Here is a 57,671-nt window from a genome sequence, read left to right as displayed (position 1 = left end):
ACTGAAGAACCGCCTTTTCAATGTCCGTAAAATCCCTGGTCAGCTCATACTCTGTCCCGGCGCCGCCCAAAAGGCGCTCAATCATAAAAAACGCCAGCCTGGTATCCACTTCCATGGTCAGAGGCGCCTCATTGTAATCCTTATTGGCCGGACTCAGGGTGATCATCCCAAACAGGGAATGATCCTGTACGGAGTTGGTAAATTCCTGGTAGCGCTTCTCCACGATCCTGTTGATACGGATCTCACAGTAAGACTGGAGAAGCCCTGTAAGATACGGCGCCAGGGCACGGGCAAAACTGTCGTACAGGTTTTCCACCGTGCTCATGCGCTCTTTTGTAAATTTCTTGGGTGATTTAAAATCGTAACTCTTAATCACTGGCTGTTCCTTCCTGCATCATAGCCTCATCCTGCGGCATCACAACCGGGAAAAGGGGATCCATGGTCTCCACTCCCTCCACTGATTCCGGCGGCCTGTATCCATTTCCAAGGATGATCATGTCCACCCGGCGGTTCTGCTCCCGCCCCTCTTTTGTGGTATTGTCCGCGATGGGATAGTATTTGCCGTAGCCACGGCATATTAACTTTTTGGGGTTAAGCCCCACCTGTTCCTCCAGATAGATGGCCACATTGTCCGCCCGCTCTGAGGATAAGATCCTGTCATTGATCAGAGAATTGGCTGCCTGGGCCGTATGCCCATTTATGTAAACCGCAAGAATGTTATCCTGCTTTTCCTGCAGCATGATCCCCACTGCGTCCAGCATGGACTTGCTGCCGTCCCGCAGATTGGCGCTGTCCGGATCAAAGAGAAGGTCATTCTTAAAACGGATATACACCGCATTCTCCGTGTTGGATACAATGGCGTCCAGGTTCTCAGAATCAAAATAGGTTTGGATATCACGTGACATCTGCCTCATCTCCCTGGCTGACGCCTGGGTGTTCTGGGAACCGGTCACTGCCTGGAAGGGTTCATCCGTGTTCTCGCCAATAGCGGGATACTTGAGATCATCGGGCACGTCCTCCAACTCGGTCTGGGACTCGATCCCCAGCTGCCGCTGCATAGCCGAAGCGATCTCCTCCAATTTACTTATATTTACATTGGAAATGCTGTACAATAATACAAAAAAGGTCAGGACAAGGGTTATCATATCCGCGTAGGTATTTAACCACTCCTGGCCTCCTTCTTCCTCTTTTTGCTTCTTCATTTATTTACCAATCTCCAGGGCTTTTAAAGCCATGCTTTTTGCAATGTTAAGTGCCGTGACATTGGCTTCGTATGCGCGGGTGGCGGCCATCAGATCCACCATCTCCTCCGCGCTGTTCACATTGGGCATCATCACATATCCGTCCTCATCAGCATCCGGATGGTCCGGATCATAGACCGGAACCAGAGGGTTCTGGCTTTCCACCACTTCCTCCACGTACACACCGCCGTTCTCAGCCTTTGTCATGGCCTTTCCCAGCTCGTTCTTAAAGTCCAGCGCGTTCTCCCGCAAGACCACCTGCTTTCTCACATAGGGACCGCCCTCCGCCGTCCTGGTGGTGTTCTGATTGGCAAGATTCTGCATAATGATATCCGTGCGGAAACGCTCCGCCGTCAGTGCAGAACCTGTTATATTAAGAAAATCCAAATACCCCATAACCTGCTCCTTTACTTGCCTGTATTATTGATCACATACCGCAGCGTGGATAATTTCCCCGACATGCGCATGGTCAGGGCCGAATACTGGGTATATGCCTTCCACAGTTCAAGCTCTTCTTTTTCCACCTGTACATTATTCCCGTCCGGCCTGGCCTGGGTGTCCCCGTCTTCCTCCACCACCGGCTTTGCTAAGCGCTCCGGCCCCTGGGCCGTATCCCTTAACACATCCTTGAATTCCACTTTCTTAGCCTTATAGCCCGGCGTCTCCACATTGGCTATGTTGTGGCTGGCAACCTGCTGCTTCAGCCACATGGCATCCATTCCCCGCTCCAGGGCTCCTACAGCCCTGTCATCAAATAACGGCATGATCCCGCCCCCTTATCTCATCCTGTATGGCCCATGCGCACCTGTTTATCCGCCTGGGCAAATGCTTCCTTCAGTTCCATGATCATAGGAAGAACCTCATTCACTGGCTCAGGGCTCTTCTTTACATTGGCCTGCAGGATCTGGTAATTGAAATACTCATAGAGAGAGGCCAGGCTCTGTGATACCGGATACTGGTGATCCAATGTGGATACCAGATGGCTGATAATTGCCTGCGCCTTCTTAAAATGGGTATTGCTGGCTTCGTAGTCCCGTACCTCCAGCCCCAGAAGCCCCTTGTTCAGACGGTTGATCATCTCATCAAACAACAGGTTGATCATATCGCCCTGGGTCATGGTCATTACGGACTGCTGTTTATATTTTGCATATGGATTCTGCATAGTCATTACTCCTTCATCATGATGAGAACTGCTGGGTGAGCCAGGAACTCTGGCTGTTCATATTGGAAATCGCCTGCTCCATGGCGGTAAACTGCTTCCAGTACCGCGTCTTCTCCAGCTCATACTTGGTGTTCAGGTTGGAAAGTGTCTCTGAAATATGCTTCATCTCCTCATAGAGGGTATTGCTTGTGAGAAGCACATCCTTTGTGCCCGCGTATCGCACCATACTTCCGGGACTGCCGCTGCTTACATTGGCCGCCGCCTTGATGGCGTTCTGCATCTTAATTCCCAATCCCTGGTCCCTGTCCGTGAACAGCTTACTGATGGCATCCGGGTTGGTGGCTACGGCAGACCTCAATGCGTCCTCGTCAATAACAAGCTTACCGTTGTCACGCCAGTTATCCGATGTCTCGATCCCGATATCATAGAGAGACAGTCCCGCGCCTTCCACACTGCTGTAAAGCGCCATTCTCATCTCGCTCAAAAAGCTGGAGATATTGGAGTCGTTGTGAAGGAGGCCCTGTTTGGATTTCTCCTCCCAAAGCTCGACCTCCTTATCGCTCATCTCCTTTTTCTGTGCATCCGTGAGAGGGGCGTATTTCTTATAGTTGGCTGTCTCCGTGAGCTGTTTATTCAGTTCTTCGATGAGGGCGTTGTAATCATCTACAAAGCTCTTCAAACTATCTATTATTTTATCAGTATCGCGGGACGTAGTCAAGCTGATTGGAGGGTTGGAAGCATCATAAGTGGAAGTTAATTCCATGGTAATTCCATCCAATTCAAACGTATTGGTATTGCGCTCAATATCGGTTCCGTCCACGGTGAGGACGGCGTTTTGGCCGGAGGTGACGGAAGCGGTCATGTGGGGGTTGAAGGTTACTGTGTCCTGGCTGAAGAGTTGGTTCAGCAACTCCTTTCCGTCATCATCCGTTCCCTTAATGGTAAATTCACCGGCAGTGCCGCTGATCTGTAAGCGGCCATCAGCTGTATAAATTACATTTCCTCCTGTTTCAGCCCGTATTGCTGCAGCCAGACCATCAAAGCCATTTGTCAATGAACCGGCATTAATCGTAATCGTATTTCCGCCGGATACGGCTAATTCCAATGTTCCCTTTAAAATGGTTGGATCGGATACGGAATTGGAGGCCAGCGTATTGGACACCGGCGTAAGCTCCACGTTTTCCCGTCCAAACAGATTCTCAACCAAATTCGTTCCGTTTATTACAGCATTACCGCTAACAGTAAAGCCGCCTGTCTGACCGGATATATTGATCCTTCCATCCACATAGGTTCCGCCCATTATCCCAGCCAGGTCACTGATCGTTTTGGCAGAAGGATCACCTAAATGATATGTGGTGTTACCGACCTTAATATCTCCCGTTATTCCCAGACTGCTTAATTCCGTGCTTCCGTCATACACATTATCTTTCTCACTGAATCCAAGATCGGATGCAATCCCCGTTGTCAGATTAGCATCTGTAAATCCCACTTTATGTTCCGAAGATTTTAACGTGACTTGTTTGTTGGTATCATCCCAGGAAAATGCAATCTTACCATAGCCAAATTCCTTATTCAGCTTTGAATTAATGGCGTTTATTAAGCCTTCTTCATCTTTGTAGCTCTCACTTCCTGTTTTTCCCTCCAACTTAACGGTAAAATCCTGTCCATCCACCTGCAATACCAATGACTGGTCTTTTCCGCTATTTAACTTATTGATAACAGAACTTAAATCCACATGATCCGTCCCCTCAATCGGCTTGGAAAAAATATTGGATTGTAAACCGGTCGCCTCCACCCCAAACATAGTGGTGAGCAGATTTCCATATCTCTGTCCCATCTTTATATTGGATATCTCGCCTGTAGAGGAAGATTCCATGATGAATTTATCAGATGCCGATGAATAGGATACCTTAACCCCTGCATCACTGCTGTTGATCGCGCTGATCACATCGCTTAACGTTGAATCCCCGTTCAATCCCTTGATGGTGACACCATTGATATCAAATTCAAACCGATTTCCCTGTAAGGGCGTAGAAAAATTCATATTTTTCAAAGATGTTCCATAATCCAGCTTATTAGAAAATCCACCTTTAAATCCTAAATTGGCAATTGTGTTTGAGGAGTCGCTGTCTCCTGTTGTCTCAATGATAACCCGTCTGGATGAATCAACCGCATTGCTCGTTACAGCACCATTTGCGTTTAGCTGAACCAGTTTCATTGTCCCTTTCTTACTATTGGGCGGATCCTCCTCGAATTTCATTCCTACCGAAGTCCCAAAGTTACGGTACAATACCTGGTTAATATTCTTAAGCGTTTTTTCTTCATCCACCTCTTCCGGAGAATTCGGATCAGCAGGATCTGATAGTTTTCCTTCAATTGTAAAATCAATCGTTCTGCTCACGCCATCCAATGTGACTGAAAATGACTTTGTCTCCCCGATTGCATCTGTAAAGTTTGTGAAATCAACATCATTCCCTCTCGGCTCCCCCGTCACCGTTCCCGCCGTTCTCACCGAGCAGGCCGTTGCCAGCTGCTTCACCGCGCTGACCCTCATGGAGCTGACCGCATTGGAGGATACGGAGCTTATCTTAATGGCGCTGGAACTGCTGATTCCCGCCATTGTCTTAAATAAACTGGTGCTCAGCAGATTCGTCTGGCCCGAACCGTAATAAGAAAAATATTGATCTCCGAATGTATTGATCTTAGTGATGAGATCCCTGTATGTCTCCTGCTTCCACTCCAGCTGCTGCTTAAGACCTGTCTGCTTATCGATCTTTGTCTGTGTCCCCAGCAGCAGACTTTCAACAATACTGTCCGTATCCATACCGGAAGCAAGGCCTGATATGTAATTCTTATTGCCGTTCGCGCTGACTGTATTAATTGATGAAGCCGATGCCATCGCTCTTCCCCCTATCTTCGTTTATCATAGAGCACGCCCTTGCTCCCCTGATTCATCTGTTTTAAATACCCGGTAAATTTACCGTTTACATTGTTCTGTTTTATCCTGCTCTGAAGCTGGGCCCGGATCTTTGCCATCTTCCCCGGCACCCCTGCCTCCAGATCGCGTATCCTGGTAATCATGGTAAATACATCCTGTCCATCCTTAAACAGGATCTGTTCCGCTTCGCTGAGGCCGCTGTAATCGCACCTGTTTTTTCCAATCATATAACAGCGGGAACCGTAGGAAGAACGGTCCCGGATGGCTTCAATCTCCCGGTCCAGGCCATTGATTTTTTCAATGATGGCCTGCCTGGCGTTTACCGCCTCCACGATTTCATCCACCGCTTCAAGGTCATCCCTGTCCAGCCGCAGCGTTTCCTTCTCATACTGCCCAAACAAAATGGTCTTTTCCCTGAGCAGCATTCTCATCTGCTCAAGCAGTTCCATCTTTTCCCTCCTTCTTCTGCCCTTCCTCTGTCCCAAGGGCTTTCAGGCTCCTGGACAACTGGAACACCTTGAGAAGATCCACTTTATCAGACGCTTCCTTATTATTCTCAACCGTGAGATACAGTTCTGTGCGGCATATTTTCATACTCTCAGGCGCCGATATGCCAAGACGCACCTTATCACCTTTGATCTCCGCCACAAATATCTCGATATCATCGCCAATCTTAATTGACTCGCCCTTTTTTCTGGATAATATCAGCATAGGCCATCCCTTTCTCCCCAGCTGAATATGGGCTGCCGTATGGGATAATCCTGGTCCAGTATCACCTGGACGCCCAGATTGGTCTCATGATTGATAATAACAGGGCTTTTCAGATTAACTGTGGAATCCCGGAAGGTTTCCCCTATGACCATGAGTACCCAGCAGTCCAGGTTATCCTCCGGTACAGCCTGCAAAAGGATCAGCACATCCTGCATTACCACCGGAGCATAGTCCCGCCTGACCTCCAGAGGATTTAACATGATAAAGCATACATTTTTCTGCTCAATGGACTGCAGCCAGCAGATACCGTTGCCCATATTGGAATCATTTACAAGGACGTACTGCGTATATTCCTCAAATCCAAACAGAGGCTGTTTAAATGTTATGATGTTGTTCTCTTCTATATCCAGGATTCCAAAATCCCGAGTTTCGATTTTCAAGCGTATCCCTCCATATCATCCTGACCCGCGTCAGCCGTATATCTGCATTCCACTGATCTGCCGTTGTCCTCTACTTTGCCGCCTCATAGGCCGGATTGGCACTGGGCGGCACATACATGGGATCACCCATATACTCAATCTCAACCTTGGGGTACTGCTCCACATTCACGCGCAGCTCGCCCGGTACATACATGGCCGCAGGTTCCTGCACCTGCGGATCAAACGCTACCTGCGCCGGGGTATAGTCAATGGTCAGATCCGCGGGCTGCCATGAGATATCAGGGGCAGCCGAAGGTATAAATGCAATTCCGGTGGTAATGTTGGTCTGGGCCGCCATCTGGTTTTTTATAATATCCGCCACTGTTACCCCATCCTGGATCTGCATCATCTGATTCCCCACACGGGAATATTGTGCCGTGGCATCCGCCACAGCCTTAAGACCGGCCTGGGCCGCATCTCTCATAAGTCCTCTGGCTGTCCTGAATCCCAGACTGTCCCTGGAACGGGACGTGTCGATCTCCACCTTTATATTTTCTGACTTCATATTCAGTTTGCCGGGATTCTGAATAATTCCCACCTCCGGATCAGGCATTCTGCTCTCAAGCCTGGCCCTCTGGGAGGTCATGGACAGCTGAATAGGAGTTGTTGTTATCTTTAACACATTCATCCTCTGGCACCTCTCTTCAACTTATTTCATAAAGTCAAATATGGACGGCGGTATAATACTGGAACCCAGCTGCAAGGTAACCATCCAGGCTGTCTCAGCAGATTTGTTGGTGACCGCTTCCGTCTCCACCTTCACTGCTTCCAGATCCTTCTGTGTCTTCTGCAGATTGACCAGGCCTGTCTCCAGCCTGTTCTGGGTGCGCTCCAGCATTTTCTCCCGTGTACCGATCTCCGAAGTGGCGATAGAAATATTGCTCTGCTTTTTCTTAAGCTGTGCCAGGGTATCCATGGCGCCGTTCTTATCACCGGCCTTCAGCTGGCCGCTCACCTGGCCGATCAGGCTGTACAGGTTATTGGGATATCCGTTTTCATCCTTTCCATATCCCAGCACATCCACGCCGGAGGTGGAAATCTTGATCCCGGATTTGGCCGTGTTCATGCCGCTTGCATACGTCCCAAAACCAATATCCAGATAAACCGGCTTATTCTCCGTAAAATACGTATCCGGATCATTTTTATCATAGGCATCCACCTGTTTCCCGTTAAACAGCAGGTTTCCGTCCGCATCCAGGGAAAACGGCGCTTCGCTGTTGGCCGAACCGGAGAACAGGAATTTATCTCCGTACCTGGCGTTCATGGTCTGAAGGATTTCTTCCATCTGGCCGTTTAATTCCTCCGCAATGGCATCCAGTGAATCCTGGCTGCTGGCGCCTCCTGCCTTGGTTGCCTTTTCATAAATATTCTCAAGGATCGAGTTCAGGGTCAGGATATTGGAATCCGCTGTCTCTAACTCGCCCGTTGCATTTTTCACCACATTAATGTGTTCCTCTGTCCTGGCGATCTGGTCGCGGATGGCAAATGCTTTGGACGCGGTTGCCGGATCCTCGGACACATGGTTATACTGGCGCTGGGATGCCAGCTTCAGATTAGAGGAAGCCAGATTTGATATATTCCTCTGAAGATTCTTGTTATATGAAGTTGTCATCATATTTTCCGTGATTCTCATATGTTCCTCCTTAACGTCCTACCATACCCATCTTGTTGATGATCATATCCAGCTGCTCATCCATGGTAGTCATAAGACGCCCCAGCGCCTGATATGCTTTATTATAAGTCATCATGTTGATCCCCTCTTCATTAAGGGATACACCGGACACGCTCATGCGCTCCTTCTCCACGCTCTCCGCAATGGACAGGGATGCATCCATCCGCGAATTATTGGTCTTGATATCGCTTCCCAGTATGCTTGTGGTCCTGGCTACAAACTCGCTGAATGTGCCTGTAAACTCGCCGCCGAAATCAAAATCCTGTTCCAGCGCCGCCTTCATTGCCATAATATCCGTGTTGTCCAGATCGCCGTCCGGATTCTTTTCCCGGATAATATAGGAGGAATCCTCCGCCCACTTATCACTGATGGAAATGTTTCCCGCCGTGATATTACCATTCCCGTCCCCGCTTAGAAGTTCCTTATACTTATCCGGCTGCGCGGGATCGTCCGCATAGACCTTGCTGTTAAACACATGAGCCAGGGTCTTGGCCAGATGATCCAGCTGGTTCTGGTAATAAGGGATACCCGCTGTAATTGAATCTCCGCCCGTGAGCATATCCGTAAATCCCCGGATAGCCCCGCTTCCAAGATTTGCCGCCTTTCCGCTGCTGTCCCACGTCAGGCTGGTTCCGTCCTTTCCAATGGTCAGATGGTCATTGGTATGGGAGGCCCCTGAAGCATCCACCACTACTTTTCCGTTAAACTTAACCTGTACCTTTCCGTCCTCCAGATCCGTCACCTGGACAACACCGTATCTGGACAGGTCATCCAGAATCGTATTTCTCTGGTCCAGCAGGTCATTGGGTCCATAATTCACCCCATCATAATCGCTGTTGACAAATACCTCATGGGCAATGGAGCGGTTCAGCTCCGACAGCTGATCCAGCTTGGTATTGATGTCCTTTACCGCAATGGAAAAATCATTCTTCGTCTGCTCCATCAAGGTCTTTAAATTGGCATCATATTCATTCAGGACCTGAGTCACACCCTGAAATGCATGCATAACAATATTGGCATTAGTCTGTTGGTACGGATACTGGCTGAAATCCGCCAACGCCTGGGACAGCGTGGTAAGAGCGCTCTTAATACCGGTCCCCTCCACCTCGGGATCACTGATGATCCCCTCGATCTGGTCCATGATCGCTGCCTTCTGGTCAAAATATCCCACATCGCTGTACTGCTCCCTGAACTTAGCGTCCAGATAGGGGTTGCGGATCTGGGCAACGCCCCTGGCATCCACGCCCTGTCCTGCCAGCGGTATAGAACTGTAATTATACTGGTCGCTTCCGTAGACATGCACGCTCACCGAGTCCAGGCGCTGCCTCGTATATCCCTTGGTGTTAATATTGCTGATATTATTTCCCACGATATCAATGGCCTTCTGGTTCACCATGATACCTCTCTTAGCTGTTTCCAGCCCCATAAATGTCGGTCTCAATCTACCACTCTCCCCATATCAGTCCTTATCAGGCCTTCTTCTCAAGCTTGCTTCCCTTCTGGATGGAAGGGCGTCCATAGATACCGGTGGGATTCCCCATCATCCTGGAATCAATGCCCATGCACTCCAGCTCCGACTTTGCAATCATCTCCGCCTTTTTGTTATAATACTGGATATTGCCAATGGCACCGTCTATCCTGCGATACAGCTCCAGCAGTTCCTTTTGCCGCGCCCCATCCATAGATTCAGCGATCTCCTTTAACGTCTTTCCATCCAGCCCATGGGCTGCAAACAGTTCCTGCCGCTTCTGTTCCAGGCTCTCCAGCTTCTTATCCATGGCCTGCTGTATCATAATGGTCTGTTCCACCTTATCCAGCTCTCTCGTCATAAGAAGCCCCAGCTTTTCCACCTGCTTTTGTTCCATGGCCTCCAGCGCTTCCGTATACTCTGTCAAAAAACAAATGATCTCTTCCAATCCTTTCCCCTCTCTACAGACCGCTCATCAGACGCCTGGCTATCTGTTCTGCCGAAACCTCATAGGTACCTTCCTGTACCTGCTGCTTCAAAGCCGCGATCCGGTCGGCCGGCGCGCCTTCCTCCATGGATTTGGAGAGCGCTACCGCAAATGTGGACGCCCCGCTTTTCTTCGCCCCTTCGCTGCTGATACAGACCGCATCCCCCCTGGCCTTCCCTGCCGCGGGCGCCGGAGTGGAAATGTTTTTTTCTGTATGTTTTGCGTTGCTCACAGCATTTTGGTAAGCCGCATAATTTCTCGTGATCTTCATATCCATATCTTCGCTTCCTTTCTTTCGGTGCTCTCTATATGGTGACTCTGATATTCCTATAGTACTTATCGGACGCGGGGAATGAAACTTTACAGTTTGGAGGAGATTTTTTATCATTTTTAAAATATTTATGTGAATACAACTATTGCTGCGAATAAAAACGCCGGGATACGGAATTGAATCATCCCATATCCTGGCGGCTTAATCATTGCATATGATCCGGTTTTACTAATACAGTGGAATTTTCTAATGGAGTGATCCATTACAAATACAGTGATACATTCTAATGCAGCGGGTTCTTCTTTACAACCAGAATCGCCTGTACCAATGCTCCGGTCACCTCCTGGCCATTTTCCTGCTCCGCCTTACCGCGCTTCTCCTGATCTCCTTCCCTCATTACCACGTAACGCGGTTTAAGCCGGTTCAGAGCAAGGGCGGCGATATCCTTCTTGCATTTATCACATTTACAGCAGTTAAAACGGTCCAGTGTGGAATCCAGCCTGGAGATAACCAGTTCCTCCATCAAATTGACCAACACCATGTTGTTCTCCTCCTTAAAGGGAAGATAAACAGGGTTCCTCTTTAACGCCTTTGCCATTGATGCTGCCGTGGGCAGTGAATACGGCTGGTTTCCCGCCGCCGTGTTGTCTGAGGACTCGGCATCGGCAGATGCACCCTGCCCATCTGCTCCCGGCTCACCCGGTCTTTCCATGCCCGGCACTCCATCTGCTGCGGTCCCCTTTTGATCTCCCCCATCCTTTTTTACGGCAGAAGGCATGATCTTGCGGTACATCATATCCTTGTCAATCTCTGTTCTGGTCTTAGCCATTTACCTTCAGCCCCCTTTGCATCAACTCCTGAAGCAGGTTCTCATAATCCTGCACCGCGTTGCATCCGGGCGCATAATCAAACACTGAGCATTGAAGGGACTGGGCCTCCCGAAGCGCCACACTCTCCCGTATAAAAGTATTCAGGGCAGGCATCTTTAAATCATCCGCAACCATACGCAGCGTTCCCTCCACCTCTTTACTGAACCTGGTCCTGGGATTATGCTTTGTCAAAAATACACCTAGGACCTGAATCCCAGGGTTACAGTAATTTCTCACACGGCGTATGGTCTCCTCCAGCTGTGTAATCCCCTGGAGACTGAATATATCCGAAAGCATAGGGACCAGCACGTAATCAGCAGCCGTGAAGGCATTGACTGTCAGGATTCCCAGAGCCGGAGGTGAATCGATCAATATGTAATCATACAGGTTCTTCAGGGAATCCAGTGCTTCCTTTAAAAGAAATTCCCTGTGCTGCCCTGTAAATTCCAATTCAATGCTGCTTAACAGAATATTAGCTGGAATTATGTCAACCAACGCGGACTTCTGTACCGCATACCTGGGCTTTAGCTCCCCCTTTAACACATCATAAATAGTGGCGCTCTCCACATCCGCCCCCATTGCAAAACTCAAATTCCCCTGCGGATCCATATCCACCGCAAGCACCTTATATCCCTTCTCCTTCAGCGATGTTGCAAGCACATAGGCCGATGTGGTCTTACCCACCCCGCCCTTCTGGTTTGACAACACAATGGTAACCGCCATAGCAACTCCCCCAGAAACAAACTGTTCCCTAATCGTCATAGTATGGTTACCATTATATCAGGTAATATGGGAAGAAACAATCCCTCAACAGTTTCGTACACCCTTATATCCTCCCAGTCAGGATGATTTTTTATAATATCATAAATCTTCCCGATAACAGCGATATCCTCCTCCAGCATATCCGCGCACCTCTCCTCAGGTATACTCTTCTCAATTTTCTTTTTAACCTGTTTAATCAGCTTTATAAATTCTCCCTCTTGCCGGCCTTCCCCTCTCTCCATAGCCATATGAACCTGTTCATCATATTCTTACAATATCATATCCTGTACCTCCGATCTGTGCTTTGATAAAAGTTTTGACAGGATTCCTTTGCTGATACACTCATCTACCGCATGATCCACCGCTGTTTCCAATGCTATACCCCGATTTAAATATTCCCTTATACAGAAAATAAAACCGACAGATTCAATTCTGATCTGTCTGGTTCCTCTTTTAATCCATTGTAAAATATGAGATACCGGGGTAACGGCAGCTTTACCAACTTGCTGTTATACAGATACTTCCGGACGAACATGTCGGAGAATACACCGCCAGTAGCGGCACACGAAACTTCCCGAATGGGATTGATGAAGAAATCATCTATAAACTTGAAAATAGCACATGTAAAGTATAATAGCAAGGATAGAAACAAATGAACTACGTAAAAAAGCATTGCCTCCTATTTGTTTTTCATATCCAAATCGGAGGCAATGCCTTATCTTTTATTTCTGGTTTAAATCATATACTTAAGAATATTACTGTAATAACTGTAAGATGGACTGTGGCTGCTGATTAGCCTGTGCCAGCATAGCCTGTGCAGACTGCATCAGAACGCTGTTCTTTGTGAATTCCATCATCTCTTTTGCCATGTCTACGTCACGGATACGGGACTCGGCTGCTGTTATGTTCTCTGTGGTAACCCCCAGATTGTTAATGGTGTGCTCAAGACGGTTCTGGATCGCGCCCAGTTTGCCACGGCTGGTGGATACTTGGTTGATGGCATCGGTGATTTTGCTGATGGCTGCGGATGCGCCGTCTCTGGAACTAATGTCTATATTTCCAATACCAAGGGACCCAACATGCATATCAGAGATTCCTAAATCTAATTGATTCCAAGAATCATTTGTGTCACCAATCTGCAACTTGAGCCCACCACCCGATGGAAGACCTGCACCATTTGCCAATGTGAATGCACCGGTTGTACCCTTTAACGCCAATTGTGCTCCAGTATATGCCCCCTCATAATCTACTCTCTTGTCAACTCCGGCTTTTGCCAACATACTATTAATTTCAGAGGCTGTATAAGACGTAGTTCCATCCAGATTAATTTCTGAATCTCCTCCTGCTTGTTGCGTTGCTACAATTGCATTACCAGCATTTGCTGTAAATGTTAACTTTGATGTATTCTTTCCACCTGTTGTCGCAGTTACAGTAATACCTGCAGCATTATCAACAGCTTTTGCTTTGACTGCTGCTGACGATGTCTGAGCCGACTTAATCGTACCTGCACCTGCATTCTTAATAACAATATCATCACTGATTTTCAGGCTAACTTTACCTGCCAAATTAGATGGTGTCCCGGTAGCTGTCGCAATCAAATTATTAATATCATCCTGAGTATAAGTCTTATTTGCTGTTCCATCTAATGTAATTGTCAGTTTTCCATTTGCCCAAGATGCACTGGCTGCTGTACCCGTTGCTTCTGTTTTTAGTTCAATCTCATAACCCTCTGGAGCAGAAAACTCAAAATCAACCGCATTTGTAAGTTCTCCAGCCGTTGCTCCAGCACCTGCTGCCACATCAAATGATACACCTGCACTGCCACTGTCCATTGAGCCATCAAGCAACTTAATGCCATTAAAATTGGTACTGTCAGCGATACGGTTAATCTCATCCTTCAGTGCATCGACCTCATCTTGAAGTGCCCTTCTATCCACATCATCTGTATAAGTCCCATTAGATGATTTCGTAGCCAGCTCCTGCATACGATTCAGCATAGAATGAACTTCCTGCAGTCCGCCTTCCGCTGTCTGCACCAAAGAAATCGCATCCTGTGAGTTGTCGCTTGCAGCAGTTAATCCCTTGATCTGTGCTCTCATCTTTTCGGAAATAGCCAGACCTGCCGCATCATCACCTGCACGGTTGATTCTGTAACCGGATGACAGTTTCTCAAGTGATTTTGCTACTGCACTGTTGTTCACGCCCAGCTGCCTGCTGGAATTTAATGCCATGATATTGTGTTGAATCCTCATACTAATTACCTCCATGTAATTATATTGTTCCGGGAATTCCTTTTCCCTGTTTTAAAAATGTTTCTCCCAATGCCGGACGGGCCCTGTCTGACACTGGACTAAGCTTCCGAAACATACCATCCCTTCCGCTCTGTAATATTTATCGTACACCCCTCCTCTTTTATTTACCAAAAAAGTGCACAAAAATCATTTACGATTTATGTGCACTTTATCCATAAAGACTCTGTTCAATATAAAATTCTTCCAATGAAAGATTGTGTTCCTTTATATACTCCGCCGCTTCCACACCCACGTACCGGTAATGCCACGGTTCATACTCGATTCCGGTTATATCCACCTTATCTTCCCCGTAACGCATGATAAATCCATACTCCTGGGCGTGTTCCATCAGCCACTTTCCTTCCGGCGTATTCTCAAATGCTTTCTCAAGCTTATGATATTTCTTCGTATAGAAATCCACAGCCAGACCCAGGCAATGCTCCCCTGAACCGGGAATTGAAATGGTCTGCCTTGCAAGTGCGTAGGATTCTTCCTTTGTGTGGCCTCTCCTCACATAGGACTGCACCTTCCTGTTAAACAGCTTTTCCTGCTTATCCAGCGTCCGGTATCCGGAGCATATGATTGGGGCAAGCCCCTGTTCCCTCATGGCATCCAGCATTTCCATAAGAGGCTCGTAGATCCTCACATCCACAGACTGTTCCGTCCCAGGAATCACCTGTAACTCCACCGTATAGTCCTCTGGTACGGGATATTCCGCATTGGTAAGAATCAGGCACCAAAGGTCGCTTTCACCGATTATCAGTTCATCTCCCTGCGCCCTGTTAGCATCCTGCTCACATTTCCGGCTGGCCTGTCCTGCTGTCAGCCCGGTTTCCCCGGACCATACCTCTGATTGCGCTTTCGCCAGCCTGGCTGATGTTCCAGCCTCCATCAGTGGGTCCGCTTCCCCGGCATCCGCCGCCCCATCCAATACTTTCGCCGTCCCATCTCCACCGGCCATCATCTCCACTTCCGCCCTGTCAGCACCCCTCTCCTTTTCCAGCGTCCTGTGAGCCGATATATAAAACAAGGCCAGGATAAGCAGGAACGTATAGATCATTACCCGCCGGTTCCTGACCACGCGCCGGTCTTTAGATTTCTTATAAGCCATCTCCCGCGCTTCCTCCTGACTTGACCTCATTTAATCTCATCCGTACTCCTCATATCCCTGCTCTCACCGTATCCTCCGAAGCTGGTCCCCCTGCCGTCTAAGAATATAACGGTACAGCAGGTCCTCCTGCCTGGTTGCCATCTCCATAAACTCGCATCCGTAGCCATAGCCGCCTTCCGGCCGGTTCATCTGCCTGCGCACCTCGCACGCAAACAGCATGGAATCGCCCATGGCGGGGATCACGATATTAAGACGGTCATTGATCTTGAATATCTCATCCGTTCTGAACATCAGGCCGCCCAGGCTGATATCCACCAGCTGAACCTTAAGCCCGTTGTAATCCGCAGAATCCCCTGTAGAATCATGCTCTGATTCCTCCCCTGGGTTCATCAGTTCATCTCCGCGCATGCAGTTATAGATCACCGCTTTGTCCCTTGTACTGATCCGGAAATACTCCCGCCTTTCGTCATTGGTGGCCTCATTGAGATCAATGATACGCGCCAGTTTGGGAGATGACAGGTACACTCTCCCGATCAGTACCTTGAATCCCAGCTGTGTATTATATACCTCAATCTTTACCAAAAGGTTATATGGTATGGTGGGCAATTCATTGCGTGAGCTTCCCACATCAATAAAATTCTTTCCGATCCTGTGCAGGACTCCCATGCTGATCAGGTCGTTATTCTTTGCTTTCATGACACACGATGATCCAACATATCCGTCCAGCAATTCAACCATGTTCCCCACCCCCCTGTTATCGTCCTGTTATCGTCCTGTTATCGTCCTGTTATCGTCCTGTTATCGTCTGTTGCCTGCCTGCTGTTCTCTTTATTCTCTGATTTCTCCACCATCCCTGTTCCGTCTGGATGCCAGATTCCGGCGCAAACGGCTGGAACTTCCGTTGCCCATACTGCCAACGCCGGTTCTGCCCGCAGTATTACCATCTCCTGTTTTGTCCGCAGCACTGCCGTCTCCCGCCGCATTCCCCTTCCTCACGCCCTCTGCATCCTCAATCCCCCGAATCTGAGCCGAGGTTTCAATCAGCTTACAATAAATTGCCGCCACCACCTCGTAAAGCTCCACCGGGATATTGCTCCCCACGTCCAGCATACACAGAAGGGAGGCCGCGCTGTCATCCTTGAATACGGGAATCCCCTTTTTCTCTGCAATATCAATGATATGCTCCGCAACCGTGCCGTAACCGGAAGCGATCACCACCGGTGACGCGTCCTCGGCTGCATTGTATTTTAAAGCAACTGCTTTATTCTTCTTATATTTTGACATCCACACCCGTCCTTTTGAATGGCAGGTTTTTGAATACCTCCATCAGGCTGCGCACATGGTCCATGCGCTCTACTTCTATGTCAGCCGCCCTATACCCGTGTTCTTCCATAATACCGCGGAATTCCGGGATCAGGCCCTCAAATATTTCCGTGTACGATTCCGGGCAATACAGATGAAATCCCAGCTCCCTGCCCGCCATCATGAATTCCGCCTCCATCTGCCCGATCCCCGGTATATCAAAGGTAATCAGCACATGGACATGGTTTCCCTCTCCCTCCGCCCGGTCGCCTCCCCGGCCTTCATCCTTGGGATCGATCCAAAGTTCGGAAAATGCTTTCATGCCCTCATAATCCACCGGAATCACAAAATGCAGAAGGGGCGTATAGTTGCAGGGTGAGGATAAAAGGCTTGTGATGATCTTTTCGATCCTCTCCCCGTTCAGGCTGTTCATGGGAGTCTCCCGGTCCTGCTTTGCAATGATCTTTGCCAGCGTATCCATGATCCGGGACCGGTTCACCAGGTGCTCCGGCTCCTGGAAACTGGTTATGTACTGCCGTACCAGCTCCCGCAAACGTCCCTTGTCCTCCCTGCTGTTCACATGGATGAGAAGATTCATAAGGGCCTCCTGGAGATATGCGTCATTGTCCTGGTAACGCGACATATTGTACATGATATTGGGGATCACCCGGGCTGTCTGGGGCGTGTAGAGCACGCTTCCCTCCAGTTCCTTTAAAGCCTGCTGCACATCTGCTTTCAGGGCCTCAAATTCCTGCCCGCCCTGTACCTGCCTGACCCGCTCTCCCAGCTGCGCAAATATTCCCGCCAGCGTCCTGCTCCCTGAAAGCTGTTCGGACAGGTATTCCAGACTGTTAGCCACGGAGTCCAGTACATCCTGCCTGGATATACTGCCGTTGACCGCCTTTAAGAGCTCCGCCGTCTCCATCCTCAGTTCCGGCTTGTCACTTAACATCCCTCTTAGGAAGTCAAACAGTTCTCCCTTAAACAGCGTGGAAGCATACTCCTGATCCACCAGTTCGTCTACAATGTGCTCCGGGTTGATCAATAAAGCGTCAAAAAGCTGGCGGATCTCCTGGGTCATAGTATTGTTATTCACCGGAAGGAGGTTGATGATCTCCTCCAGCATGTAAATATTTTTCAGATAGTTGACCGTCACTGCCGGGTCTTTTAACAGGTTCATCAGGGTGGCGGCGCCGGCTTCCCGTTCCAGCACATTGTGATGTCCCAGAAGGCCGCTGCCCTCAGGATTCTTTGTAATGTGCCGGATCTCCTGCATGTCAAACGGAACCGAGGGGTCCTTTAACGCCTTGTCCGTCTGTATGATATTCTTGTTGATGACCGGAGATGTCACCCGTAGGATGTCTGCCATTAACGAATTCCTTTCCTGATTTCCCCGTCAAGATAGTAGAAGGAACAGCTGTCCTCCTTCTTGGTGATGCTCATCTTGCAATCCCCGATATTGATTACGGTTCCGGGATACACTTCCCTGGCCGTAAGCCTGGATTTTCCCACCTCGCGGAGCTTTTTTGACAGCTCCGCCGCCTGCTGTTTTAATTTTTTCTCTTTTAACGTGTTGATGGGCGCTTCCAGCTTCAGCTTTGCAAGGCGGTCCCGTTGGGATGGTGTGATGGTACCTTCCTTAAGCTTTCCGTTGAGATATGAGATATCCTTGTTAATCTCGGTCAGTTTTCTGGAAAGCATAAGCAATTCCTTTCCAAGGGCCTCCATCTCCTCTAAAAGCTGTGGGGTAAGGCCCAGGGTTATGGCTGTTGTGATGTGGCTGGGCGCCCCCACCGCCTTTACGTTCATGCAGTTATAAACCGAACAATTCCCGCCGATCAGCGCGCCTCTTTTACCGATGAGTGTCAGGTTGTGCCCGCAGGACACCTCGGAATTGATGATATATTCTGCCTGGATATTATTTTTTACAAAAATGCTGCAGTCCTCCAAGAATTTGGCCGTGATATCTCCCTCCGCCTCAAGCACTCCCGATTTCATGCCCCGCATTCCTTTATGAAGCAGGATATCCCCGCCGGCCTTCAGATGGGCGCCTTCCACAATTCCCATTACCGTGATATCGCCCTTGGCCGTGACACTGTATCCCTCCAGCACATCCCCGTGCACCATAACGCTTCCGGTAAAATCAATATTTCCAATGGAGTTGTCAACATTTCCGGACACGGAAAATACATTTTCCACATGAAAACGCCCGGACCGGAATGTCAGATTGCCCTCGCAGGCCGTCAGAAGCTTATCCCGCTCCGGTGAGTATACAATGTTCTTTCCCTGGGGAATGGGCGGCATGGTGCCGTTTTTGCCGCGGACCGGCTGGCCGAATACATCCATTCCGTCCTCCGGCTCCGTGGGCATGGAAATCTCACAGACCACGTCCCCCTTTTTCACGTTATGGATCAGGTTCATGCTCTTAAAATCAATCCCGCCATTGCCCTTGGACGCATACTTTATCTGGGGTTTTCTGGGAAAATAATCCTTAATATGACCGTCATCCCCGTTCAGGGGCGGCTGGCCTTTTGCTATTATGGCCATCTGGAGATACTGCTGTTCCCTGACCATAGCTGCGACCTTCTCCTCGTCTATGCCAAAACAGATCCCTTTCTTTTCCAGCGCCTCACGCACCATCTCTATGGAGATGTGTTCACCGCTGCCCTGCGGCCCGTACAGCATCATGGAAACTTCCATCTTATCGTCCGACACCATAAGTTCTGCATGGGCGTCCATGTCCGGTTCTTCCGCATCTGAAGATACTTCCTCCCGGTCTTTTTCATTTAAAACCAACAGATCCTTACCTTCAGAATCATCCAATACCGCGGCTTCTCCTAAAAGTTCCCGTTCCAGCTGTATCCGGCGTTTCTGTTCCGCCTCGTTCCAGTCCTCCACCGTCTCTACCCGGTGATCATGACCGTCATCCGCCAAGCCGCGTCCCTCTTTCCGGTGCTGCGCATCCTCCGCTTTTCCATAAAACTGTGCATCCTCCGCTTTTCCATAGTGCTGCGCATCCCCCGTTCTTTCGCGGCTCTGCGCATCCCCCGTTCTTCCACGGCTCTGCGCACCCTCCGCTCTTCCACGGCTCTGTGCACCCCCCGCGCCATCCTTGGACGTTCCCCCGTCCTCTGTCTCACTCTCTTTTTTATCTGTCCCGCTTTCTTCCGGGGATATATCGTCCTTTTCATCCTCAAGAAACTTGGAAAACAAACTGAATATCAGGCTTTTTTCGTTCATGGACATCCCCCCTTTCAGCAATTCTTATGCTGCCTTACCGCAGGTTATTAATCATCTCTTCCATCTGATCCGCCGTACTGACGATCCTGCTGTTAAGCTGGAACGCACGCTGCGTCTGCATCAAATTTACCATCTCGGTTGACATATTGGAATTGGAAAGCTCCAGGGTCATGGTAAGGACCTTGCTTTTCTCCTCCTCGTCATCCAGATCCTCGATGGACACCCATTCGCCGGATGTCTCTCCGGTGCGGAACAGGTTCACGCCAGCGTGCATCAGCCCTTCGGGATTCTCGCACACAAACAGGCCGATCTGCTCTGCCAGATGATCCAGGTCCAGCTCTCCGGGCGTGCCGTCCCCGCCATCTTCCGACTGCTTATACTCCAGTTCAATGGGATCCCCGTCCTGGTCCAGCACATAGCTTCCATCGCTGGTGGTCAGGTAATTGCCGTCCTCCGTGGATGAGATCTGGAATGCGCCGTCCCTTGTGTAGGCCGGTTCCTCCTCATCCTCACTTGTCTGGATTGCAAAAAATGCATTGCCGGATATGGCAAAATCCAGCTTCCGGTCGGTTTTGCGGAAGATTCCCTGCTGGAACACGGTTCCCGGACCGTCATTTTTCACCCCATGGCCGACCTGGGCCTGGGGCCTCATATCCATCCGGGTGTACAGCAGATCGTCAAAGCTGCTGCGCATGGATTTATATCCGTTGGTGCTTACATTTGCCATGTTGTTGGCAGTCACATCCAGATCCTTCTGAAATGCGTTCATTGCCGATACTGCCGTAAAATATGATATATTCATCTATGGTCCCCCTACAGCTTGCCGATATCGTTAGCTGTTTTCTGGTTCATCTGGTCTATGATGGTCAGCGCCTTTCCACAGGATTGGAACGCTCTCTGGACCTCCATGGCCCTTGTCATCTCGTTATTCAGGTTCACCCCGGATGCCTCCAGCTTTCCCTGATACACAGTGGGATACACCTGCTCCAGCGCCACTGTATTCCCGGCTCCATAGGTGCCATTGTCATAAAAGGTGAGATTGTCGTAATTGTCCGGCACCACGATCTGGATCTGGTCCAGCGCACCGTCCTCATTGTCATAGATAATGCCGTCCGAACCCACGCGGAACCCGCCCTCATCCACATACACAGGGCCGCCGTCCCCCATGACCTGACCCACGCCCGGAAGCACCAGATTGCCTTCCCCGTCCCGGTCAAAATGGCCGTTGCGGGTCAGATACTGTCCGTCCGTTCCCTGGATCACAAAGAAACCGTCCCCGTTGATCGCCAGGTCATAGGTCTGTCCCGTGTCCGTGACCGTTCCCTGCCCGTGGGCAGTTATTTCCCTGGTGCCAACCGATATGGTGGAACCCCGGCCCAGTCCCTGGGTCTGTCCGTTCATCTGCCGCACCAGCTGCTGGTCAAAGGTGGTCTTGATCAGACGTTTGGGCTTATACCCGCTGGTCTTCACATTGGCAATATTGTTGGCCGCCATGTCAAGTGACCTCTGATTCATCAGCATACCGGATGCAGCTGTGTAAAATCCTGAAAACATATCCTTATCCTCTCATATAGCCTTCCAAACAGTTCTTTAGCTTCCCGATTGCTTTGGTATGGATCTGGCACACACGTGACTGCCCCACGCCCATAACCTCCGCGATCTCTGAATATTTTAACTCTTCGTAATAATACAGTGTGATAACAAGCCGTTCCTTTTCTCCCAGCCCGTTGATGGCGGCGGTAAGCATTTCCATAAGTTCCTTATAGTAAAGGCTCTCCTCCGGCTTCCCGTCCATGTCCCCGGCTTCCAGCTCTCCCTTTGCAAATACGGCCGTCATATCCTGGAGCACGGATTCAAAGGAGAGGACCGCTGCATGGTTCATATATTTGATATGATCCTCCACCTTTTCCACGGGCAGGTTCAGATACCCTGCCACTTCCTTTACATCCGGTTCCCCCATCTTTTCATGGGACAGTATGGAGAATGCCTGGTCTACCTTTTTCTGGAAATTTCTTGCCCGGTGAGGCACCCAGTCCTGGCTGCGTATGTAGTCGATCATGGACCCTCTCACCCGCATAAACGCGTAAGTTTCAAATCTGGCGCCCCGGTCAGGATCGTACCGGTCCAGGCATTCCATCAATGCCAGCACGCCCTGGTCCGCCAGGTCCTCCTGCTCCAGAAAGCTTCCTGCCATGGCGCGCAGCTGCACGGCCGCGGAACGTACAATGGGGAGGTAGTGTACAACCAGCTGGTTTCTAAGCTCCTGGCTGCCGGTCTTTTTATAGGATGCCAGCGCCCGGGCCATATCCTCACTGTCTGTCTGTTCCATCTGCATAAACTGTTACCCCTGTCCTGTCACCTCTGGCCAAGGGAAATGCTTCCCAAAGCCTGTATCTGTATATTGTTATCGATCTCGCTGAAGGATACCACCGCCACATTGGGATAAAACTGGTCAATGAGCTTTTTAAAATAGATCCGCACCACCGGCGAGGTGAGAACCACCGGTATGTTGACCAGATCCTTGATCTTGTTGATCTCTGACGTGGCTGAGCTTACGATGCTCTGGATCACCGTTGGTTCCAGCGCCAGATAGGAGCCGGTATCCATCTTCTTCACCGATGACATGATCATGTTCTCGATCTTGTCGTCCAGGCTGATTACCTTCATCTGCCCCGCCTCTGAGAAGCGGCGGGAAATGGTCCGTTTCAGCGCCTGGCGCACATACTCGGTGAGCATATCCGTATCCTTGATCTGGCTCCCGTAATCACCCAGCGTCTCCACAATCGTTTCCATATCACGGATCGGGATCCCCTCCCGCAACAGGTTTGCCAAAACCTTCTGGAGTCCTCCCACCGTGATAACGGAAGGAATGGTATCCTCCACAATACTGCTGTTTGTCTTTTTCAGTGTCTCCAACAGGTTGTTGACCTCCTGGCGGTTGAGAAGCTCATGCAAATGCTCCTTCACCACCTCGGACAGGTGGGTGATCACCACCGAGGTGGGATCGATGAGCGTGTATCCTGCCAGCTCGGCCTGGATCCTGCGGTCCTCGCCGATCCATTTGGCCGGTATATGGAACGCCGGGTCAATGGTGTCGATTCCCGGAACATCATCCGCATCCGTGCCGGGCGGCAGCGCCAGGTAGTGGTCCATCAGGATATCTCCCCTGGCTACCTCCTCCCCTTTTAAGAGGATGCTGTACTGGTTAGGATTGAGCTGCCCGCTGTCCTTAATGCGCACGGACGGAATCACAAATCCCATGTCCAGCGCCATCTGCTTGCGGAACATAACCACGCGGTCGATAAAATTGCCGCCGTTGCTCTCATCCGCCAGCGGAATCAGGCTGTAGCCGAATTCCATTTCAATCTGTTCTACATTCAAAAGACCGTAGACATTTTCAATATTCTTATAATAAGACGCTTCGCTGGTGACTTCCGTCTCCACAAATTCCTGTACGGTCTCAGCCGCAATGCTCTGCTGGCGCTTGTACAGGAGATATCCTCCGCCTGTTAAACCGGACGATATGATGAGGATCTGTAACACCGGAAATCCCGGGATCAGGCACAGGCACGCAGCCGCGGCGCCCGCTGTCATCAGTACTCTGGGCTGCGCCAGGAACTGACTGGTGAGATCCTCGCTCAGGCTGTTCTCAGATGCGGAACGGGTCACAATCATACCGGTTGCAACGGATATGAGCAGGGCCGGTATCTGGGATACCAGGCCGTCTCCGATGGTGGAGGTGGTATAGATCTGCATGATATCCTGTATGGTGCCCTGACTGTTCATGATGCCCACGATCAGGCCGCCCACAAAGTTGATAAATGTGATAATAATGGAGATAATAGCATCTCCCTTTACAAACTTGGTCGCTCCGTCCATGGAACCGAAGAAATCCGCTTCCCTCTGTATCTTGGAACGCCGTTCCTTTGCCTGCTGCTCATCAATCAGGCCGCTGTTAAGATCCGCGTCAATGGCCATCTGCTTTCCCGGCATGGCATCCAGGGTAAACCTTGCGGCAACCTCCGCCACACGCTCCGAACCCTTTGTGATTACTATGAACTGAACCAGCACAATGATCAGGAAAATGATAAAACCAATGACAGCATTTCCCCGGATCACAAACTGTCCGAAGGTCTTGACCACCTGTCCCGCGTAGCCGTTGTCAAACAGGATCTTTCTTGTGGATGAAATATTAAGCCCCAGCCTGAATAAAGTCGTGATTAAAAGCAGGGACGGAAACACGGAAAATTCCAGTGTCTCCCTGATGTACATGGTCATCACAAGGATCAGCAGGGACAGCGATATATTCAGTATAAATAAAAAGTCCAGTATGGGTGTGGGCAGGGGGATCAGGATCAGGAAAATGATCCCTATGATCCCCGCTGTTACAAGGATATTAAACCGTTTCAACTTTATTCACCATTTCCAATAATGCTTCGTGTATTTACTATTTCAGTGATGCGCACTCCGAAGTTATCATCGATCACCACAACCTCGCCCCTCGCGATAAGCTGTCCGTTGACAATGATGTCCACCGGCGCATCCGCCTGTTTGTCAAGCTCCACCACAGTTCCGTTGTTGAAATTCAGCACATCCTTCAGCCGCCGTTTTGTCTTGCCGATCTCTACTGACACGTTAAGGGGCACATCCATGATCAGTCCCAGGTTGCCGCTTATGGTCTGGTTTCTGTGCAGGATACCGGCTGCGCCGGGCTGTCCGGCTCCCGGCCCGCTCCTCCGGGGTCCGGCCCCAGTCCTTCTGCCTCCGGCGTTCGCAAGTTCTCCGGCCTCATCATCTTTGCCCTCGGCCTGGTCTGCATCTGGCAATGCTCCCTTGCCCACAATCGAGCTTTGCTCAAGCAGGGCGGCCTGCCTTGCGGCTTCCTCTTCCTCCTGCTTTGCCCTGGTCTCCGCTTCTTTCCTGGCCTGGATCTCCTGGTACAGGCTGTCCATGGCGTTGGCCGATATGCACTCAATGAACTCCGACTCCACCATGTCCTTTATCTTCATGCGGTAGGTCACTGCCAACACCCCGGAATCCTCCGCCTCTCCCATAACCGAAGCCAGGCTCTGGCGGCCGTCCGACAGCGTCAGCTGGCAGTCTGCAAAATCCATGGTATCGCCCAGGAACTGCGCCATGGCTGCCGCCGATGCGTGGCCCATCTGGTTCATCAGCTCCCCTGCCGCGCTCATGGCCACATCATCAAACACAAAGTCAGGGTCGGGAAGGTCGTCCACGCCCATCAGTTCATTCAGGAATACCTGCATATCCCTCTGCCGGAGGATCAGGACCAGACTGCCCGCCACCTGTGACGTAAGGCAGGTCTTTACAAAGACAGCCGGTTCCAGGATGCTGTACTCCACTTCCCTGACCGTTATTTCCTGTAGCTCTGGTTCCCCTATCTCAATATTGGCCCGCAGAATGGACGAGATGGATTCTCCCGCCGCCTGCGCATGTATTCTGATGAGTTCCTCCATCATCTGCCGGTCCGTCACTTCGCTGACATTCCGGCTTCCCTGTTCCTTTGCCATGGTTTAAGCTCCTTTTTATTCCTCAATCTCTTTGGTATTTCTTCTGCGTTTCTTTCTGACCGCTTTTTTCTTTTCCTCTTTGTTCTTTTCCTCTTTGTTTTCCCCGGACCGCTTGTAGCTGGCGGGAAGAAGTTTAAACAGCTTCTCTTCTATAAACTTGGGATTTTCCCCCTCCTGTATGGCCAGAACCCCCTCCATCACCAGCTGCTTGCACAGAAACTCTTCATCATGCCTGGCCTTCAGCTTGCTCGCCATGGGAAGGCACACAATGTTGGCCAGCAGCGATCCGTACAGCGTGGTGATCAGCGCCACGGCCATGCCCTTTGCAAGGGCGTCCACATCAGCCATGTTGCCCAGCATCAGGATCAGGCCTACCAAAGTTCCGATCATTCCAAAGGCAGGAGCATAGCTGGCTGCCTTTTCATAAAAGCGGCGGTCCAGGGCATGGCGCTCGTCCAGCTGTTCCAGCTCTGTCTCCATGGCCTTGCGCACCTTTTCCGAATCCACGGAGTCCACCACCAGCATCAGGCTGTTATGTAAAAACGGCTCGTCAATCTCATTCAGCTTGTCCTCCAGGGACAAAAGTCCCTTCATGCGGGCCTCGGTTGCAAGGCCCACGATCTGAGCCACGGACTGGGCCGGATCAAACTGATAGGGCCTCACAATAATCTTTAGGTGGCTCCCGATCTTTTTAAACGCACCTGCCGGAAAGGATATCATCATAACGCCGATGGTTCCCCCCACGGTAATGGCAATACTTGGTATGTCAACAAATGCTTTCAGGTTGGTAAACACCAGCTTCATGGCCTCCTGGTCAAAGGTCATACCGAATCCCACAAGCCCAACTGCTAAAATAAAACCCAGAATTGACAAGATATCCATAACAATACATCCTTTTCCTAAACTATTCTGCCGTACCATCAGCCCTTAATCTGATTCAAGATGCCTCTAAAGGCCTCTCTGCGGAATTCCACCACCTTGTCCACTACTTCTTCCTTGGATTCCCTCACAATCAGGTGCTTACCATTGGTCAGGAGGATGGTGGTATCAGGATTCTCCATAATGGTCTCGATCAGGTCGCAGTTTAATACAAACTCCTCACCGTTCAGTTTTTTTAACAGGATCATGATACCGCCCTCCTATCTGCTTATCGTTTCAGGTTAACCAGCTCTTCCAGAATGGAATCCGACACGGTAATGATCCTGGAGTTGGCCTGGAACCCTCTCTGTGTAACGATCATATCTGCAAATTCCGTGGATATATCCACATTGGACATTTCCAGGGATGAGGTCTTGAGCGCGCCGGTTCCGTCTTCCCCCGCCTTGCATGCCTTGGCCTCACCGGAGTTGCCTGTCTGCTTAAAGTAAGAATTGCCCACGCCCTCCAGTCCGTACGGGTTGTCAAAGGTCACCAGGTCGATACGGCCGATCTGGATCTTTCCAAGGTTGGGATGGTTGGCCTCAATGATACCGTTGGCCAGGATAGTCACACCGGCATCAGCCAGGGACACGGTTCCGCCCTCGCTGCCTGAGGTCAGGGAAAATGCCTTGCTGCCAAGACCCAGGTCTCGGGAGTTGGTGGCTTCGGTAATGGTAGCTGCGTTCTTAACCTCTTTATCATCGGCATCCGTATGCTTGTCAAAATAATCATTGATTGCCGTATACCCGGGATGAGTCACCTCAATATACTGTCCTGCCTCACCATCCGGCGGCGTACCTACCTCCTTCAGCCATATGCTGTTGGCCGAAGTGCTGTTTTCATTGATGGATCCCTGGAACTTTCTGGTGGTCGTGCCGTCTGACACGGTTGCGGTTATCTGCCATGCCGCCGGGTTACTTCCCTTTGCAGGCACAAACACCGCCTCATAACTCACATCGCCCGATGCCGTAAACATGGGTTCCGTACTGGTTGCAGACGGCTTGATCCCTCCAAAAATACCGGTATCCTTATAGACAGGGTCAAAGGTCTGGACACCCCGCTTGATTCCAAAATTCTCACCCAGCAGCTCTTCGCCGGTAAAAGCTCCATTACGCGCCGGAACCGCTGTTATGGTAAAGTTTCCCGCCGGGTGCGGCTTTCCGTTGTTTGTTCTGGTAATGGCATTGTTCATCTGTTCATTAAACTGAGATAAGCTGTCAAAGCTGGCCCTGTTGCTGACCCTGACCGTGATACTTGAAGTATTAAACTCGTCTGACTTTACGACCACATCAGCGCCGTCCGGAAGCGTGTCATCCAGCTTAAATGTGATGGACACATTGGCATCTCCGGTTGCATTCTGGGACGTAATTGTATATTTGATCCCATTGATCTCCTGTGTACTGCTGGACTGCGCGTTGTTTTTGGATGGGACGCTTAAATGGATCTTATCCGATCCAGCCGCCTTACCCAATGGATCACCGGTCACGCCCAGCACCGTATATCCGTTGGCATCCACCAGGTTGCCGCTTTTGTAATCCAGCTGCAGGTTTCCTGCCCTGGTATAAAAGACATTGCCGTCAGAGTCCATGACCTGGAAAAATCCCTCTCCTGTGATCGCCACATCCATGGGCCTGCCCGTGGACTGCAGAGCCGACCGGCCCATGTTCAGGTCTATGCCTGCCAGCTGCGCACCGTAGCCTACCTGGCTGGCATTGGTGCCGCCTCTGTTGTTGTCGCCGCTGGTAGCGCTCTGTAATGTCTGATAATACACATCCTGGAAGCGGGCGCGGCTTGATTTAAAGCCATAGGTATTGACATTGGCAATATTATTGCCGATAACATCCAGCTTGGTCTGATGGGCCTGCATGCCCGACACTGCTGAAAATAATGATCTTAACATATTCAGTTCTCCTTTTCCAACCGCCCTACCCGTCCGTCATTCGGGGTAAGGATAGCCTCCAAAAGGACCGGCTATATCATAACGGTTCCGTCAATATTGGTGAAGACCGTGCCTTTCAGGCTGTCTTCATTTACCACTGTAACTACTTTATTATTTTTTACATTTACAACAAATGCTGTGGATCCCAAAAGGATCAGCGGCTCTTTTAAACCCTTTTCCTCCGCCATGCGGATCCCTTCATTAAGGCGCTCAATCTTTTCAGAGGATACATCCACTCCCCGTTCCACCACACGCTCTATGGCATGCTTTGAAAAGGACACCTGGCTTTCCTCCCTGATCTTCTGCTCCAGCAGTTCCTTAAAGGCATTGTCGATGCCTGCCGATTCCCGGGGCCTGTTTGCCGGCGGCTCACCTGGAGTCCCCGTGTATATGGGGGTATGAAGCATTTTATTGTATATCATTGAATCCATTGTTCATCCTCCTGTGCCCTGATGCGGTTACTGTCAGTTCTGTACATACATTACGCCTTGCCGCTGCCCTCCTCCGGATTCTTGTCTTCACCGGGCTTCTTATTCCCGCTGTCATCCGGATTATTGGCCGGCTCGGTTTTGATCTCCATGATCTCGTCCATGTTGTATGACTCTCCATTAACGTAGATCACGAACTTCTCATCCAGAAGTGATATCTTATCCACGATCCCCTCTGTTTTCTTAAGCTCACCTGATACCGTAAACTTGGCGGCCGCTACATATTTGCCCACCAGGGAGGCCACATAGGTGCTCTTTGCATTGTAAGACATTTCCTCCATCTGCTGCATGGTACTGATCTGCGCCAGCTGTGTCACATACTGGGTATCATCCACCGGATTCATGAAGTCCTGATTCTTCAGCTGGGCTACCATCAAGGTGAGGAAATCCTCCATTGTAACCTTTTTGTCCGACCCGTCTCCGAATACGGCGTCTATCACGCTGCCGGAACCTGATGTGCCCTCTGTCTGTGAAGTGTCACTGGTATGATTGTCCGTACCTGCAGGCTCTGCCGCAGTATAGGGCGAGGTGGCATTTGGCATTTGTACTGGCATTCTTTTTTCCTTTCCCTCCCATGCCTTTATACATAGGCATAGAGTCTGCTTATGCGGCTTTCCGCCATCATGCGCTCTGCTTCCATGAGGAGATCCTCATCCGGCGCTCCATATTCCTCATTGCCGGATATCCGGTAACGGTTATGGCCTGCATGAGCCTGCTGTCCGGGATGCTCCTGCATCTGCTGGTTAAACCCGGAGAAATCCATGGTTCCCCGGCTGTCCCGGTACACCTCCTGGACCTGTGCGTTCAGCGGCCTTAACATATCCTTCAAACTCTCCATCTGGCTGGTGACCAGTTTCTCAGTCTCAGGATTTGTGACACCGATGCGGACCGTCAGCTTATCTCCGGCATTTGCCAGGTGAATCACCATATCCCCCAGTCCTTGGGGTTTTAAGTGAACGGTAAGCTCCCTCAGTCCTTCCCTGACGCCCCGCTCCAGACCGGTTTTAAACTGTTCCAGCACCGGTGCCGGTGTGTGTACATCCCCTGCGGGCTCCTCCGGCTTTAAATTTCCATTCAACCGGTCAAATGCCATCCTTCCGTTAAGATCCATTCCACTGGCATCCGCACTGCGCTTCAGTTCCTCCAGGACATGGTTGACATCCTCCGGAGTCCCGCCTGCTGTTTCATCCTGTTTGGGACTGGCGGCTTTCCACAAATCCTGCCTGTCCTGCATCCGGGAACCTGTATTCTCATTTTCCTTACCCGCGGTTTCCTGTTCATTTCCCTGAACTGACAGTATCTGACCAAAACTTTCCCTGCCTGGATCAGCCGTCCCCCCCAAAGTCCCTGCCGGATCAGGACCCGTCTGCCTGTCCATTCCGGTTGCCTTTTGGGCTGCTTCCTGTACCAATGCCTGCTCCGTGCAGGACAAACCGCCTCCTGCCAGTCCCTGAACCTGCCCTGCATCCTGCTTCAAAGCCTGTGTCCAATAACCGGTTCCAATATCCATAGTTCCCTGGTCCCCCGGCTGCAGCACCGTTTCTGCCCCTATGCCTGCGGACAGGATCCCGGTCAAATCTGTTATCTGCATCTGTTCCGGCGGAATCTGCGGAAACGCCATCATAGCCTGAAGGCTCATTGCCTCCTCCAGTGTCAGACTGCTGTGTTCACCTTTGGGGGTCCCGTCTTTTCCGGTACCTTCATCTGTTCCGGCATCTATGCCTTTTCCCCCATCTTGGTCTTTTCCTACTTCTCTGTCTTTTCCTACCTCTCTGCCGTTTCCCGCATCCCGGTCTTTTACGCCATGGCTGTCTCCTCCGGCAGTTCTTCCTTTTCCCGCATCTCCGCTTTTTTTGGCATCCTCACCTTCCCGGATCCCCCTGCCCTGTGTTCCTGTCTTGCCTGTGTTCTCCGGGCCGTTTCCTCCATGGCTCGCATCCACTTTGTTCCCGTAGGTTTGGGACAAGCTGCTATCTTTTAAATTCCTGGTAAATACTTCTGCAAAACCGCCATCTAACCCTGATTTCCCCTGTCTCCCGGCAGAAGGAGCGCCAAAAGCCAGAGCGGACGCCCTTTGGGGGTGTGCCTTTATCTGTGAAAATGCTCCTGCTTGTATCAATGTTTCCGTACTCATCTTTCTCACCTCCTTTCCCATACGCCTTTCTATTCAGAACGTTTTCCAGGTATGTTCCAAAGCGTGTTCATATACACTTTGGGCGGCCCCGGCAAACGCCCTAGGAAACGCCATTTCTGACAAATTCTCCTGCAACATGCTCTGTGATCAGATCCTGCTGCTCCTTTGCCTCGTCATGGCGATATTCCTCCAACTGTTTTTCCTTCAGCTTCTCCAGCTTTTTCACTTCCTTGGAAGCCTCTGTCACAATAGAACGCTGCTTTTCCACCTTTGCCTGTGCCCGGGTCAGCTCATCCGCTGTTTCCTCCAGCTGGATCCTGGCTCCCTCCAGCACACTGTGGCAGCCTTTCAGTATAAACACTGTGGTTCCCTGGGCCTGGCGCCTTCCAATATCCTCCTGGATATGGCGGATTATGGATTCACTGTTCCTTTTTCTCTCTTCCAGCTCATCCCTGACAGCGGTCAGCCTTCCAAGGACTCCCTTTTCCTTTTCCAGGTTCTGCTGCTGGTATACCAGCATACGCTCCAGCGTAAATACAAACCGTTTCATATAGCGCCCCTTAATCTGTTGCCTGGATCATCTGGATCACTGCCTCGTCCAGCGAAAAACTCTCATCTGTTTTCTGCTGAAGGAACCCGTATATCCGGTCTATATGCGCCAATGCATCATCTAATTCCGGATTGGTCCCTTTTTTATAAGCTCCGATGGAAACCAAATCACTGTTGCTTTCATATACGGCCAGAAGCCTTCTCAGCTTCCCTGCCGCTTCCCTATGTTCCGGCATTACAATGTCGTTCATCAGACGGCTGATACTGGAAAGGATGTCAATGGCCGGGTAACGGTTTTTGGCAGCCACCTTTCTGGACAGCATAATGTGCCCGTCTATGATACCCCTCACCGTATCGGATATGGGTTCATTAGCGTCATCCCCTTCCACCAGCACGGTATAGATCCCCGTTATAGATCCCTCCTCAAAGTTTCCTGAACGCTCCAAAAGCTTGGGCAGTTCCGAATAGATGGACGGGGTGTATCCCCTTGCCACCGGCGGTTCCCCTATACTCAATCCCACTTCCCTCTGGGCCATGGCAAAGCGTGTCAGGGAATCCATCATCAGCAGCACATCCATGCCCTGGTCCTTAAAATATTCGGCGATCGTGGTTGCGGTCATGGTGCACTTGGACCGCATCATGGCCGACTGATTGGAAGTAGCCACCACCAGGACCGAACGTTTTAATCCCTCCTCGCCCAGATCCCTGTTGATAAACTCCACCACCTCCCTGCTCCTCTCCCCCACCAGGGCGATAACATTGACATCTGCCTTTACATTCTTGGCGATCATGCCCATGAGGGTGCTTTTTCCAACGCCGCTTCCGGCAAATATTCCCATTCTCTGCCCTTTTCCCACGGTCAGCAGGCCATCTATGGCTTTGACTCCCATCTGAATAACGGTGTCGATCCTGGGACGTGTCATGGGGTTGGAAGGTTTTCCCGTAATGGTGTAGTAGGATACATTTTCCACCGGCCCAAGGCCGTCTATGGGCATTCCCATGGCGTCCACCGTTCTGCCTATCAGCTGATCAGAGACAGCGATGCGAAGCCGTTCCCCGGTGTTGCGCACCGCGCTTCCGTAACCGATCCCCTCCATCTCCTCATAGGGCATAAGCAGCACCCTGTTCTCCCTAAATCCCACCACCTCGGCCATGACAGGGCTTCCCCCCTCCACCACGTCAATGGTACACACATCCCCCAGCCTGCAGGCCGGGCCCATGGACTCCACCGTGGTCCCCACGATCTTGTCTATCTTTCCCAGATAGGTGTATAATTCAGCATTCTGTATTGCCTGCTCGATCTGCCCCATTTCCATATGGTTACCGCCTTATCACCGGCCCTCCAGGGCCGTTAACTGTTTTTTCAGATTAGCCAGCTGTACATCCAGGGATGCATCCACGATCCCCTCCTCGGTCTCCACCTGTACAAAACCGGCGGGCCGGTCCTCTGTTTTGATCCTCAGGCTGCTTCCGTTCTTGCCCATTAAGGGTTTTAGACGCTGCTCCAGCTCTTCCACCAACCCGGAGGCGCGGGCCGGGACATGGACCGTAATACTCCTTTTATCCCGCTCCGAGAGCACTGCCTGCTCGATCAGGTCCAGCATTTCAGTCTCATCTTCTTCCACCCGTTTTTTGAGTATTCTTTCCGCCATCATAAAAGACAATGACGCAATCCTGCCGCACAGCTGCTCTTTAAATCCCTCAAACTCCTGTTCCATGTCTGCCACCGAGCCCCGGATCCCCTCTATATCATGGGAAATGCCGCCGAGCGCATCCTTAAGCCCCTGTGCATACCCATCCTGTCTGGCCTGCTCCTGGATCCTGCCGGCCTCACCTCTGGCAATATTTACTATGTTATCCCGCTGGGCATAAGCTTCCTCCAGAATCCTTGCCGCGGACTGTTCCGCCTGATCCCTGGCATGTTCCAATATTTTGCGCTTTTCCTCCGATATAAGGGCATAGCGTTTTCCCGTCATTTCAGTTCCGCCGGACAAACCGTTCCCGGGCCATCCGTTCTCAGACCATCCGTTCCCGGACCATTCATTCCCGGACAGGTTCTGTTCCTGCTGTGCGTCCCCCTGCTGCGCGTTCCGGCTGGCTTCGGGCTGGTATACCCTCACCGCCGCGCTGCCCGGAACAGTCTGTGCGGACTTTAATATCCTAGACAATAATCTCATCCTTTCCATCCTTGGAAATCACAATCTCGCCTTCCTCTTCCAGCCGCCGGATCACAGCCACGATCCTCTGCTGTGCCTCTTCCACATCGCTCATACGTATATTATGGAGATATTCCATATCGCTCTGTATGGATTCCCTCATTCGGCCGGACATGTTGGAGAAGATGGTATTAGTAACATCTTTATTGGCAACCTTAAGGGCCACGGACAGGTCCTTTGTATCGATCTCCCTGAGGAAACGCTGTACGGACAGCGGATCCAGGTATGCGATATCCTCAAATACAAACATCAGCTTTCGCACATCCTCTGCCAGCTGCGGATTCTTCATGTTCAGTTCATCAAAGATATCCCTCTCCGTGCTGCGGTCCACATGGTTCATCACATCAGCCACATAGGTCAGTCCGCCCACCTCCATGGTTTCCTCCGATGAGGAGGAGCCGATCTTCTTTTCCAGTACCTCCTCAGCGATCTTGATGGCCATGGGCAGGGCCCGGTCCATATTGGCTATGCGCTCCACCACATCCACCCTGGTGTTCTGTGGCAGGTTGGCTATGATCTTGGATGCCTGTTCCGGAGTTGCGTATGACAGGATCAGGGCCAGGGTCTGGGGATGCTCATTCTGGACAGCAGCCATCAGGGTCTTGTAATCCACCTTCCTGATAAAACTAAAGGCCTTGGTCTTTAATGCCTTGCTGACCCGGTCCATCAGGTTCTTGGCCTGCTGCTGGCCAAAGGCCTTTTCCAGGACCTCCTTGGCATAATCCCTTCCGCCCTCTGTAATGACCTTTTCTGTTACACAGCAATTATAAAAATCCTGGGCAATATCCTCCAGTTCCCCCTCTGTCAGCCTGGGTAGCCGGGTGATCTCCATGGACAGCTGCTCCACTTCGTTTTCCGTCAGATACCGGAACACTTCGGACGCCCGTTCGCTCCCCAGGATGGATATGACGGCAGCAGCCTTTTCAGCTGGTCTTCTCTCTTCTGCAGGCATCTTATTTTTTATCCTCCTTCAGCCATGAACTGATCATGGATGCAATGATCTCAGGATTCATCTGTGCAAAGGACCGCACCTGGTCTACAGGACTGGTCAAGTCCTCCATATGTTTCCCCAGACTGGTCTGAACCGCATCCTCAGCGGCACGCTGCTCTGCACTGTCCGCACCCGCAGCCTCCCCGCCCTCATCCTCAAAATGGGCAAAAAGCTCCTGATCCTCCCTCATGTGTTTCTTCTTCCTGCGGCTCATCAAAAGCAACAGGATCAGCAGGAATAACAGGACACCCACACCGGCTGCAGCCGCAATGGTCCTGTAATCCAGGCCTGTCTGCGCCGGCGCCTGTACCGGCAGGGCCGGCTTTGGAGCGGGAACCGTTTCCTTTGGCATCTCCCGAAAGCTGGAAACCACAATGTCCTCAGGCGCAATATTAGCCGCCTTGGAAGCCGCGTCCACCAGCTGCTGTTTTTTTGCCTCTGTCAGATTGTCGTCATTGACCGTGATGGCAACCGTGGCTTTCTGAAGCTTTACATTATCCTTTTCAATCTGCTTTTTGATGTAGCTTACAAGATAATCCACATCCCTGTAATAGTCTCCCGAGGTCCCCCCGGCAGCGCCAGTCCCTGCTGTTCCGTAGGAGGGTATATCCGTGTTGTTTTCCTCGCCTGCAATGCCGCCCGCGCCGGAAGCTCCTCCCTCAAGGTTCCTTCCCTCCTTATACCGGTCCACAACCCCCTGTCCGTTTTCCTGGGGCTCATAATGCATGTCTTCCGTGATCATCCTGTCGTAATCTATGACCACGGTGGCGGACACGCGAAGCTTATCCGGAGCATATGCCAGGGTGAGGACATTTTTAATCTTGTTCTCCAGGCGTTCCTCCACCTTTGTCTCAAAGTCCAGGCGGTTCAGGCCATAGGCAGTGGTGCCGATAACATCGGAAACCATCTCCTGCATGGTCTGGGCGTTCACTACCGTCACATTTTCCGGAGCCAGCCTTGGAACACTGTCCGACACCAGGTTCTTGATGGCCGACACCTTTTCAGGTGAAAGCTCATAGGAGGGCATCAGGGTGAGTGAGACGGATCCCGTGCTGGAGGGCTGGTCCTCATTCCACACGTAGTGGCTCTCGTCCGGCACATTCAGGGTCACGATGGCGTTCTTAATCCCTGTCATGTCCTTTAATGTGCGCTCGATCCGGTCCTGAAGATTCATCAAGAGGTATTGACGCTTCTCAAATTCAGTGGTTGTGAACCCCATATTATCCGAAAAAATGTCAAAAGGAAGTGCCGTTTTCGGATAACCCAATTCTGACATATCAAGCATGATATCGCCCAACTGGTCTTCCGGAACCGTCACTTCTCCTTCGCTGTTCCTCCTGGCTTCAACGCCCCTTGCATTGAGAACCGTAAGGATCTCACTATTCTCTTCTTTTGATATTCCCGGGAATAATGCAACATAATTCCCGCCTTTGCCCATATTGAGCACAACAGTGGCCGCTAAAGCCACAATAACCGCTGCCGTGATTCCGGCAGCGGCTGCCTTTCGCCTTCCGGTACCCAGCATACGGCCTGCACCGCTGTTTTCCCCGGTTACCGACTTAAATTTATCTCTGATCCCCATAACCCACCACTGTAATCTTTCATTTTAATATCAAAATACGCAAATTTAACGCTTTGTCATCAAACCTGCATTCCCATGATCTGATTGTACGCGTTCACGGCCTTTGATGCTAACTGAGTGGTGAATTCTATGGTTGCCGCGGTCTTTTCCGCCTGTATCAGGGCTGTGTGGAGATGATCCACCTGTCCTGATGCCAGCTTCACATCCATGTCCTGATTATCCTTTAAAGCCTGGTCCGCTTCCTTAACTGCTTCCTTTAGCACATCCTTAAACTCGGTTTTCCTGCCGGCCTGTCCGGCGGACTGTGTGTTGTGCATTTTATCTAAAGACGTAATAACGTCCATTTTGGTTATCGGCACTATGAACATAACTCCCCCTGTAATCCCCCTTGTTTCAACAATATTCTACACTGCCTTCAGTATACGTCCAACAGGTCACTTCGTCAACAAATTTTAAGAAAATTATAACCAGTTTGTAATTTTTTCCGTAAGAATTTACCACATAATGAAAAATATGTAGTTTTTATACAAAAAAACAGGAAGCCAGAATTTTCCATTCCGGCTTCCCGTCATCAGTGCTGCATGTGTTCTCAACCCCTCCATCTTCCCTCAGAATCAAGGTATCTTCCCTCCACAGAGGTGTTTCTTAACATGGTCCCGTTGTCCGGGTTCATATAATACCACAGGCCGTTGTCCATCAGCCACCCTGTATGCATGGAACCGTCCTGGTCAAAGAAATACTGCTGGCCCTGGACATTCAGCCAGCCCGTGTGCATGGCTCCGTCCTCCTCCAGATAATACCATTTTCTGTTATCCTGGATCCACCCCGTGTTCATGACCCCGTTGATATCCAGGAAATAACTCTTTCCGTTCCTGGTCTGCCAGCCTGTAAGCATATATCCGCTGAAATCAAAAAGATACCATTCCCCGTCTATGTTCTGCCATGTACCTGAGGGATACGTGCCGTCCGTGTTCCTGTACCACCAGCCCTCGTTGTCCTTTACCCATCCGATCTGGGCCGGGGTCAGCTGTTCATTTTTTACAGGTCCGGTCACCGCGCCTGTAAGACTGCACACCTCATCCGCATCAATATCACATTCGTCCGAATACACCCAGTCGCTGCCGGTGATATAACCAAGTTCCTCCGAGTCCTTTGGTATTGCCCGTACCCGAAACTGGTAGGTGCCCGGAAGGGTCATACTGGGATAAAAATCATATGTGGTTGCAATGACCTTGGGCACTCCCTGGATCATCTGATCTCCCCTGTAAAGTTTTAATTCATATGCCCCCGCAAAGGGAACCGCAGACCAGGTGGCCTTTCCGGGAGGATATCCCATCCACTCCGCGCTCTCCGGTATCTCCAGTGTGCCGGACGCCGGCGTCAGTTTCACGGTCAGCAGAAGCGTCTCATCATTGTTGGTCCGCTTAACGGAAGCATAGGTGGCTCCGTCAATCTGAAATTTGCTGGGTCCCGTGGTGCGGTTAAAATAGTATCCGCTTCTGGCATGGATCTCGATCTGTACCTTTGGTTCATCCCCCGGCTCCCAGTATTCCTTATTTTTGTTGGCCCATTTATACGCGCCAATGGTATACAGGTTACTGTCCGTGGTAGTATACACAGTGGCCTCATTCAGTTCATAATCCGCCTGCACATCCGAGCGCACCCGGATGGAGACGCTGGTAATGGGGGTTCTTGTCTCCGTCTTTGCAGCTGCCATGGATGTGATGGACAATGCCGCTGCAATCGAGGCACTCATAATCAGTCCTGCCGCCCTTTTCCAAATATGTATCATTGCAATTCTCCTCCTGTTTACGGTGCCCATATCCCATTCTGACCAATATAGTATTCTCCCACCACCTGGTCCTTCACCATCCGGCCGTCCCGCGGGTCCAGATAATACCAGCTGCCCTGGGATAAGAGCCATCCTGTGGCCATGCTTCCGTCAGGGTTCAGGTAATACCAGTCATCCCCCTGCTGCAGCCATGTTCCGGTAAGCTTCCCCTGTTCCGGATCCAGATAATACCAGATCCTGTTATATTGAAACCAGCCTGTAACCATATCTCCGTTGGAGGTGAGATAATACTCCCTGTCGTTCTTCCACTGCCACCCTGTGAGCATATACCCGTTCATGTCAAAGAGATACCATTTATCCCCGATCATATTCCACTTGCCCACAGGATAGGTCCCATCCTCATTTTTATACCACCAGCCGTTCTGGTCCTGGACCCAGCCCGGAGCCTGGGACTGTGGACCTGTACCATCCTTTTCGTTTACTCCCTTTACTCCCGTGGATACGGACCGCTTGCCGGCGGCCTGGGCGTCCTTTCTGGTGATCTCCTGGTTCTCAGATTCCGCCCAGTCTCCTGCTTTCAGATAATCGGATTCCGACTCCGACCTGGCAACCGCCCTCACCTTAAAGTAATAATCCCCAGCCTCTGTCATATAGGGGAAAAAATCATAACTGACCGAATTGGTCCTGGGAACATGATAGACCATGCTTCCATCACAGAACAGCTTTACCTCATAGGAGGAGGCGCCTTCCACCTTTGCCCATCTGGCCTTGCCCAGAGGCTTTTCTTCCCAGTACGCGTCCTCCACGCGGTCCAGGGTTCCCTTTACGCCTTTTAGCTTTACCGTCATAGTCAGACTCCGCTTGGCATCGCTTTTCTTGGAAGTCACATAGTCCGCTCCCCGGATGTGGGCGCCGGAAGCATTGATACTGTTAAAATAGTAACCCTCCTCGGCTGCCAGTTCTATGGATACCTTAGGTATGTCTCCGGCCTTCCACTGGGACTTTCCATTGATAAAATCACAGGATACCACATGATACTTTGTACTGTCGGCCGTTGCGGACACACTTCCGCCGTCCCCGTTTGCAACCACGGAGGAGGTCACTGCCACTGCCACTGATTTGATGGCCTCATCCGCATATACCGCTGTAGCCGCAGACCACCAGACTGCCAGACACAGACCTGCCGCCGCTGCCATTTTAACCCCTTTACACACATACCTTCTCCTGCCGGTCACTCCCAAACCTCCCATAATCACTGTATTTTTCATCTTTTATCACGATTGCCACGGCCTTCTGACGGACACAATGGTCCGGTAAGCCGGATCATATCCCACCTTGATGCCTTCCTTTGTGGAGCTGGCGTGGACGATCCTGCCGTCCCCAATGTACATGGCCACATGGCCGGAGTAGCAGACCAGATCCCCCGGCTCCATATCCTCATAGGAAACCTCCCTGCCAAACACGGCCTGTTCCCCGGAGGTTCTGGGAATGTTCACCCCAAAATGACGGTACACGGACTGTGTAAATCCGGAACAGTCCGCCCCTTTAGTCAGGCTTGTACCCCCATATACATAGGGATTGCCCACAAACTGGAGACCGTAATCAGCCACTTCCCGTCCAAAGGAAGTGCCGCCATGGCTTTTGATCATCTCCCTGCGCCGGGCTTCCTCCCTGCTCCTGTCTTCCTCACTGCGCCGGGCCTCCGCCTGCTTTCTCAGGCGTCTGATCTCCTCATTCTTTAAGCGCACTTTATCTGCCGCCCCGGCTGCCCGTTCCCTGGCCTCTGTGAGCTGGGTTGAAAATGTCTCTGACTCCCGCTCCGTTTGACGGATCATGGATCGGATCTGCGTCTGCTGTCCTCTGTATTCCTGTTCCATGACCTCCATCTCAGACTGCTTTCCCTCCAGCCGCGCCTTCTTCTCCAGTACCTGGACCCTGATCTCCTCGTATTGTGTGATCATCTCCTGATCGTACTGGTAAAGCTGGGAAAAGTACTCGGTCTGGTTCACCACATCCCCGATATTCCTGGCCCTCAGCAGGATATCCAGGTAAGTTATATTTCCCTCCTCATAGAGAAACCGGATCCTTTTTTTCAGCATCTCATACCGCTGTTCCCGGTTCTGTACTGCTGTCTCATATTCATGTTCCGCCGTCTCTATCTGTTGTTTCAGTTCTTCCATATCAGACTCCAGAAGACTGCTAAGCATCAAAAGCCTGGTAAGCTGATCCTCCAGTTCCCGGGCCTGCTTCTGGGTATCATCCCGCTTATGCTCCAGGGAATCCGCCTCCTCCCGGGCCTTATCCAATTCCTCCTGGGCCTTGTCCTTCTCCTCCCGGGCCTTGTCCTCTTCCTCCTGGGCCTTCTCCTCCCGGGCCTTGTCCTCTTCCTCCTGGGCCGTCCTCTGATCCTGTTCCGTCCTGACTCCGGGCGTGGCCCATACTTCCATGGCCATAAGGAGAACTGACGCCAGGAACACCGGGAAAAGAAGGCGTACCCTGACATGGTAATCTTTTGTTTTCATCTCTGATCTATGTATACCCCTATCTTCCCCATCATGGTGACGTTCCGGTTCGCCTTGGCGCCGGAGGCCTCCCTATCCAAAAGAAGATCATACCGCCTCGGATCAAATTCGCTCTATCCTGCCGCTTCAGAGATGGGGAAACCCTTTCAATGCTGAATCTGCCTGTAAAATTACATTTCCAAATATCAATAATGCCAGTATAGCATAAACGTAACCAGGAAAAAAGCCCTAAATAATAGGATAAAAATCCCGGCACAGGTATCATATCTCCTTTCCTGTACCGGGACATACCCGTAAACGACAGCCCATAAGCCCAAGTTGCCCATGGCTTCCCTTTAATCTCAGCCTTCCATCTGACGGCCCAGAAACCCGGCTGCCGTCACAGCCAGTTTCATTTCCATATCTCCGAACTTGGCCCTGGCTTCCCTGCTCATAAGAGCCACGGCGCCGATGGCGTCCCCTTCGCAGATAATGGGGGCCACAACCTGAGCTGATATGCCCTCCAGTTCCTCGTCCACCAGATGGATGAATGCCTTGTCATCCCTTGCAGCCATCACCGTGTTGCGCTCATTGATGGCCTGTTCCAGCTGACGGCTGATGTTGCGCTGAAGCAGCTCCTTCTTTGCCCCGCCTGCTACAGCGATGATCTGGTCCCTGTCCGTGATGCATACCAGCAGGCCGGTGGACTGGGCCATTGCCTCCGCGTACTGTACTGCAAATGAAGTGAGCTCCATCATGGGTGAATATTTCTTGAGAATGATCTCTCCTTCCCTGTCCGTAAATATCTCTAATGGCGTACCTTCCCTGAGTCTCAGGGTACGGCGGATTTCCTTTGGAATGACCACACGTCCCAGATCGTCAATTCTTCTTACTATTCCTGTAGCTTTCATAAAAAAATTCCTCCATTTTACTCTCTGACATTTATCTTCTTTGTTGCCCGTAAATGTAGTATTTGTAAAACAGAGGAATTTATACTTAAAGTAACCTTCAAAGTAATTATGAGGATTTATGGCTTCTTATAGTCGCCCCGGTCTGTCACCACCTCATATCCGATTGCTTTCATACGTTTTTTTAATTCATTGATGTTGGTGGCGGCTTCCACTCCAGTGCTGATCTTGTTGTCATAGAGCATATATTTCTTGCGCACATCCACTGGTGACAGGTTGGGCATGACCACATTGGCCCCTGCCATAACACCCTGCTCCCGGCCATTTTCCTCAATGGTGCCCAAAGCCGTGGTGGCCGGAAGCAGGACGGAGGGCAGCATCAGCCGGACAATGGCTAAGAGCAGCAGGGTCTGGCGCAGGGTTCCGGCCGGCCGGTCCTTAAACGGGGTATCGTGATGAGGGATAAACGGACCAATCCCCACCATTTCCGGCTGCAGGCCGTACATAAATTCCAGGTCTTCAGCAATATGCTCCGTTGTCTGATAGGGCGCCCCGACCATGATCCCGCACCCCGTCTGATATCCGATGGCTTTCAGGTTCCTGAGGCATTCTTTGCGGTGTTCCGAGGACATCTGAGGCGGATGAAGGCTGGCATAATGACATGGATTGGCTGTTTCATGGCGCAGCAGATACCTGTCCGCCCCGGCGTCAAACCAGCGTTTGTAGGTGTGAAGATCCTTTTCACCCACGGACAGTGTGACCGCACAGTCGGGATAGCTTTTTTTTATGCTCTCCACCAGATAAGCGATTTTTTCATCCGTAAACCACGGATCCTCCCCGCCCTGAAGCACAAAGGTGCGCAGCCCCAGTCCATAGCCGATCCGGCAGCAGTCCATGATCTGATACGGAGTCAGCCTGTATCTGGCCGCCTTTGGGTTGCTTCTGCGTATGCCGCAGTAATAGCAGTCGTTCTTACAATAATTGGTAAATTCCATGAGGCCACGGACAAATATCCTGTTCCCATAGCTGTTTAACGCTTCGTTTCTGGCCTTTTCATAAAGATAGGTTGCCCCGTCTTTTGTCATATGATCAATGAGGAAACAAAATTCCTCCCTGTCCAGGATCCGGTGCTTTGCCAGCCGGTCCACCAGTTCTTTTATGGTATCCATCACGCACCTCTTTCCATGACTTCTTTTAATCCCACCGGAAGGACACAGGTGTAGGTACGGTCCTTGTGCTTAAGGGGATACAGTTTTACCTCCACCCCAAACGCCTCATCCAGATGGGACTCGCTGAGCACTTCCTCTGTGGGGCCGAACATGGTAAAACCACGGGGGGTGAGGAGAAGGGCTTTCTGGGAAATGGACAGGGCGTGCTCCGGGTAGTGGGTGTTCACCACCGCAGAGATACTCTTTTCCCTGCACAACCGTTCAATGGTCTCCAGCACAATGAGCTGGTTTCTGAAGTCCAGATTGGATTCAGGTTCATCCAGAACCAGAATAGAGGGATCAGCCGCCAGTGCCCTGGCAATGAGCACCATCTGAAGCTCCCCTCCGCTGATCCTGCTGCACAGCCTGCCTCTCAGATAGCTGATCCCTATCTCTTCCATACAGGCAAGGGCAATGTCCATATCCTCCTTTTTTGGCTGTCCAAATGTACCCAGATGGGCATTTCTTCCAAGGAGCACCATATCCTCTGCGCGGTATGCAAAAGCGGACGCTTTGGCCTGGGGCACATATCCAATCTTCTGCCAAAGCAGATGATAGGGGATCTCCTTAATGTTGGCCCCGTCAATGTATGTGCCTCCTGTCTTCCATTCCAGAAGGCCCAGCATACATTTGAGCAGCGTGGTCTTTCCCGCGCCGTTGGCTCCCAGCACGGACAGCACCTCCGGCTTATCCATGGAAAAGTTCACGTTCTGTAAAATGTACTGGCCTCGGGAATATCCAAATCCGCCGTCTCTCACTTCAAATTTCATAATCGGATTCCTCCTGTCTTTCTCAGGAGCAGTATGAAGCAGGGTGCTCCTATAAGGGCTGTCAATATGGATACCGGTATCTCCGATGCCGTGACGGACCGGGCCAGGGTGTCAATGATAAGCATGAACACCGCCCCAAAAGCCATGCTGGCAGGCATTACGGAGCTGTTGTCATTTCCAAATATCATCCGCACCATGTGGGGGATGAGAAGACCCACCCAGCCGATCTGGCCGCACATGGATACCACGGCGGCTGTGACCATGGCTGACCCCACGATCACCAGGCTGCGGATCCGCTTCACCGGGATCCCCAGGGATTTTGCCTCATCCTCAGGCAGGGACATGGAATTGAGTTTCCACCGCAGCAGGAACAAAAGCATGCTTCCCCCTGCGATAAAGGGCGCTCCCATTACCAGGGTGGATTTTGTGGTGGATGCCATGCTTCCCATGAGCCAGTAGGTGATGGAGGGCAGCACATCCTGTGGATCCGCGGCATATTTGATCAAAGACACCAGGGCTGAAAACAGGGAACTGACCATCATGCCAGCCAGTATGATCATAAGGGGAGGCATGGTTCCCTTGACCCGGCCCACGCTCCAGGCCATAAGCACTGCCGCAACACCCAAAACCATGGCAAGCACCTGGATGCCGAATGCAGGAAGCCCTAAAAGGATGCCCAGCACAGCCCCAAAGGATGCGCCGTTTCCCGCGCCCAGGGTATCGGGCGTGGCCAGGGGATTGGCAAAAAGCCCCTGGAAGGCTGCGCCGGACGCCGCCAGTCCCCCGCCGGCCAGAAGGGCTAATATCACTCTCGGAAGGCGGATATTGGTGATCACGGTCCTGACCTGGCCTGATACCTCCACCTCAGGGAATGCACCCGGAACCAGCACGGCTGCCAGCTCCCTGGGTGAAATGGTAAAGCGTCCCACGGCCATTGCCCCAGCCGCACACAGGAAGATCACTGCCAGGGAACCCAGGGTCCAGTAACGGTTCCACCTTCGGGCGCCGGAGATTGCCTGTGCAATTTCTGTGCCCGGCTGGCTGTCCCGATCTGAGGATGACCTGCCCCGGATAGAGGAGGCTGGGTGGGCTATTCTGGCCGAATCTAAGGCAGCTGCACCGCAAAGCGGGGCAGTCAGCCGGGTACAGTATTGTCTCAAACAATCTCTCACATTCATGTTTAATCCATCCTTACTTTTTATTTCTTATAGCCCGCTGCCGCGTCACGGCCCGGGTGGTACATCCTCTCCACCTGTTCATCGCTCAGCTTGACACCGTACATGGCCTGATAGTAGTCCTTCACCTCCTTGGTGATGTCCACATCCTCAAACAGGTCCGGATACACCTGTTTAGCCATCCACAAAAGGGTCATGGGCGTATCCGTGCTGGGCGTATAGCTTCTGTAAGTGCCCAGAGGAAGCTTATACACATGCCCGTCCTGTACTGCCTTTACCGGGCTCCAATCGTCCTGCCCCACTGCATTTTCAAACAGGTCCTCAGGCTGTACCGGGGTAAAATTGGTGATAAAGATCACATCCGGGTTCCACTCATAGACCTGCTCCATATTGATGACGGCATTGGAATTTTCTGCCGCCACTCCCTCTGCCGCATTGCGTCCGCCCACGGCATCACACCAGAACTGCCCAAAGAACTTTTTGCCCGAGGTGATCATGGTGGTGTCACTGTAATTAAACAGGAACAGGATATTCTTTTGCTCCTCCTTCTTCAAGCCGGATACCCGCTTCTGGATATCTTCATAGACTTTCTGGCTGTACTGGGATACTTTGTCTGCGGTGTCTCCTTTTTCAGGGAAGATCTGGCTTAAAAGTTCCACCCAGTGATCATATGTCTCAATGCTGTCATAATCCCACTTGTTCACAGACACTGCTACGGCTGCGAATCCGGCTGAAGTCAGGGCCTCCCCCATCTCCTTGCTGCCTGCATTGTAGAATACCACATCCGGCTCCAGCTTCATCAGTTCCTCCATATTGATGTCGCTGCCGTTCATAAAGTCCGTGCTGGCATTCAGGATATCCGGAAACAGTTCTCCCAAAAGCCCGGTTTTTGCAGCGCTCATACTGGCCGGATTCATACCCACGATCTTTTCACCCGAGCCCAGGAATACGGTGATGATGGAGGGCAGGGGAAGAATGTCCGTGACCACCACACGGTTCACCTGCGCCGGGATCTCCACCTGGTTGCCCGCGTGGTCGGTGATGGTCTTAGGTTCTGACTGGTCCGCGGTTTCCGCTTCCTGGTGATCCGATGCCTGCACATTCGTCCCCCGGGCGTCTGCCTGGCATCCTGTCAGGCCTGCCACCCCAAGGCATAGACTTAATATTACTGCTGTTAACTTTTTCATAATCTCTCTTCCTCTCCTTTGCCCGGACTTCCGGACAATTCTAAACGCCGCACACAAACGGCTTCATTCTGTCATGGTACATGCGCCCTGAACACGCCTCATGGGGAAAGTCCACAAAGACCTGCCGTCCGTCCCCGGGACATACCTGGCGGTATAAAGGGTCTGCAATGACAACTGTACTCTTTTCCATGGCCGCAATGGCCTCATCCTCGTCCCAGACCAGGATATCCCCCGGCTCAGCCAGGTCCGCGCCGCCTTCCGTGGGGCACAGCACATGAATATCCCCAGCTCCCAGATCCTCCCGCAGGCTGCACCGCAGGGAGCCGGCAATCACCTGTTCCCCCACGATCAGGATGTGTTCCCCGGAAAGGTCCTCAGGAAGTCCCGTAAGCCCCAGATCCACGGGGCCGCCCCATGGGCCGCCTGACGGGTCCCTGTGCCCGTTCCCTCCTGCAAACAGGCTCTGGCTCTTCCCTGTCCCGGCTCCAAGACGCAGCAGTCCGGCCAGGCGCAGGGCCGCCCTTCTTCCCACCGGAGTTCCCACCACATAGGGAGTTCCGTATTTTCGTTCCAACTCCATGGCCGGTGGAATACCGGCCGCGGATACCACCAGGTTCACATCTGCCAGTCCGGCCAGGCGCATTTCATCCAGACTGCTTTCCATGGCCCAGCAGCTTAAGGTCTCCATTCCGTGGGATGCAAGGAATGCTTTCATGCCGGCCACATTTCCCGTCAGGGAGAAATCCAATGGCGTGGCCCCCAGCAGATTGACGCGCAGCCTGGTACCGCGTGAGCCGGCAGGCGCGCCGTGTAAAACATCGTGTGCGCCTTCCCCGGCCATTCCCCAAAGTTCCTCCCCGGAAGGGCAGAAGCGCACCGCAATCTGCCTCAGCGCTTCCCCTGCTCCCTGTACATAGGAATGCATTCCATTGGTGGCAATGCCAAAGGTGGGGATTTTTGTCTCCTTCTCGATCATCCTGGCGATTCCCTTAAAGTCGGTTCCCATCATCATGGGAATGGGCGTTCCCCCCATGCAGATAAATCTGGGATGGAGGTTCTTTGCCGCATCCACAATATCCCGCACCATTTTCCCGTCATCCCCCATAACAGCCTCCAGCTCCGACAATGCGGATATATATACCATGCTGTCCATGGAATACCACCTGGGTTCATCATGGGTGGTATAAGTGGAGTTGCAGCCCGATGCATCATGCATCACGGTCATTCCCCCAAGTTCATAAAGGGCTGAGCAAACCCCTGATATGTCCGCCGAATACACCGGCAGAATGCGGTTCGTCCTTCTCAACAGCAGCACCCCCATCCCTTTACCTGTATCAGTTTCTCCGTGTCTTTCTCTTCCCGGGCCGCTTCCTCCATAAGGCCTGCCAGCTCCAGGATCCCGCCGTAGCCGTAAAGGCCTCCGTCCTCCACCATGTTCACAAAATGCCCCGTCCCTGTAAAATAAGCGGCCTTCTGTCCCATGGCCAGCACCTTTCCGGACTTTTCCCCGCAGAATGTCCTGGGAAGGACCGCCATCTTGTGGTAGACCGTGGGACAGATCAGCATACGCGGACAATGGATCTTCAGCCACTCCAGTGCGTCCGCCTCCTCCGAAGATATGGTATCAGCATAAATCCGCTCCACCTTAAAACCGCACATTACCAAAAGCCTAGCCATTCCCAAGGGGCGGGAGGATATGGTGTAATCGATCACCACGGACCAGTCAGACAGGGTTTGGGCCAGGGTGCGCAGTGCATGTTCCGCAGCCTGCTGCAGTCTGTCCGCTTCCATATCCCTCCATACCTTTTTTGAGTCCAGTTTTAAAAGGTCCGACAGGCATTTCCAGCGCTCGCTGATCTCATCCCAGTTATAACTCACTGGCAGATACACCCACCTCTGTCCCAGCCGTTCCTCCAATTCCTGGGCAGCCGGACGGCCCAGGGGATGTACGACAATGTTAAGGCAGCCTTCAGCCATGGTCCTATATTCCTCAAAGTCCCGGCAGGTGCATATGTCCTTTAGGAGAAAACCGTTTTCCTCCAATATCCGGTACAGCTCTGAGCTCCGCCTGACTGCCAGGTTATTGCCAATGATATTGACCTGCTTTTTGGAAATTTCCGCGGGTTCCAGCAGGGAATACAGCTGTTTTCTCATAAATGGGTCCGGCGGCATCTTTGTCTTTCTCATAATGGGGTTCATCCAGCACTGCACAAACCCCACCTGCGGAAACCGTCTGTCCAGTTCCCCAAACACCAGCTTCATATCGGTTCCCAGAAAATGATGGATGCAGCTGGTGAACAATAAAAGCGCTCTGGGCAGCTTAGGCATTTCCTCCAATATATGGGTGACCCCCCGGATGATGATCTCCTCGCAGTCGCCTTCCAGCACAGAGTCCTCGTCCACTGATATGGTGGAGAACCGGTGGGAATCATTTAACTCCGCCGCTGACAGGACCACTCCCCTGAGACAGCTCTGGGCACAGACAAAGACCTGGTGGCTCTCGGGCAGCAGCATGCCGATATGTACAATGGTCCATCCTCCTCTGGCCGGCGCGCTGTACTCCAGCCCGTATGTAAAGGGCGCCAGGCCGGAAACATCCGCTATCTCAATGCCGGCTCCCCGGCTGTTTACCTCATGCAGATCCTTAAGCATACGCCACCTTCACCTCATCTTCCCCGCAGGCCGCCAGCACGGCATCCGACAGTTTTAGATAGCCTGCCGCAACATCGCTGTCCGGAAATGCCTCCATCACGGTCTGTCCCAATTCCTCCGCCTCACCAACCAGCGGGCTGAAATCCAGGGAAGCGATGATGGCCGTACCCATGTCGCGGGCCAGCTCCTCCACCTTTTCCTGTTCCCTTTTTACATTGCGCCTGTTGAGGATAATGCCGCCCAGGCTGGCATATCCCCTGGCTTCAAAGGATTTCACCGCGCTGGCAATATTGGCGGCCGCATAGACGGCCATGTTCTCCCCGGATGTGACAATGAACACCTTATCCGCATATCCCTCACGGATGGGCATTGCAAAACCGCCGCACACCACATCCCCCAGCACGTCATAGATCACCACATCCGGCTGGTAGATGTCAAATGCATGGCGTGCCTCCAGGGCCTCAAAGGCCGTGATGATCCCCCGCCCCGCGCATCCCATGCCGGGAGTGGGTCCCCCTGCCTCGGCGCAGAGCACGCCTTCGCTTCCCTCTGTGACCAACTCCTCCAGGCCGGCCTCATCTCCTTTTGCACGGATGGTATCCAGAATGGAGGCGACTCCATTTCCATGGTGAAGCTGTATGGTGGAATCCGCCTTGGGGTCGCATCCGATCTGCATTACCTTAAATCCCCGTTTTGCCAGAGCTACCGACAGATTGGACGAGATGGTGGATTTTCCGATCCCGCCTTTTCCGTAAACCGCTATTTTCAACATAGTCATTTTCCCCTTTACATTTTAATAGGTTGGGCTGATAGGAACAAAAAATCCTCTCTCTGAAAACAGAGAGAGGATAGAATAACTAAAATACAACCGGTCCAATCCGCGCGTCACCGCATAAATATACGCGCACATGGCCAGAAGGCTCCGCTCTCTCTTTATCTCAGGGTTACTTCGCATCAGAGAAAGGTCTTATTCGATTATTTACCATCATATTCCTGACAATGGAAAAAAGCAAGCTTAAATTAAAAATTAACAATTCACGTCTTTACTTTACCGCAATTCCCATGATATCATACCATCAGTGTACAAGGGCACAAAGGCCCCCTGTGTACGTAACCCCAGATTAAAAACACAAAAGGGAGGACATACTCTATGGAAGACCGTCTGGCTGTCATAAGCTGTATCATCAGCAATCCGGAATCTGTGGCAATGGTTAACGAGAAACTCCATCTCCAGTCCAGCATGATCATTGCCCGCCTGGGCGTTCCCTGCCGGGAATACGGCGTGTCTGTTATCAGCATCGTAATGCATGGGACCCAGAACCAGATCAGTTCATTTGCCGGAGATCTGGGCAAAGTGGACGGGGTAAAGGTAAAATCCATCCAGGTACCGGTGGCAGACCACCAGCCCCGGACCGACCTATAGAAAGGCAGAACAATGGAGCATATGGAAGCGCTGCTGTCCCTGATAGCAAACATAGCAATCCTCATATTTGAATTTATCGGCGTGGGCATTATCATCTATTCCGGACTTACAGGCTTTTCTAAATTCCTGCGCCACTCCCCCGACACCAAGATATACCTGGCCAAAGGCCTGGCCATGGGTCTGGAGTTTAAGATGGGAAGTGAGATCCTGCGTACCGTGGTGGTGCGCGAGTGGAAGGAGATCGGGATCGTGGCCGGCATCATTGCCCTGCGTGCCGCGCTGACCTTCCTGATCCACTGGGAGATCAAGGAAGAAGAAAAGACAGAACATGACTCCCTCTCCCTATAACCTCAGTCCGCACAGCCCCTTTAATATCTCCTTTGCTTTTTCCACCATGGCCAGGCTGTCCTGGTTCTTATTCCTTCTGTCCACATAGTGGAAGGAGGGTACTTCACCCGGAACCAGCTTTAAATCGCCCTTAAAGGATTGTACCAGTTCAGGGATCTTGTCAACCTGGATCCTGGCTTTCTGGTACATCAAAAGCCTTACCTCCTGGCGGTTGACCATCACCTCAGTTACATAAGCCTTATGGGCCAATGCCCTGAGAGCCGCGATCATCAGGAGATTGGCAACACTGCGGGGGATATCCCCAAAGCGGTCCATCAGCTCATCCTGCATATCCATGTATTCTTCCTCTGTCTCGATGGCAGAAATCCTCTTATAAATATCCAGCTTCTGATATTCATTTTTAATATAAGCGGCTGGAATGTACGCATCGATATCGCATTCCACCACGGTTTCGTAGGAATCCTCCTCAGGCATTTCTCCCTTGAGGGCCAGAACAGCCTCATTGAGCATTTTACAGTACAGGTCATATCCCACTGCCTCCATATGGCCGTGCTGCTCCGCTCCCAGGACATTTCCCGCCCCGCGGATCTCCAGATCCCGCATGGCGATCTTGATGCCTGATCCCAGCTCCGTAAACTCCCTGATGGCCTGCAACCGCTTCTCAGCCTCCTCCCGCAAAAGCTTATCCCGTCTGTACATGAGAAAGGCATAGGAGGTCCGGTTGGACCGGCCCACACGTCCCCTTAACTGGTACAGCTGGGAAAGGCCCATGCGGTCCGCATCATGGATGATCATGGTATTGGCATTGGGGATATCAAGTCCCGTTTCAATGATGGTGGTGGATACCAGCACATCGATCTCCCCATTAATGAAATCAGCCATGATCCGCTCCAGCTCATGCTCCCGCATCTGTCCATGGGCAAACGTGACCACGGCCTCAGGCACCAGTGCCTGGATCCGGCCGGCCACATCATCAATGTCCGTCACCCGGTTGTATACATAATACACCTGTCCGTTTCTTGCCAGTTCCCTGTTAATGGCTTCCCTGACCATTTCCTCGTTATATTCCATCACATAGGTCTGGATCGGGGTCCGGTCCACCGGAGGTTCCTCCAGAACACTCATATCCCGGATGCCAGCCAGGCTCATGTGCAGGGTTCTTGGAATGGGTGTTGCCGTCAGGGTGAGGACATCCACATTTTCCTTCAGCTGCTTGATCTTCTCCTTATGGGCAACGCCGAACCGCTGCTCCTCATCTATGATCAAAAGCCCCAGATCCTTAAACTGCAGGTCCTTTGACAGTACACGGTGGGTGCCGATCACAATATCCACCATCCCCTTTCGCAGGTCCTCCAGGGTCTTCTTCTGCCTGGCCGGGGTGCAGAACCGGGAGAGCATGTCAACACGGACCGGGAAATCCTTCATCCTCTGTACAAACGTGTTATAGTGCTGCTGGGCCAGAATGGTGGTGGGCACCAGATAGACCACCTGCTTGCTGTCCTGGACCGCCTTAAAGGCTGCCCGCAGGGCCACCTCCGTCTTGCCGTAGCCCACATCTCCGCAGATCAGCCGGTCCATGATCCTGCGGCTCTCCATATCTGCCTTCACCGCATCAATGGCATCCATCTGGTCATCTGTCTCATCATAGGGAAACAGCTCCTCAAACTCATTCTGCCACACCGTATCGCGTCCGTACTGGAACCCGTTCTTTTCCTGGCGGGCTGCATAGAGCTTTACAAGATCCCTGGCAATCTCCTGAACCGCCCCCTTGACCCTGGTCTTGGTCTTGTTCCACTCCGAACCTCCCAGCTTGTTAAGCTTTGGTTTCTTGGCGTCCGCTCCTGCATATTTCTGGATACTCTCCAGCCGGGTGGCGGGCAGGTAGAGATTTCCTCCATCCCCATACTCGATCTTGATATAGTCCTTAATGACCTTATCCCGCTCCACCTTTTCAATGCCTTTATAAATACCCAGCCCGTGCTCCTCATGGACCACGTAATCGCCCACGGACAGCTCCGAAAAGCTTTGGATCGCCTTTCCCTGGTAGTTGGTTTTCTTCCTGCGCTTTTTCTTTTTTTCAGCGCCGAACATATCGCCTTCCGTGATAAAGACAAACTTGAGAAGCGGGTATTCAAAGCCACGGTGAAGGCTGCCGTAGGTGACCATGATCTCCCCCGGTTTTACCTTGGAATGGGCGGCCGGTTCCCTGTCACCGGCATCCTCCCCTCCATCCGGGCAGTAAGCCCGCAGATCATACTCCCTCAGGTCGCTGGCCAGCCTGCTGGCCCTTGTTCTGGAAGCGGAGAGCAGGATTACACGGTAGCCCTCCTTTTTCCACCTGGTCAGATCCTTGATCAGGATCTCAAAGCTGTTCTGATAGGAATTAACATTCTTCACATCAATGCTGAACTTATGGTTTATCTTCATGCCGGGCAGCTTCTGGTCCAGCCCTGTAAGCATGACCGTATGCGGCTTCTGCAGCCTGGCCAGTACCTCTGCCACGGGGTAAAGCAGCTCTGTCTGCCCCGGAAGGAGATATCCTTTCTCCAGGCGGTGCACCATGCTCTCCCTGAATTCCAGTTCCACGGTCTCTCCCTTTTCCCGCAGCCTGGCCGGTTCATCCAGGTAAACCACGCTTTCTCCCCTGGGAAAATACTCCAGGAAGGAGACTGTATCAGGACAGAAATACCGTATATATGCGTCCAGCCCGCCTATTTTCCAGCCTTCCTCCAGTCCGTCCGACAGTTCCTCTATGATGGAGTGGATCCGATGGGCTTCCTCCGGCTTGTGCTGGTCCCTCAGCGCCTTCTCATAGGTCTTTTCTTCCTTTCTAAGGCGTGCGATCCCGGCATCCAGCTGTGTTTTATCCAGCACCACCTCCGCTGCCGGATAAATGGTCACTTCATCCAGCTGCTCCACGGAGCGCTGGCTCTCCAGGTCAAAGGTCCGGATGGAATCCACCTCGTCATCCCATAGTTCAATACGAAAGGGCACATCCTCTGTCAGCGGGAAAATGTCAATGATCCCTCCGCGGATGGAGAACTGCCCCATGCCATCCACCTGGGCCATCCTTTCATATCCCATGGCTGTCAGCCGCTGTCTCCACAGGTCCAGGTCGATCACCTGTCCGCTTTCCACCGTAATGGCCTGCTCCTTTAGAAACTGCAGCGGAAGCAGATGGTCCATAAGGCCGTCCATGGTGGTGACGATAATACCCCCTTTTTCCTCCATAAGGTGTTTAAGGACCGCGATCCTCTGGCGTGTCATCAGGTTCCCGTGAATATCCGCGCTGTAGAACAGCAGGTCCTTGGCCGGATACAGCCACACCTGCTTTGTAAAATTCCGGAAGTCGTCATATATTTCCTTGGCCCTGGTATCGTCATAGGTCACCACCAGTTTCCAGGGAACCCCTGTCTCCTCCCCCAGCTCATACATCAGATGAACCTTCTGGGAATCCAGGGTCCCTGTCACCTGAAGAGGGCCCTTTTCCTTCTTCAGAGCCTGGACCAGATTGTCATATTCCTGTAATTCCAACAATGGATTTTCCATCTTACCCTTTACCTCACATCAGGCCTTATGGCCGTTAAACTGATTCATGGCTGCGTCCACACTCTCCGTGATCATCACGTTTACCGCCTTTGACGCGTCCTTAAAGGCATCCTCCATAAGCACACGGTCCTCTTTGGAAAAACGGCTCAGCACATAATCCGCCAGGTCCATCTTCTTAGGTTTATCGCCTACTCCCACCCGGATCCGCGAAAACTCCTGGGTCCCCAGGTGGGCGATGATGTTCTTGATCCCATTATGGCCGCCCGCGCTGCCCTTTTTGCGGATCCGCAGCTGCCCCACATCCAGGCTGATATCATCATATATGATAATAATATGTTCATGGTCCACTTTATAGAAATCCGCAGCCGCCTTTACGCTCTCGCCGCTCAGGTTCATAAAGGTCTGAGGTTTTAAAAGCAGGACCTTCTCACCGCCTATGATCCCCCTGCCGTAAAGTCCCTTAAACTTTTTCTCCTCAACCGTGGTGCCCAGCATATCGGCCAGCACATCAATGACCTCAAATCCCACATTATGCCTTGTCTTCTCGTATTCCCTTGTGGGATTGCCCAAACCCGCTATGATATACATGACCCTGTCGTCCTCCCTCTTATCCGGTTCCCTTTTTCCCCATCCCAGTATACCCTTTATTCTGTCCCATATTCCGCTCATTTTACGTCCCTCTGTCCTGTTTCATCCATCTGATATCAAACCGGTGCCGCGGCATGTCCTGACGACACGCCTTAAAGCGTTAGATACGCACCGATGGGGGGTATCTAACGCTTTTTAGCTGTTTTCTCATTCTAACAGATTCTATATGAATTGTAAAGACTCATAATAATTGGGACTTACCGGGACCTGGCATGATTTCCATTCTATGCCGGAATGTGCAGCATGGAGTTTGCAACATTAATCGTTACCACTGTAAGGCAGCTTATCATGGCTCCCAGCCACACCTTTCCTGTAAGCTTGAACAGATACCTGCAAAGGTATGGGACGATAAATAAAAGTACCAGAAGCTGGTAGGTCTGGATGCAGTTTAAGCAGGCCGTTCCATAAGGGTTGATTCCCGTGGCGTACACGTTACTGTACATTACAAACTGCATCAGGGCAAGGCCCAGGATATTACCGATTCCGCAAATCAGCAGATTCACCCATTCCTTCTGCCCTTCCACACGCCGTGAGCTGTTGGTTGATACAGATACCATAAAATAGTAAGGGAAGAACATAACGGCATAGGTTACGGCATAAATGATATGTATGGGCTTAAATACCTTGATGGCAAGCACCCAGATGCGGAAATCCGCCACAAAGAAATAATTGGCGAGAAAAACCACACTAAAAAAGCAGGCGCATACGGTGAAGGCAAGAAGAAGGCTCTTAAGCAGCTCTTTTCCGCTTGTTTTAATCCCCCACATTTTAGGGGTAACGCCGTTTTTAGAGCCGTTAAAACGGTAGCTGAGCCAGAACAGTGCAAGCCCTACAATGGCATTAAAGATAGCCCAGACCCATACAAAGTTTGTCATCTTCTGCGGGAAAAGCCAGGTCAGCGTACCTTGCTTTGACTGCACCTGGAACAGGGCCGTTGATATTCCGATGGCGGGAAGGAAAAACTGCCAGGATGCCACTGCTGAAAACAGCCAGGTTCCCCAGAAAATCAGCTTGCTGCGGCCGGACTTAAGGGCGGGCAGCTTCTCCGGTACGGACGTTGCCAGCTCTGCAAAGAGCGGAAGGCGCATGAACAGCGAAGCCAGAGGCACAAGGAGCAGAAACATTCCGATAAAGCCCAGGAAATTAAAGCATTCTTTCAAAAGCCATAACTGATTCTCCGGCGTAATGGGATTTTCCATTTCAAAGGCCTTTGTAAAGAAATCCGATATTTCCCTGGCTTCCGTGGTGGAGAAGCGCTCATAAGCGTGGACTTCCGGCGGATTATACACCACACGCAGCGTGTGATCCCCCGCATTTCCATAAAAATGGTCAATCTCTATGGTATCCACCTTATCCTCCGGCACAAGCACGCTGTTCACCAGGGAAATCATGTCGGGATGCACGCTTAAATCATAAGCCACACCGTCCACCTGATAATTCCCACGGCCAAACTCATCATTAAATCCATTATATACAGCAACGCTGGCGTAAGCCCTCTGAGGCATCTCCTTATCTTCGGGCGCGCCTTTGATTCCATGAATTGCAAAGGTATCGTCCTTTACGCCAAAGGAAATCTCGCTTGTCTGTACACCGGAGGCAAATGCCGCCATCACCTTATTCTGGGACCGGGCATATGCCTGCTCTTTTTCCGTAATCTCCGTCCCCCCTTCAGAATCCGGCTCCTGGGCCTGGGCCAGCGCCTTCTCGTAGGCCACGCCATAATGGGCCAGCGTGTTGGAAATAATACGTCCTCCCAGAGAATGGCCGGTCACGCCGATTCTCCCGGTATCTACAAAATCCAGATTGGCCGCTGCAAACTCAACCAGCGCAATCATACCCGCGTCAGTCCAGGCAAACTGGTCATAGGGTTCCGTGCCGCCGCTGGAGAGTCCGTGCATGTAGGGATCAAAGGTAATAACCGCAATCCCCCGCCTGGAAAGTTCTATTCCCGGAATATCCATCTGCTCCTTACTGGCATAGGTTCCCGCTGTGGCGATCACCAGGGGGACCTTATTTTCCGCACTGGCTGTCTTTGGCCGGTACATGTTACAGGACAGGTATTTTCCGCCGCTGGTGGGCACCTTAAAGGTATATACCTGTGTCTTATAGAAATTTGTCTGTAAAACAGATGCTCCAACGCAGCTGATTAAAATGAGTATGATACCAATACTCAGCCACCGGAGGGCCCACTTCTTACTCCTCACTGATAATTTTGCCTTTTCCCTCATATTTTTCCTCCTTTAACTGCCGTACACTATGTTTCCTTCAGGGCAGGAATGCATCCGACCCCATCCGGTATTACCACGATTTTTTCCTTGGTGCCTAAGATCCCATCCGCTATTTCAACGGCCTGAGAAAGATTGTCAGCAGGTATGAGTCCCATCCTCTGAACTAATTCAGGCGGCTGCGTACTTATGAGAATGACCGGATGCCTTGCCATTGCCCTTGCAAGAATCTGGGACTGCCACTGGTCCGGCCGGGTTTTATCCTGGGGTACGCTGAGGATATCCTGCAGGATTTCCCCTGCTGTTTTCCCGCATGCGAATGTGTGATAGAATTCATTCCCCCCATGACCGTCCACACTGGCGGCTGCCATGATGATCACACCGCCCCTGCGGCAGATGATATCTGCTGTGGATATTCCCTTGACTGCCTGGTAGATATTCTGGTCCAGCGGGAAACCGCCGTTGCCCGTGATGACAATCCCCGCTTCCTCGTCCACCTGCATCCTGCACAGCTCATTAAGGAAACTGACGCCTGCAAGGTGGGCCTGCTCAAAATTCCCTGCAAAGGCAGCCACAGTCTCCTTATTGCCATTACAGACCACATTTACGATAAAACACAATCCAACACGCCGCGCACCTTCCACCATGTCCTCATGAATCCTGTTCCCCTTGAGACAGCCGCTGTGGGCATATGGGCTGTCAATCATGCCGGAACTGTGATTGGCATAAACCGTACTGGCTGCGCAAATTCCTGGAAGCACGCTTTTACGTCCCCCGGAGAACCCGGCGAAAAAATGCGGTTCAATAAAACCTTCCGCTATCAGCAGGTCAGCCTGGGCGCCAATCCGGTTTACACATAGGGGCGCACCCGATGGGAGGATTCCATAATCCACCATGGTATCCTTCAGACAGTCATGGATGACTATATGTTCC

At 51.5% G+C, this 57,671-nt stretch carries 57 protein-coding genes (2 of these 57 running past the window's edge); 2 read left to right on the top strand and 55 right to left on the bottom strand.

Features of this window, described 5'->3' with window-relative positions; genetic code table 11:
- The 51 genes from CLFS41_RS01410 to CLFS41_RS01155 all read right to left on the bottom strand — a co-directional run.
- Window positions 1–376, bottom strand: partial view of a FliM/FliN family flagellar motor switch protein gene (locus tag CLFS41_RS01410; protein WP_007865539.1) — the 5' portion only. 515 nt of this gene lie to the left of the window's left edge; the window shows 376 of its 891 coding nt (coding positions 1–376); it begins with the start codon at window positions 374–376; its stop codon lies beyond the left edge, outside the window.
- Window positions 369–1,202: a flagellar motor protein MotB gene (locus CLFS41_RS01405; protein WP_045091210.1), complete on the bottom strand. Its 834-nt coding sequence runs from the start codon at window positions 1,200–1,202 to the stop codon at window positions 369–371. The genes CLFS41_RS01410 and CLFS41_RS01405 overlap by 8 nt, the downstream gene beginning before the upstream one ends.
- Window positions 1,203–1,637, bottom strand: coding sequence for a flagellar basal body rod protein FlgC (gene flgC, locus CLFS41_RS01400; RefSeq protein ID WP_045091209.1), 435 nt, complete (start codon window positions 1,635–1,637; stop codon window positions 1,203–1,205).
- An 11-nt stretch (window positions 1,638–1,648) separates the two neighbouring features.
- Window positions 1,649–2,005, bottom strand: a complete 357-nt coding sequence (locus tag CLFS41_RS01395; RefSeq protein ID WP_045091208.1) for a flagellar basal body protein — start codon at window positions 2,003–2,005, stop codon at window positions 1,649–1,651.
- Window positions 2,006–2,022: 17 nt separating this feature from the next.
- Window positions 2,023–2,403 carry a flagellar export chaperone FliS gene (gene fliS / locus CLFS41_RS01390; protein ID WP_007865523.1) on the bottom strand — a complete coding sequence of 127 codons (381 nt, stop codon included), beginning with the start codon at window positions 2,401–2,403 and terminating at the stop codon, window positions 2,023–2,025.
- Between the two features lie 16 nt (window positions 2,404–2,419).
- A complete protein-coding gene (gene fliD / locus CLFS41_RS01385; RefSeq protein WP_045091207.1) occupies window positions 2,420–5,302 on the bottom strand; it encodes a flagellar filament capping protein FliD in 2,883 nt (960 codons plus the stop codon).
- Window positions 5,303–5,313: 11 nt separating this feature from the next.
- Window positions 5,314–5,790 (bottom strand): hypothetical protein, encoded by a 477-nt coding sequence (locus CLFS41_RS01380; RefSeq protein ID WP_007865521.1) that lies wholly within the window; start codon window positions 5,788–5,790, stop codon window positions 5,314–5,316.
- Complete coding sequence (csrA, locus tag CLFS41_RS01375; protein ID WP_007865520.1) at window positions 5,777–6,052, bottom strand: carbon storage regulator CsrA; 276 nt, start codon at window positions 6,050–6,052, stop codon at window positions 5,777–5,779. The genes CLFS41_RS01380 and csrA overlap by 14 nt, the downstream gene beginning before the upstream one ends.
- Entirely contained in the window at window positions 6,046–6,492 is a 447-nt protein-coding gene (locus tag CLFS41_RS01370; RefSeq protein WP_045091206.1) for a flagellar assembly protein FliW, read from the bottom strand. Before CLFS41_RS01370 ends, csrA begins: the two co-directional genes overlap by 7 nt.
- 70 nt (window positions 6,493–6,562) lie before the next feature.
- Complete coding sequence (locus CLFS41_RS01365; protein ID WP_045091205.1) at window positions 6,563–7,159, bottom strand: DUF6470 family protein; 597 nt, start codon at window positions 7,157–7,159, stop codon at window positions 6,563–6,565.
- A gap of 21 nt (window positions 7,160–7,180) precedes the next feature.
- Window positions 7,181–8,164 carry an FgL, flagellar protein gene (locus tag CLFS41_RS01360; protein WP_045091204.1) on the bottom strand — a complete coding sequence of 328 codons (984 nt, stop codon included), beginning with the start codon at window positions 8,162–8,164 and terminating at the stop codon, window positions 7,181–7,183.
- Between the two features lie 10 nt (window positions 8,165–8,174).
- Complete coding sequence (gene flgK / locus CLFS41_RS01355) at window positions 8,175–9,644, bottom strand: flagellar hook-associated protein FlgK (protein WP_045091203.1); 1,470 nt, start codon at window positions 9,642–9,644, stop codon at window positions 8,175–8,177.
- A 28-nt stretch (window positions 9,645–9,672) separates the two neighbouring features.
- Window positions 9,673–10,119: a flagellar export chaperone FlgN gene (flgN, locus tag CLFS41_RS01350; protein WP_045091202.1), complete on the bottom strand. Its 447-nt coding sequence runs from the start codon at window positions 10,117–10,119 to the stop codon at window positions 9,673–9,675.
- Between the two features lie 13 nt (window positions 10,120–10,132).
- Window positions 10,133–10,435 (bottom strand): flagellar biosynthesis anti-sigma factor FlgM, encoded by a 303-nt coding sequence (locus CLFS41_RS01345; protein ID WP_045091201.1) that lies wholly within the window; start codon window positions 10,433–10,435, stop codon window positions 10,133–10,135.
- Window positions 10,436–10,712: 277 nt separating this feature from the next.
- The gene (locus tag CLFS41_RS01340; RefSeq protein ID WP_045091200.1) at window positions 10,713–11,258 is read right to left on the bottom strand and encodes a competence protein ComFB; all 546 of its coding nucleotides are present in this window, start codon (window positions 11,256–11,258) and stop codon (window positions 10,713–10,715) included.
- Entirely contained in the window at window positions 11,251–12,021 is a 771-nt protein-coding gene (locus tag CLFS41_RS01335; protein WP_007865502.1) for an AAA family ATPase, read from the bottom strand. The genes CLFS41_RS01340 and CLFS41_RS01335 overlap by 8 nt, the downstream gene beginning before the upstream one ends.
- 35 nt (window positions 12,022–12,056) lie before the next feature.
- Entirely contained in the window at window positions 12,057–12,308 is a 252-nt protein-coding gene (locus tag CLFS41_RS01330) for a hypothetical protein (protein WP_007865500.1), read from the bottom strand.
- A 507-nt stretch (window positions 12,309–12,815) separates the two neighbouring features.
- Complete coding sequence (locus CLFS41_RS01320) at window positions 12,816–14,312, bottom strand: flagellin (protein ID WP_045091198.1); 1,497 nt, start codon at window positions 14,310–14,312, stop codon at window positions 12,816–12,818.
- Between the two features lie 208 nt (window positions 14,313–14,520).
- Complete coding sequence (locus tag CLFS41_RS01315) at window positions 14,521–15,492, bottom strand: M15 family metallopeptidase (protein WP_347467249.1); 972 nt, start codon at window positions 15,490–15,492, stop codon at window positions 14,521–14,523.
- A gap of 33 nt (window positions 15,493–15,525) precedes the next feature.
- Window positions 15,526–16,200 carry a PilZ domain-containing protein gene (locus tag CLFS41_RS01310; protein ID WP_045091196.1) on the bottom strand — a complete coding sequence of 225 codons (675 nt, stop codon included), beginning with the start codon at window positions 16,198–16,200 and terminating at the stop codon, window positions 15,526–15,528.
- Window positions 16,201–16,290: 90 nt separating this feature from the next.
- On the bottom strand, window positions 16,291–16,746 hold the full coding sequence (locus tag CLFS41_RS01305; protein WP_045091195.1) for an EscU/YscU/HrcU family type III secretion system export apparatus switch protein: 456 nt from the start codon (window positions 16,744–16,746) through the stop codon (window positions 16,291–16,293).
- Complete coding sequence (locus tag CLFS41_RS01300) at window positions 16,733–18,133, bottom strand: hypothetical protein (protein ID WP_007865488.1); 1,401 nt, start codon at window positions 18,131–18,133, stop codon at window positions 16,733–16,735. Before CLFS41_RS01300 ends, CLFS41_RS01305 begins: the two co-directional genes overlap by 14 nt.
- Window positions 18,133–20,004 carry a FapA family protein gene (locus CLFS41_RS01295; RefSeq protein WP_045091194.1) on the bottom strand — a complete coding sequence of 624 codons (1,872 nt, stop codon included), beginning with the start codon at window positions 20,002–20,004 and terminating at the stop codon, window positions 18,133–18,135. Before CLFS41_RS01295 ends, CLFS41_RS01300 begins: the two co-directional genes overlap by 1 nt.
- A 34-nt stretch (window positions 20,005–20,038) precedes the next feature.
- Complete coding sequence (locus CLFS41_RS01290; protein ID WP_045091193.1) at window positions 20,039–20,806, bottom strand: flagellar hook-basal body protein; 768 nt, start codon at window positions 20,804–20,806, stop codon at window positions 20,039–20,041.
- Window positions 20,807–20,817: 11 nt separating this feature from the next.
- Window positions 20,818–21,558, bottom strand: coding sequence for a flagellar hook-basal body protein (locus CLFS41_RS01285; protein WP_007865469.1), 741 nt, complete (start codon window positions 21,556–21,558; stop codon window positions 20,818–20,820).
- A gap of 4 nt (window positions 21,559–21,562) precedes the next feature.
- The gene (locus tag CLFS41_RS01280; protein ID WP_007865466.1) at window positions 21,563–22,339 is read right to left on the bottom strand and encodes a FliA/WhiG family RNA polymerase sigma factor; all 777 of its coding nucleotides are present in this window, start codon (window positions 22,337–22,339) and stop codon (window positions 21,563–21,565) included.
- A gap of 20 nt (window positions 22,340–22,359) precedes the next feature.
- Window positions 22,360–24,414, bottom strand: a complete 2,055-nt coding sequence (gene flhA, locus CLFS41_RS01275) for a flagellar biosynthesis protein FlhA (protein ID WP_007865463.1) — start codon at window positions 24,412–24,414, stop codon at window positions 22,360–22,362.
- Window positions 24,415–24,416: 2 nt separating this feature from the next.
- Entirely contained in the window at window positions 24,417–25,535 is a 1,119-nt protein-coding gene (gene fliN, locus CLFS41_RS01270; protein WP_007865459.1) for a flagellar motor switch protein FliN, read from the bottom strand.
- Window positions 25,536–25,550: 15 nt separating this feature from the next.
- Window positions 25,551–26,417 (bottom strand): motility protein A, encoded by an 867-nt coding sequence (locus CLFS41_RS01265; protein WP_045091192.1) that lies wholly within the window; start codon window positions 26,415–26,417, stop codon window positions 25,551–25,553.
- 38 nt (window positions 26,418–26,455) lie between these two features.
- Entirely contained in the window at window positions 26,456–26,662 is a 207-nt protein-coding gene (locus CLFS41_RS01260) for a flagellar FlbD family protein (RefSeq protein ID WP_045091191.1), read from the bottom strand.
- Window positions 26,663–26,682: 20 nt separating this feature from the next.
- Window positions 26,683–28,353: a flagellar hook-basal body complex protein gene (locus tag CLFS41_RS01255; protein WP_045091190.1), complete on the bottom strand. Its 1,671-nt coding sequence runs from the start codon at window positions 28,351–28,353 to the stop codon at window positions 26,683–26,685.
- A 71-nt stretch (window positions 28,354–28,424) separates the two neighbouring features.
- A complete protein-coding gene (locus tag CLFS41_RS01250; RefSeq protein ID WP_045091189.1) occupies window positions 28,425–28,823 on the bottom strand; it encodes a TIGR02530 family flagellar biosynthesis protein in 399 nt (132 codons plus the stop codon).
- 50 nt (window positions 28,824–28,873) lie between these two features.
- On the bottom strand, window positions 28,874–29,434 hold the full coding sequence (locus tag CLFS41_RS01245; protein ID WP_007865437.1) for a flagellar hook capping FlgD N-terminal domain-containing protein: 561 nt from the start codon (window positions 29,432–29,434) through the stop codon (window positions 28,874–28,876).
- A gap of 26 nt (window positions 29,435–29,460) precedes the next feature.
- Complete coding sequence (locus CLFS41_RS01240; RefSeq protein ID WP_045091188.1) at window positions 29,461–31,014, bottom strand: flagellar hook-length control protein FliK; 1,554 nt, start codon at window positions 31,012–31,014, stop codon at window positions 29,461–29,463.
- Window positions 31,015–31,114: 100 nt separating this feature from the next.
- Complete coding sequence (fliJ, locus tag CLFS41_RS01235; RefSeq protein WP_045091187.1) at window positions 31,115–31,564, bottom strand: flagellar export protein FliJ; 450 nt, start codon at window positions 31,562–31,564, stop codon at window positions 31,115–31,117.
- 10 nt (window positions 31,565–31,574) lie between these two features.
- Window positions 31,575–32,879, bottom strand: a complete 1,305-nt coding sequence (locus CLFS41_RS01230; protein WP_045091186.1) for a FliI/YscN family ATPase — start codon at window positions 32,877–32,879, stop codon at window positions 31,575–31,577.
- Window positions 32,880–32,894: 15 nt separating this feature from the next.
- Window positions 32,895–33,740, bottom strand: a complete 846-nt coding sequence (locus CLFS41_RS01225) for a FliH/SctL family protein (protein ID WP_347467239.1) — start codon at window positions 33,738–33,740, stop codon at window positions 32,895–32,897.
- Window positions 33,724–34,731, bottom strand: coding sequence for a flagellar motor switch protein FliG (fliG, locus tag CLFS41_RS01220; RefSeq protein WP_007865428.1), 1,008 nt, complete (start codon window positions 34,729–34,731; stop codon window positions 33,724–33,726). The genes CLFS41_RS01225 and fliG overlap by 17 nt, the downstream gene beginning before the upstream one ends.
- A gap of 1 nt (window position 34,732) precedes the next feature.
- Window positions 34,733–36,352, bottom strand: a complete 1,620-nt coding sequence (gene fliF, locus CLFS41_RS01215) for a flagellar basal-body MS-ring/collar protein FliF (RefSeq protein WP_045091185.1) — start codon at window positions 36,350–36,352, stop codon at window positions 34,733–34,735.
- A gap of 59 nt (window positions 36,353–36,411) precedes the next feature.
- Window positions 36,412–36,720, bottom strand: coding sequence for a flagellar hook-basal body complex protein FliE (locus CLFS41_RS01210; RefSeq protein ID WP_007865426.1), 309 nt, complete (start codon window positions 36,718–36,720; stop codon window positions 36,412–36,414).
- A 221-nt stretch (window positions 36,721–36,941) separates the two neighbouring features.
- On the bottom strand, window positions 36,942–38,144 hold the full coding sequence (locus tag CLFS41_RS01205; RefSeq protein ID WP_007865424.1) for an N-acetylmuramoyl-L-alanine amidase family protein: 1,203 nt from the start codon (window positions 38,142–38,144) through the stop codon (window positions 36,942–36,944).
- 17 nt (window positions 38,145–38,161) lie between these two features.
- The gene (locus CLFS41_RS01200; RefSeq protein WP_242856753.1) at window positions 38,162–39,358 is read right to left on the bottom strand and encodes an N-acetylmuramoyl-L-alanine amidase family protein; all 1,197 of its coding nucleotides are present in this window, start codon (window positions 39,356–39,358) and stop codon (window positions 38,162–38,164) included.
- 60 nt (window positions 39,359–39,418) lie between these two features.
- Window positions 39,419–40,666, bottom strand: a complete 1,248-nt coding sequence (locus CLFS41_RS01195) for a C40 family peptidase (protein WP_045091184.1) — start codon at window positions 40,664–40,666, stop codon at window positions 39,419–39,421.
- A 341-nt stretch (window positions 40,667–41,007) separates the two neighbouring features.
- Window positions 41,008–41,556, bottom strand: a complete 549-nt coding sequence (spoVT, locus tag CLFS41_RS01190; RefSeq protein ID WP_007865419.1) for a stage V sporulation protein T — start codon at window positions 41,554–41,556, stop codon at window positions 41,008–41,010.
- Between the two features lie 116 nt (window positions 41,557–41,672).
- The gene (gene hydE / locus CLFS41_RS01185) at window positions 41,673–42,722 is read right to left on the bottom strand and encodes a [FeFe] hydrogenase H-cluster radical SAM maturase HydE (RefSeq protein WP_045091183.1); all 1,050 of its coding nucleotides are present in this window, start codon (window positions 42,720–42,722) and stop codon (window positions 41,673–41,675) included.
- Window positions 42,722–43,531 carry an ABC transporter ATP-binding protein gene (locus tag CLFS41_RS01180; protein WP_007865414.1) on the bottom strand — a complete coding sequence of 270 codons (810 nt, stop codon included), beginning with the start codon at window positions 43,529–43,531 and terminating at the stop codon, window positions 42,722–42,724. The genes hydE and CLFS41_RS01180 overlap by 1 nt, the downstream gene beginning before the upstream one ends.
- Window positions 43,528–44,709, bottom strand: a complete 1,182-nt coding sequence (locus CLFS41_RS01175; protein ID WP_227161409.1) for an iron ABC transporter permease — start codon at window positions 44,707–44,709, stop codon at window positions 43,528–43,530. The genes CLFS41_RS01180 and CLFS41_RS01175 overlap by 4 nt, the downstream gene beginning before the upstream one ends.
- A 20-nt stretch (window positions 44,710–44,729) precedes the next feature.
- Window positions 44,730–45,893, bottom strand: coding sequence for an ABC transporter substrate-binding protein (locus CLFS41_RS01170; RefSeq protein ID WP_045091182.1), 1,164 nt, complete (start codon window positions 45,891–45,893; stop codon window positions 44,730–44,732).
- A gap of 40 nt (window positions 45,894–45,933) precedes the next feature.
- Complete coding sequence (locus CLFS41_RS01165; protein WP_347467230.1) at window positions 45,934–47,199, bottom strand: nitrogenase component 1; 1,266 nt, start codon at window positions 47,197–47,199, stop codon at window positions 45,934–45,936.
- Window positions 47,196–48,545 (bottom strand): nitrogenase component 1, encoded by a 1,350-nt coding sequence (locus tag CLFS41_RS01160; RefSeq protein WP_045091180.1) that lies wholly within the window; start codon window positions 48,543–48,545, stop codon window positions 47,196–47,198. Before CLFS41_RS01160 ends, CLFS41_RS01165 begins: the two co-directional genes overlap by 4 nt.
- Window positions 48,538–49,317, bottom strand: coding sequence for a nitrogenase iron protein NifH (locus CLFS41_RS01155; RefSeq protein WP_007865397.1), 780 nt, complete (start codon window positions 49,315–49,317; stop codon window positions 48,538–48,540). Before CLFS41_RS01155 ends, CLFS41_RS01160 begins: the two co-directional genes overlap by 8 nt.
- A gap of 378 nt (window positions 49,318–49,695) precedes the next feature.
- Here CLFS41_RS01155 and CLFS41_RS01150 point away from each other — a divergent pair, with 378 nt between their 5' ends.
- Together CLFS41_RS01150 and CLFS41_RS01145 are read left to right on the top strand one after the other, a co-directional pair.
- Complete coding sequence (locus CLFS41_RS01150) at window positions 49,696–49,968, top strand: TM1266 family iron-only hydrogenase system putative regulator (protein ID WP_007865394.1); 273 nt, start codon at window positions 49,696–49,698, stop codon at window positions 49,966–49,968.
- Window positions 49,969–49,980: 12 nt separating this feature from the next.
- Window positions 49,981–50,316: a DUF1622 domain-containing protein gene (locus CLFS41_RS01145; RefSeq protein WP_007865390.1), complete on the top strand. Its 336-nt coding sequence runs from the start codon at window positions 49,981–49,983 to the stop codon at window positions 50,314–50,316.
- On the opposite strand, the gene mfd is transcribed toward CLFS41_RS01145, so the two are convergent.
- From mfd to larA, 4 genes are all read right to left on the bottom strand, one after another.
- Window positions 50,311–53,865: a transcription-repair coupling factor gene (mfd, locus tag CLFS41_RS01140; protein WP_045091179.1), complete on the bottom strand. Its 3,555-nt coding sequence runs from the start codon at window positions 53,863–53,865 to the stop codon at window positions 50,311–50,313. The genes CLFS41_RS01145 and mfd overlap by 6 nt on opposite strands.
- Before the next feature lie 18 nt (window positions 53,866–53,883).
- Complete coding sequence (gene pth, locus CLFS41_RS01135) at window positions 53,884–54,453, bottom strand: aminoacyl-tRNA hydrolase (protein WP_347467276.1); 570 nt, start codon at window positions 54,451–54,453, stop codon at window positions 53,884–53,886.
- 284 nt (window positions 54,454–54,737) lie between these two features.
- Window positions 54,738–56,741 carry an alpha/beta hydrolase gene (locus CLFS41_RS01130; protein WP_007865380.1) on the bottom strand — a complete coding sequence of 668 codons (2,004 nt, stop codon included), beginning with the start codon at window positions 56,739–56,741 and terminating at the stop codon, window positions 54,738–54,740.
- 26 nt (window positions 56,742–56,767) lie between these two features.
- Window positions 56,768–57,671: the 3' portion of a nickel-dependent lactate racemase gene (gene larA, locus CLFS41_RS01125; protein WP_045091178.1), read on the bottom strand. The gene runs 377 nt beyond the window's last position; only the last 904 of its 1,281 coding nucleotides appear in the window; its start codon lies off the right edge, out of view; its stop codon occupies window positions 56,768–56,770.

It is taken from the genome of Clostridium sp. FS41 (assembly GCF_000954015.1).
GTDB classification, from domain to species: domain Bacteria; phylum Bacillota; class Clostridia; order Lachnospirales; family Lachnospiraceae; genus Enterocloster; species Enterocloster citroniae.
Note: the sequence above shows the minus strand (reverse complement) of the source record. Positions and strands in the feature narration are given on the sequence as shown.

Coding starts and splice junctions, on each gene's coding strand:
- CLFS41_RS01360 (WP_045091204.1), bottom strand. CDS start 8,164: ATGAGAATCACGGAAAATATGATGACAACTTCATATAACAAGAATCTT.
- CLFS41_RS01300 (WP_007865488.1), bottom strand. CDS start 18,133: ATGGCAGACATCCTACGGGTGACATCTCCGGTCATCAACAAGAATATC.
- fliD (WP_045091207.1), bottom strand. CDS start 5,302: ATGGCATCGGCTTCATCAATTAATACAGTCAGCGCGAACGGCAATAAG.
- spoVT (WP_007865419.1), bottom strand. CDS start 41,556: ATGAAAGCTACAGGAATAGTAAGAAGAATTGACGATCTGGGACGTGTG.
- fliG (WP_007865428.1), bottom strand. CDS start 34,731: ATGCCTGCAGAAGAGAGAAGACCAGCTGAAAAGGCTGCTGCCGTCATA.
- csrA (WP_007865520.1), bottom strand. CDS start 6,052: ATGCTGATATTATCCAGAAAAAAGGGCGAGTCAATTAAGATTGGCGAT.
- CLFS41_RS01260 (WP_045091191.1), bottom strand. CDS start 26,662: ATGATCCTGTTAAAAAAACTGAACGGTGAGGAGTTTGTATTAAACTGC.
- CLFS41_RS01205 (WP_007865424.1), bottom strand. CDS start 38,144: ATGATACATATTTGGAAAAGGGCGGCAGGACTGATTATGAGTGCCTCG.
- CLFS41_RS01405 (WP_045091210.1), bottom strand. CDS start 1,202: ATGAAGAAGCAAAAAGAGGAAGAAGGAGGCCAGGAGTGGTTAAATACC.
- CLFS41_RS01230 (WP_045091186.1), bottom strand. CDS start 32,879: ATGGAAATGGGGCAGATCGAGCAGGCAATACAGAATGCTGAATTATAC.
- CLFS41_RS01290 (WP_045091193.1), bottom strand. CDS start 20,806: ATGAATATATCATATTTTACGGCAGTATCGGCAATGAACGCATTTCAG.
- CLFS41_RS01265 (WP_045091192.1), bottom strand. CDS start 26,417: ATGGATATCTTGTCAATTCTGGGTTTTATTTTAGCAGTTGGGCTTGTG.
- CLFS41_RS01365 (WP_045091205.1), bottom strand. CDS start 7,159: ATGAATGTGTTAAAGATAACAACAACTCCTATTCAGCTGTCCATGACC.
- CLFS41_RS01280 (WP_007865466.1), bottom strand. CDS start 22,339: ATGCAGATGGAACAGACAGACAGTGAGGATATGGCCCGGGCGCTGGCA.
- mfd (WP_045091179.1), bottom strand. CDS start 53,865: ATGGAAAATCCATTGTTGGAATTACAGGAATATGACAATCTGGTCCAG.
- CLFS41_RS01240 (WP_045091188.1), bottom strand. CDS start 31,014: ATGAGTACGGAAACATTGATACAAGCAGGAGCATTTTCACAGATAAAG.
- CLFS41_RS01195 (WP_045091184.1), bottom strand. CDS start 40,666: ATGAAAACAAAAGATTACCATGTCAGGGTACGCCTTCTTTTCCCGGTG.
- CLFS41_RS01315 (WP_347467249.1), bottom strand. CDS start 15,492: ATGAGGTCAAGTCAGGAGGAAGCGCGGGAGATGGCTTATAAGAAATCT.
- CLFS41_RS01175 (WP_227161409.1), bottom strand. CDS start 44,709: ATGAATGTGAGAGATTGTTTGAGACAATACTGTACCCGGCTGACTGCC.
- CLFS41_RS01295 (WP_045091194.1), bottom strand. CDS start 20,004: ATGAACGAAAAAAGCCTGATATTCAGTTTGTTTTCCAAGTTTCTTGAG.
- pth (WP_347467276.1), bottom strand. CDS start 54,453: ATGTATATCATAGCGGGTTTGGGCAATCCCACAAGGGAATACGAGAAG.
- CLFS41_RS01340 (WP_045091200.1), bottom strand. CDS start 11,258: ATGGCTAAGACCAGAACAGAGATTGACAAGGATATGATGTACCGCAAG.
- CLFS41_RS01320 (WP_045091198.1), bottom strand. CDS start 14,312: ATGAGGATTCAACACAATATCATGGCATTAAATTCCAGCAGGCAGCTG.
- CLFS41_RS01310 (WP_045091196.1), bottom strand. CDS start 16,200: ATGGTTGAATTGCTGGACGGATATGTTGGATCATCGTGTGTCATGAAA.
- CLFS41_RS01255 (WP_045091190.1), bottom strand. CDS start 28,353: ATGTTAAGATCATTATTTTCAGCAGTGTCGGGCATGCAGGCCCATCAG.
- CLFS41_RS01335 (WP_007865502.1), bottom strand. CDS start 12,021: ATGGCGGTTACCATTGTGTTGTCAAACCAGAAGGGCGGGGTGGGTAAG.
- CLFS41_RS01145 (WP_007865390.1), top strand. CDS start 49,981: ATGGAGCATATGGAAGCGCTGCTGTCCCTGATAGCAAACATAGCAATC.
- CLFS41_RS01225 (WP_347467239.1), bottom strand. CDS start 33,740: ATGAGATTATTGTCTAGGATATTAAAGTCCGCACAGACTGTTCCGGGC.
- CLFS41_RS01250 (WP_045091189.1), bottom strand. CDS start 28,823: ATGGATTCAATGATATACAATAAAATGCTTCATACCCCCATATACACG.
- CLFS41_RS01210 (WP_007865426.1), bottom strand. CDS start 36,720: ATGTTCATAGTGCCGATAACCAAAATGGACGTTATTACGTCTTTAGAT.
- CLFS41_RS01130 (WP_007865380.1), bottom strand. CDS start 56,741: ATGAGGGAAAAGGCAAAATTATCAGTGAGGAGTAAGAAGTGGGCCCTC.
- CLFS41_RS01330 (WP_007865500.1), bottom strand. CDS start 12,308: ATGGCTATGGAGAGAGGGGAAGGCCGGCAAGAGGGAGAATTTATAAAG.
- CLFS41_RS01245 (WP_007865437.1), bottom strand. CDS start 29,434: ATGCCAGTACAAATGCCAAATGCCACCTCGCCCTATACTGCGGCAGAG.
- CLFS41_RS01170 (WP_045091182.1), bottom strand. CDS start 45,893: ATGAAAAAGTTAACAGCAGTAATATTAAGTCTATGCCTTGGGGTGGCA.
- CLFS41_RS01395 (WP_045091208.1), bottom strand. CDS start 2,005: ATGCCGTTATTTGATGACAGGGCTGTAGGAGCCCTGGAGCGGGGAATG.
- CLFS41_RS01345 (WP_045091201.1), bottom strand. CDS start 10,435: ATGGATATGAAGATCACGAGAAATTATGCGGCTTACCAAAATGCTGTG.
- CLFS41_RS01380 (WP_007865521.1), bottom strand. CDS start 5,790: ATGGAACTGCTTGAGCAGATGAGAATGCTGCTCAGGGAAAAGACCATT.
- CLFS41_RS01285 (WP_007865469.1), bottom strand. CDS start 21,558: ATGTTTTCAGGATTTTACACAGCTGCATCCGGTATGCTGATGAATCAG.
- hydE (WP_045091183.1), bottom strand. CDS start 42,722: ATGGATACCATAAAAGAACTGGTGGACCGGCTGGCAAAGCACCGGATC.
- fliS (WP_007865523.1), bottom strand. CDS start 2,403: ATGCAGAATCCATATGCAAAATATAAACAGCAGTCCGTAATGACCATG.
- CLFS41_RS01155 (WP_007865397.1), bottom strand. CDS start 49,317: ATGTTGAAAATAGCGGTTTACGGAAAAGGCGGGATCGGAAAATCCACC.
- CLFS41_RS01150 (WP_007865394.1), top strand. CDS start 49,696: ATGGAAGACCGTCTGGCTGTCATAAGCTGTATCATCAGCAATCCGGAA.
- flgC (WP_045091209.1), bottom strand. CDS start 1,637: ATGGGGTATTTGGATTTTCTTAATATAACAGGTTCTGCACTGACGGCG.
- CLFS41_RS01305 (WP_045091195.1), bottom strand. CDS start 16,746: ATGTCAAAATATAAGAAGAATAAAGCAGTTGCTTTAAAATACAATGCA.
- CLFS41_RS01160 (WP_045091180.1), bottom strand. CDS start 48,545: ATGCTTAAGGATCTGCATGAGGTAAACAGCCGGGGAGCCGGCATTGAG.
- fliN (WP_007865459.1), bottom strand. CDS start 25,535: ATGGCAAAGGAACAGGGAAGCCGGAATGTCAGCGAAGTGACGGACCGG.
- fliF (WP_045091185.1), bottom strand. CDS start 36,352: ATGGGGATCAGAGATAAATTTAAGTCGGTAACCGGGGAAAACAGCGGT.
- fliJ (WP_045091187.1), bottom strand. CDS start 31,564: ATGAAACGGTTTGTATTTACGCTGGAGCGTATGCTGGTATACCAGCAG.
- CLFS41_RS01180 (WP_007865414.1), bottom strand. CDS start 43,531: ATGAAATTTGAAGTGAGAGACGGCGGATTTGGATATTCCCGAGGCCAG.